This window comes from Hyphomicrobium sp. 2TAF46 (assembly GCF_052114865.1).
Lineage (GTDB): Bacteria > Pseudomonadota > Alphaproteobacteria > Rhizobiales > Hyphomicrobiaceae > Hyphomicrobium_B.
This window is the reverse complement of record NZ_JBFRFO010000006.1, coordinates 1-55,634: the sequence shown is the minus strand read 5'-3', so window position 1 is coordinate 55,634 and position 55,634 is coordinate 1. Positions and strand designations below refer to the sequence as shown.

Here is a 55,634-nt window from a genome sequence, read left to right as displayed (position 1 = left end):
CCTCAACGAGGATCGCGACGTCGGAATGGAGCTTGTGGCCCAGCCATCGGGCCTTGACATCGAGGACTTTCTTGATGCCAGGGACATGCCCGGCTGCGTGGCTGATCTCACCTATCATTGCTGGGTCTACACCGTCGAGCATGCGGGTCAGCACAGCTTTGGCTGATTGCCAGACGATACCAAAGATTGCGATCGTGATGAGCAGGCCGATGATCGGATCGGCAAGCGGAAATCCGAGCCAGACACCGATTGCGCCTGCGACGACTGCAAGGCTCGTAAGCCCATCCGTCCGGGCGTGATAGCCATCTGCAATGAGTGCCGCGCTGTTGATCTCCCGGCCGACACGAATGCGGAAGACCGCGACGATTTCATTGCCGATGAAGCCGACCAGACCAGCGAGCGCGACCCAAGCCAACTGCGTGATGGGCTGGGGGTGGAAAATCCGGTCGATCGCCTCGTAGCCAGCAACCAGCGCACTGAACAGAATAATCAGAACGATGGCAATTCCCGCGAGATCCTCGACCCGGCCGTAGCCATAGGTGAACGTTGCAGTCGGCTTGCGCTGCGCTAGCTTGAAAGCAATCCACAACGGAATAGCGGTCGTCGCGTCGGCGATGTTGTGGATGGTATCGGCGAGGAGGGCGACGCTGCCCGTGGCGATCACAACGAGCACTTGCAGGGCTGAGGTGATGGCGAGAATGACAAACGACCATTTGACGGCCCAAATACCGCGCTCGGTTGTGGCGATAGACGGATCGATGACACCATGCGTATGGCCGTGGCCGCCATCGTCCTCATGATCATGTCCGTGTCCGGTTGCGCCTTCAAACACCGTCAGTCCTAGCCAGTCGCGGATTTTGTCGAGCACATCGCTTTCCCTTCAAAGATATTTGGTCAATGCCTTGAACTCTTTAAGTGCCGCGTTGGAAGCCTTGCCACCCTCCGACACGGCATCCTCGAGACAATGGTCGACGTGGTCGTGGATCAATTCACGCTTGGCGCTGGCGATGGCATTTTCGATAGCATGGAGCTGTTGGGCCAAATCGAGACACGAGCGGCCAGCCTCAATCATGCCAATTGCGGAGCGCAGGTGTCCTTCAGCGCGCTTCAGGCGTTTGATAATGGCGGGATGACTCTCGTGTTTCATTTCTCTGTCCTATCCCCGGGGATAGGATATAGGCAAGCCCCATGATGGGATGGTTGATCGAAATCCAGCGGTGGCTCTATGGCGGCATGTCGGAAGGCATGAAATCGACTGTCGACGTGTCGGGCCTACCGGCGTTGATGGGCGCTGCGTTCTTTTTCGGGATCGTCCATGCGCTGATGCCGGGGCACGGCAAGAGCGTGCTTGTCTCGTATCATCTTGGCCGCCCGGCCGGTTGATCGAGGGGGTTGCAACGGGAAGCCTACTGGCACTGACTCATGTCGGAATGGCCGTCGTTCTTGTTCTGGCGGGCGTCGCTGTCATCAGCCGTTCGCTGGCGGCTGGCGGCAGGGCCCCCGCTTTCGAGGTGATGAGCGCCGCGTTCATTACGATGATTGGAGCCTATCTTCTATTTCGAGCCATCAGGCCTCCGCCCGATACTCATGCTCGCGATGGCCGCACATTGGCACTGGTGACGGGGCTCGTGCCCTGTCCCCTGACGACCTTCATTCTCACCTATGCTCTCGCGCACAACAAGTTGACGGTCGGGCTTGCAGCGGTTTTGGCCATGCTCGGCGGCGTGATCGTGACGCTCGCCAGTTTTGCTGTCGCAGCAGTCGTCGCCCGGGAACGTTTCATGGCAGTTCTCAGCCGGACCGAAGGTCTACGACAACGCCTCGGCTACTGGCTGGAACTCGCCAGTGCACTGGCTGTGCTCGTTTTGGGCCTCACGATGTTTTGGGACCGGATCAGGTGGTTGTGATCCGACCCATCGCACAATCCGGATGCGCTTGAGGCGTCTCTTATTGACATTCGATGGCGAGCTGCGCCAACATATTCCTCATGGGGTCCCGCGACGTCCCCGTGAGGCGCCAGCCCAAAGATCGCGTCCAACAACCTTCGAAATTTGAAGGGAGGGCGCGCGTATGCCGTCTCCAACTGAAATCACTGTATCGCAATTGACGCGACTTATTGGGCTCGGGCATGGCCCTGCCCTCATCGATGTACGCGCCGATGAGGATTTCGCTGCCGATCCGCGACTGATCCCAGCGTCCGTGCGTCGTCCCGCTGAAGAGCCGGCGACTTGGGCATCTGCCTACAAAGGGAAATCCGTCGTCGTCATCTGCCGCAATGGCGCCAAGCTCAGCCAAGGCGTAGCCGCTTGGCTACGGCACGAGGGCATCGCGGCTGAAACCCTTGAAGGCGGATTCGCGGCCTGGCAAAGCGGACACCACCCCCTCGTGCGTACCGAGAAATTACTGAAGCGCGACGCCGAGGGGAGAACCGTGTGGGTCACGCGCGCCCGCCCCAAGATTGATCGCATCGCCTGCCCGTGGCTGATCCGCCGGTTTGTCGACCCGAACGCAGCGTTCCTGTTTGTAGCGGCTCCTGAGGTGCTCGCCGTCGCCGAGCGCTTTTCGGCCACACCGTTCGATATCGAAGGCGTCTTCTGGAGCCATCGCGGCGAGCTTTGCACCTTCGATACGATGCTCGAAGAATTCGCCCTCGACATTCCGGCGCTGCGCAATTTGGCGACCATTGTGCGAGCTGCGGACACCGCACGGCTTGACCTTGCCCCGGAGGCGGCCGGGCTACTCGCAGTGTCGCTCGGGTTCTCGCGTATGTTCCGGGACGACCTCGAGCAGCTTGCCGCGGCAATGCCGATCTATGATGGGTTCTACCGCTGGGCCCGTGACGCGACTGATGAAACGCACAACTGGCCTACTCCGGCGACTGGGAGCAAGGCATGACCAGCGGCGCGCAGGAGAAATTTTCCTCTTCAGACACGCAGTCGCCTCCCGTGAGCTTTGACGAGGCGCTCGCCACATGGGCACGGATCGGTTTCCTCTCCTTCGGGGGGCCAACGGCGCAGATTGCGCTGATGCACCGGATCATTGTCGATGAAAAAAAATGGCTCGATGAGGCGCATTTCCTCGGCGCGTTGAGCTTTTGCATGCTGCTTCCCGGCCCCGAGGCGATGCAGCTTGCGACCTATGTCGGTTGGCGACTGCACGGTCTCAAAGGCGGTCTCGCGGCGGGTCTGCTGTTTGTGTTGCCCGGCGCTCTCGTCGTGCTTGCCCTTTCGATGATCTACGCCGCCTTCGGCAATGTGCCGATCGTCGAGGCGATCTTCTTTGGGATCAAGGCGGCAGTGCTGGTTATTGTGATCGAAGCTCTACTACGGATCTCCAAGCGGGCATTGAAACTAACGGAGCACTGGATCATCGCCGCAGTCTCGTTCGTGGCCATCTTCTTTCTCAATGTCCCGTTTCCGCTGATCGTGCTTGCCGCTGCTCTTTTTGGTTTCTATCGGGTAACGAACGCAGAAGTCGCAAAGAAAACTGCGTTTGCACCGGCCCTAATCGCAACGTCGGAAACGCTGCGCACGGTCGCAATTTGGCTTGCAATCTGGTTTGCACCGCTGATGGCGCTCGCTGGCATTTTTGGCAGAGACCATGTGCTCTCGCAGATGAGTGCTTTCTTCTCAAAACTCGCAGTCGTTACCTTTGGTGGCGCCTATGCCGTGCTGGCCTATATGGGGCAGGACGTTGTCACCCGCTACGGTTGGCTTGATGCGGGTGCGATGATGGATGGGCTTGGGCTGGCCGAGACCACGCCTGGGCCGCTGATCCTTGTGACGGAATTCGTCGGGTATCTCTCCGCCTATCGCAACGGCAGCGGCTCGGCCATCGGCATGGGGTTGCTCGGAGCGTTTGTTGCGCTCTGGGCAACGTTTGCGCCGTGCTACCTCTGGATATTTGCCGGAGCGCCCTACATCGAATGGATCACACATCAACCGCGCCTCAAGGGCGCGCTCAACGCCATCACGGCCGCCGTTGTGGGTGTCATTCTCAATCTGGCGATTTGGTTTGCGCTTCATGTCTTTTTCAAACAGGTGACGCTCATCAAGGCCGGTCCGCTGAAGCTGTGGACGCCAACATTGGCCTCACTCGATTGGCGCGTTGTGGCGTTGTCGTCGCTCGCTGGCTTTCTGCTGCTCAAACGCCACTGGGGTATCCCTTCAGTGCTGGCAGTCGCGGCCACTACGGCCTTAGCCGTCCGATTTCTAGGGATTTGAGAGAGCAGTATGCGAAGTTCGTATTTAGCGGTGGTTTTGCTTTCGGTTGCCCAATCTTTTGCAGGCCCGTTGCCGACGATGGCGGCGGATAGCTACCGCGAACTGAGTGACGCGGAGATCAAATCAAAAATCACGGGCATGGAAATCAGCGAGGCGCATTTTTCGGAGCAATATTTGGCTGATGGGACGGTCCGAATCGTGAGTCTGGGCCGCAGAATTCTTGGAAAGTGGAAGATTGAGCGAGGCCAGCTCTGCATCAAGGCGCCAAATCCCGAGGATTCCCGATGCAAAGAAGTCTGGACCTCCGGAAAAAAATACCAACTCCGGTTTCCCGGCGATCCCGTCCCCTTTGACGTCGACATTCAGAAGATGCAGCCACGCGGCTGGTAGTCCCAACTGGAGGATACTATGGAGCAGAGTTTGCTTTTGAGAGCGGCCATCTTTGGCGGAATTATTGCTTTCAGCGTTTCTTCGCATTGGGCAAATGCTGAAGATATGCCCCCAATCGACACAGTCAAGATTGAAGCGGCAACAGGTCTCAAAGGCAGCTTCAACAAAGAAGAAAACGTGTTCAAGGTATCAAAGCCAAGAGCTGACGTGGCAATCCGCGTCGATGGCTGGCAGATGCCACCGTTTATGGGCCTCACATCATGGGCGGCGTTCACACCGGGCCACGACGGCCAGACCATGATGATGGGCGATACAGTCCTATTCGAGGATGAAGTGAACCCCGTCATGAGCGCCGCATTGGACAGCGGCCTCGAAGTGACGGCCCTCCACAACCACTTTTTTTTCGACGAGCCCAAGGTTTACTTCATTCACATCGGCGGCATGGGCGATGCCGGCAAGCTCGCTGAAGGCGTGAAGAGGGTCTACGACAAGATCGCAGAAATCCGCGCGGCTCAGTCGGAGCCACAGAAAGCATTCGGTGTTGGAAAGATCGGCTCGCCAAACTCAATTTTACCAGAGCCCCTTGAAACAATCCTTGGCGTGAAGGGGCAGGCCAAGGACGGCATGTTCAAGATCGTCATTGGCCGTCCAGCCACAATGCACGGGATGCCCGTTGGCAAGGAAATGGGGGTCAACACCTGGGCTGCATTCGCCGGCACCAACGACGAAGCGGTCGTGGATGGCGACTTTGCAATGACGGAGAACGAGCTTCAGACAGTCCTCAAAGCAATGCGCAAGGAAGGCGTCAACATCGTCGCGATCCATCATCACATGAGCCAGGAAGAGCCGCGTATACTTTTTTTGCACTACTGGGCAAAGGGCAAGGCTGCGGCCCTGGCGCAAGCGCTGAAGGCGGTCCTCGAGGCTCAGGCGGTCGTAGCCAAGTAGGACTCGCGAACAAGAGTCGAAAGCAATGACCTCCCGTCCGCACCATTCTGCTTGAATGACTTCTCGGTGAAAAGGTGGAGAAAACAATGAAAATTGTACTTTTTGCAGCGGGTGCAATGGCAGTGACGACTGTAGCTTTCGCTGACACTGATACCTTCGACAAATCGCCAATGGGCAAGCCGCCGGCACGCTGGACCTGCGGCGTGACTGGCCAGGGCTCGCCGGTCTGGAAGGTTGAAGCGGACGCATCGGCGCCGAGCAAACCGCAGGTCCTGAAACAATCCGGTAATGGGGACTATCCCTGGTGCGTCCGGAATGATGTGTCGCTCAAGGATGGCTTTGTCGAAGTCAAATTCAAGCCCGTCTCAGGCAGCGAAGATCAGGCCGGAGGGCTCGTCTGGCGCTGGAAGGACGGCGACAACTACTACGTCGCCCGCGCCAACGCGTTGGAGGACAATGTTACGATCTATCACACCATCAATGGTAGCCGCCGCCAGTTCAAGAGCGCCGACATGAAAGTCGCCGGCAATCAATGGCACACGCTGCGCGTGGAGTTTGACGGCAACAGGTTCAAGGTGCTGTTCGACGGCAAAGTCGCCATTGAGGCCACAGACGACACATTGAAGGACGCCGGCGCCGTTGGCGTGTGGACCAAGGCGGATAGCGTCACAGCCTTCGACGACTTCAGTCACGGAAAACAAGGAGGCAACCCATGAGCCGCGTGTACTCGATCACAATTGGCGCGCTTTCTATACTCTTCAGTCTCGAGGCAATGTCCTTCTGCGCTGATGCGTCCGAGTCTCGGCTTCGCGCTTACGTGACGAACTTTGAAGGCGAGAAGATTTCCGTCATTGACATCTCGGATCAGAGGGAGGTCGCCCAGATCACTACGGGGGCGAAGCCTCATGGCGTTACCATTGCTCCCGATGGTTCCGAGATCTTCGTCACCAATGAGGGCGATGGCACATTGAGTTTCATCGACCCGAAAGAGAACAAGGTCACTGAGACAATCAAAGTCGGAAACCGACCGCAGCAGCTCGCCGTCTCTCAAGATGGTGCAACTCTTTACGTGCCGCTGAACGGAGATCACGCCGTCGCCATCGTCGATATTAGGCAACGCAAGATCGTCTCCACGCTCCCCGTTGGAAGAAACCCTCACATCGTCATCATCAGTCCCACTTCAAAACGGGTCTATGTGACAAGCGAAGGAGATGAAAAACTCGCCGTGTTGGACGGGCAAACGAATCAGGCTGTGAAGGATATTCCCATTTTTACCTGGCCTAGGGTTCCCGCCATCACGCCGGATGGAAAAACGCTGTTTCAGACCATTCGCTGGATGAACGGAGCGCTCGTGCTCGATCTCGAAAAAGAGGAGGTGGCGAACCGCATCGTATTGCCCGAACCCAAAGCCTTTCCCAAAGACGGGATGGTCGCGCATGGGCTTCGCGTCACGCCGGACGGAAATGAGCTTTGGCTCACCACTCAGCTCAATGACCAGATCACCATAATCGATCCAAAGACACTGGAAACGATCGCTACGCTCGCGGCCGGCAGGAACCCCAACTGGATCGAGTTCACTCCCGACGGCAAGATCGCCGTGGTGAGCAACACGTCATCCAATGACGTGAGCCTGATCGATGTCAAAACGCGCTCGCTGATCAAGAATGTGCCGGTCGTGAAAGCGCCCAAGAGATTGGCCGTAGGCTATGTCGAGGCGACGCGGGAACAGCCGGTAGCAAAACCATGAAACGGCTCGCGGCTGTCGGCGTCCTGATCGTGGCGGCACTTGTATCATGGCGCTTCTATGCTCCCACTGGGTCGTCGACCGTGGTGGTGTATGTCAGCCACGACCAGGTCTTCTCAGAACCGATCCTGAAGGATTTCGAGAAGGATACCGGTATCGCCGTGCGCGCGGTCTATGACACGGAGGAAACCAAGAGCGCGGGAGCGATGAACCGCCTCATCGCCGAGAAGAACAATCCGCAAGCCGATGTCTACTGGGCCAATGAGCCGGTCCGCGCCGAGGTCCTCCGACAACAGCACATTGCGGCTCCTTATATCTCCCCTAACGCCAGCGGGATCCCGGCAACGTTCCGCGACCCCGACGGCTACTGGACAGGATTTGCGGCACGCGCCCGCGTCCTCATCGTGCATCGTGATGTCGACCCGAAACCGGCCTCTGTCCTGGCCTACACGGACGCTCGCTGGCGCGGCAAAGCCGTGATCGCAAATCCGCTGTTTGGCACGACGACCGACCAGATGGCCGCGCTCTTTGTGCACTGGGGCGACAAGCGCGGGCGCTTTTTTCTGCAGTCCCTGCGCGACAACGGTATCAAGCTCTCGCCCAGCAATGGCGACAGCGCCGATCTGGTGGCGCGCGGCGAGTTCGCGTTCAGCCTTGTGGATAGCGATGACGCGGTCAACCGGATGCAACAACATCAGCCCGTCGAGCTCATCTACCCGGACCAGGGACCTGACGAGATCGGCTGCCTCATCGTGCCCAATGCCGCCGTGCTGATTACTGGCGCGCCCCATCCGGAGGCGGCCAGGACGCTCATCGATTATCTCATCTCGAAAGACACCGAGCGCAAGCTTGCTCTCTCCGATGCCGCCCAGATTCCGCTGCATCCCGGCGTTGTGCCGCCCGCTCAGCTGCGCGCGATCGAGACGCTCAAGGTGATGAACGTGAACTATGCCGAGGTCGCGGCCAAACTGCAGGCGATCCAGCCGTTCCTCAAGAGCTGGGCTCAAGGGGGCTGAAGGCTTGGACAAGCGCATAACCCTGGCAACGGCTGCCGCACTGCTTGCCGTCATCGGCCTGTTGCCCCTGCTGACCATGCTGATCAACAGCGTGGTCGTGGACGGGGCTTTCAGCCTTAAGGCCTACCAGGCGCTGTGGTCGTCCGGCGGCGACCAGCTCAGTTTGATGCGCCACAGCTTGCTCTTGTCCCTTGCCGTGACTGTCCTGGCGACGATTGCGGGCGTGCCGCTGGGCGTCCTGCTCGGCAAGACGGATCTGCCATATCGCGGTCCCCTGACGGTGGTGCTTACCCTGCCGCTCCTCATACCTCCCTATGTGCTCGCGGTCGCCTGGTTCGCCGTGCTCGGCTCCGCGGGCTGGATCAGCTCCTGGGCACCTGAAGCGTCGAGGTCCCTGTCAGCGGCGCTCTTCGGCCCGTTGGGCTGCATGTCAGTGTTGTTCACCACATTCGTGCCCATCGTCATCCTCCTCACCATCGCCTATCTCGGCGCGGTCAATCCACGGCTCGAGGATGCGGGCCGGCTGGTTAGCCCTTGGCCCGCTGTTCTTCGGCGCATCACACTGCCCTTGATAGCGCCCGCTATCCTCTTTGCCGCCGTGTTGGTTTTTCTCCTGACACTCGGAGAACTCGGCGTCCCGACCTATCTGCGTTTCCCAGTGTACGCGGTCGAGACCATGACCCAATTTGCGGCCTTCTACGACTTCAGCGCAGCGACGGCGGCCGCGATGCCATTGCTCGTCGTCACGCTCGGGGTCCTGGCCATCGAATACCGGCTGCTCCACGGGCAAGGCTCGGAACTGAGAACCGTGACGTTCGAGGGTGCACGTAATGAGATCAGGCTCGGACGCTGGCGCACCCCGCTCCTTGCATTGGTCCTGGCCTGGAGTGCGGTGACCGTCGTCCTGCCGCTCGCCGTGCTTATCGCCCAATCCTGGTCGCTCGATGCGTATGCCGAAGCATTCGCGCGCGCGGGCGCCAGCATCCTGCGCAGCCTCGTATTTGCGGCGGTGGGCGCTACCCTGCTGACATTCCTCGGCTTCTTCCTGGGCTACCTCATTCATCACCGGGCGCTGCCCATCTGGCGCAACGTCGATGCGCTGACGCTCTTTCTATTTACGCTGCCCGGTACCGTCGTCGGCATCGGCCTCATCAGCCTGTGGAACAGGCCGATGACCAATATCATCTACGCCACGCCGGCGATCGTCATCTTTGGCTATCTCGCTCAATACGCCGTGCTTCCGACGCGGATGACGTCCGCCATCCTGGACCGGATTCCGCGCTCACTGGAGGCGGCCGCTCAAATGAGCGGTGCCGGCTGGTTCATGACGCTGCGGGAGATCATCGTACCTTTGGCGCGCCGCGGCCTCATCGCCACCTGGATCATCGCCTACGGCTTCTGCCTCCGCGATCTCGGCGTCAGTATGGTGGTTTATCCGCCCGGCTCGGACACTCTGCCCGTCCGCATCCTGACACTGATGGCCAACGGTACGCCGAGCATGATTGCCGCGCTGTGCGTCATTCTGATCGGGATCACGCTGCTTCCGCTCGGGGCGGCCGCCCTGTTGGCAGGGCATGGCAGACGGAGAGCACGGGCATGATCGAACTCAGGGCGGTATCGAAGGACTATAACGGGCACCGCGTCATCGACACCGTGTCTCTCAAGGTTGAGACGGGCGAGCGGGTCGCCCTGTTCGGACCATCGGGTTGCGGCAAATCAACGGTGCTGCATCTGATTGCCGGTCTCGTCATTCCGGATGCGGGCGACATCCTGATCGACGGAGAGTTCGTCGCCACGGCGCATAAGAACCTGCGCGAGCCTCAAGAGCGCGGGATCGGCCTCGTCTTCCAGGATCTTGCGCTCTGGCCGCATATGACGGTTTCGGAAAACATCGCATTTGGCCTCAGGGCAAAAGGTATTCCCCAAGCCGAGCGCGAGGAACGCGTGCGGGAGATGGTCGGACTCGTGCGGCTTGGTGATTATCTTAACGCAAGGCCGGCGGAGCTGTCGGGGGGACAGCAGCAGCGGGTTGCACTTGCGCGCGCCCTGGCACTGAGACCCCGCATCGTGCTCATGGACGAGCCGCTGTCCACACTCGATGAAGAACTCAATCTACAGCTCAGACAGGAAATTCTGCGGCTGCACGGCGAGCTCAAATTCACACTGGTCTACGTCACGCATAGCCGTGACGAAGCCGCAGCGCTTGCCACGCGCATCGTCTATTTCCGGCAAGGGCGTCTGGACACAACGCCCCGCACTGGCCGTACCGCCTGATTGCCCCACCGCTCGCACCATTGCAGCATGTTCTGCAATTTGTTAGCGCGCCTATTCCGGAATTGGCCCATGACGTCGGCGCGGCAGACGTCAACAGCCAGTATACACTGAAACCCGAAGTGCTGTCAGCATCGCGTCTGGCACGCAAGGTTGCGCAGTGACTGTCCGCTGTTAGAAGTGATGCGGTCGGGGCATCGCCCCCAAAGCAGCGGCGCATCCAGCAAGGTTGCGACTTCCGCAAACTCTGCGCAGTCACTATTGTGGCCGTATTGCGCGACCCGTTTGATCCTTTGCGGTCTCAGTGCCGGCGCACAACGCGAGTGTTGTACAAATTCTTGGCCGGGTTATCTTACGGCGCGCAGTACAAAATTCAAACGCGTCGCACATCAATGGCTTTGACCGTCGTTGTGCAGAGGACGCTGCCGTGCGCGTCTTCTTATATTCAGTAAACAGATGCCCGAAAAGTCACAGCTGCTTTGAACCGGTTCGCGGACATAGGTGCTACCGCATGGTGCTCTTCTCACCCTTGTAACCAGGGCGTCACACAACCCGCCCGGTCGGAGAGTTCGCATTTGCGACAAAGCCCGGTGGAAGAATGATGGTCGACGCGGTAAGCGCCTTTACGGGGTATATGAGAATGATCGTATTGTAGGTCGTGTCCAACGCCTCGCCCACCAACTCATGGAGATCGCCATTTCGATCGCGAAGCCCGACGGTGGTTTGCTTCACGCGCCGTCGGCCGATTGGAAGCATCGGTCCCAGGGCATGGTCGGGATGCAGAAAAGCGTCGGCGGGAACAGGAAACCTGCGATCGAACGGCGCTGATGGAAATATGCGCCGGATGGGAAACACGATGCCAAACCCTTCCCGCATTTCAGCTTTTTCGCACACGATAACGAGGCATTCGCGAGAGTTCGTGCTCGCGAACTCTCTTGCCGACGCATAGACCGATGCACCAAACTTTTTGCGGAGATTGATGGGTGTATTGAGCGCCATCGGCGAGTCGGCTGCCATCTGCGCGTATGTTGTTCCCTGGAACAGCGCGAAGCGCGCAAAGTTGTTCGCTTCACGCTCGAATAGATTTGCAATCTCCGGCGAAAGGCTCTTTTCGCAATCCTGGAAGATGCGAAAGGTCTTGCGGTGATGGGGCATTTCGGCATGCCCTGTCTCGTGCAACTTCAAGAATGTCTGCTTAGCCTCGACGACCGTATCGTCGACATGAATGATATGGTCATCCGCATCGTAGATTCCGAACACTTTGGAGAGGCCAGAGCGCAGTGTCGCGACGACGCTTGCAGCTTTCCCCTGCAAATAGGCCATGATGCGCGCAGGATCGAAGGCCTTTGTCGGGGCGAGTTTGACCTTGGCTGCTTCTAGGATGATGTCTACCGGCGTTGGCAAAACGCCCCATGCCTCTGCGCGATCGAGAAGGTTCTTTGCCTTCAGTTCGACCGCGCGAAGCTGTTCCGGGTCGAGGCTACAATCATCTGCTTTGGTCACCCGGTTTCTTCCTTCCACGTATAAATTGCAAATATTCGACGAGTTCCGCCTCTTCCTGAGGCGTCAGGTCTTGCTCGGAAAAAGTGGCGACGCGTCCATGCCGCTGGCCAAGTTTGCGCGTCTGACTGGCGGTGATGTAGCCCGCCAATTCCATCAGATTCTCGTAGTCGACGACATAAAGTTCTGCGAGCGCGTGCAGGATGTTGGGAGACGGTTGTTGGATCTTGTCGTTCTCAATTTGGCTTAAGTACGCGTTGGAGACTTCGCGCTTCGTCGCCTCCTCGACTTCGCGCAGCGTGAGCTTTCGTGCCGTTCGAATCGAGGCGAGATACCTTCCTAGCGTCATGCCGGCTGGACTCGTTTCGCCTTTGGATTCCATGGCTTAGGCACCTCCGAAGTTGTTGTTTATTAAGCGTTTTTAGCATTAGCGTGCTTGCTTCGTCAAGCGTGCGTAGATTTTGCTTGATTTATCAAGCAAGCTTGGTTAATCACGCATCAAGGCCTTTGGATGGCCAAACCGAACAGTGGAGATTTAATGATGACGATGGATGGCCATGCAGCAAAGGCGGCTTTACCGCCGGACCACGATCGCAAGGACGGTTCCGGCGGCTCAGACAAGGAACAGAAATACTTCCTAATGGTTGAGGGACAGGAGTTTCCTTGGAGTAGCGATACGATATCGACGGAGCAGATCGCCCAGCTTGGGGGATGGGATGCTGCGCAGGGCGTAATCGAGGTCGATGACCAGAACGTCGAGCGCACGCTGGCTCCCGGCGAAGTAGTGTATATCAAGCCGGGGCACGGCTTCGGCAAGAAGCACAAATGGAAGCGTGGACTGATGCGTTTGCGTATCGAACAGGAGCTGGCGCTCCTGCGCGAACGTTACGCTGATATCCAGCACATCGAGCACGACGGGGAGGATTGGTTTCTCATCCCGGGCTATCCGCTCGCGCTTGGCTGGCAAATCGGGGCTAGCGCGGCCGAATCTTCGTCCGTAGTTTTTCAGGTCAAGGCGGATTTCCCGGGAGCGCCGCCATATGGGTTTTTGATTCCGGCGGATCTGAACTTCAGGGGCAGCCACCCGAACAACGCTAGCGACCCGCCCAAGCCGCCGCCATTTCCGGGCGCATGGCGTCATCTTTCGTGGTCGGTTGATGACTGGAGCGCCAAGAGCGAACCGCAAAAGGGCTCGAACCTGCTGGCTTGGTGCCGGAGTTTTGCTACCCGGCTGCAGGAGGGCGAGTGAAGACAATCCTGAAGATGCGCGCTGCGCTCCACGATGAGCTGATGAGTCATCTGCTGAAGCCCGATTCTGAACTCGAACAAGCGGCTTTCGTGTTCCTGCACGAGGCGCAGTGCTCCGGCCAGATTATGTTCGAGGCGAGCGACGTCGAGAAACTATCGGGCCAGGACTTTGATGTGCAGGCACCGGACTACCTGGAACTTGCGGATAGCACGCGAACGCGCCTGATCAAGAAGGCGCACGATGCGCAGGCATGCCTGCTTGAGATGCATTCTCACCCGGGGCCCTGGCGGGCGGGATTTTCGGCGTCGGATCGCTTGGGATTGCGGGAGACCGTGCCGCATATGTGGTGGCGACTGAAGAAGAGACCATATCTTGCCATTGTTGTGGCTGCCTCGGGATTTGACGCGCTCGTATGGTATGACAACCCCAAGACGCCGCGGCCTCTCGATGCGCTGATGGCTGGCGACCGCCTCCTGAAGCCTACCAATTTTTCGCTCGGAGGCTGGTCGTGAATGATAGGTATCACCGCAACATCTTATTGTTTGGCGAGGAAGGTCAGCACAGACTACGCCAGGCCAAGGTGACAATTGCGGGCGCCGGCGGTCTTGGCAGCCCGGTGGCGCAACATCTCGCGCTCCTCGGCGTGGGAGAAGCCGGGCTGATTGACGACGAAGATCTTTCAGAATCGAATCGTAATCGCTTCGTGGGCGCTCGCCACGATGATCCGGTGCCTGGGAGTTTGAAAGTCGCTTTGGTCGCCCGGAACATCCGCGAGATTAATCCGGATGTGAATGTCATCGAATGTCCTCACGCACTCGTTTCGCCTGAGGCATTCGATCTAATAAAACGGTCGGAATACGTCATCGGGTGCTTTGACGATGACGGGCCGCGGTTCATCCTGAACGAACTCTGCGCAGCATACTCGAAGCACTATATTGATCTTGCATCAGACGTTGCTGACGGTCGTTCGTATGGCGGACGCGTCTGCGTGTCCTGGGATGGTAAGGGCTGCCTTCATTGCTTGGGAGAACTCGACCCGGTCGCCGTCAGGAAGTACCTGTCATCGACGGAAGAGAAAGAGCGCAAGGATGCGATCTATGGAATCAAAACCGCCGCGCTCGGGCAAACCGGCCCATCTATTGCGCCTTTGAATGGCGTCATCGCCGCGCTTGGCGTCATGGAATTGATGGTCGCCGTCACAGGAATGCGCCCGCCGTCACGGTTCTTGGACTTCAAAGGGCATTTGGGTACGGTAAATAGCAGGCGCGACAAGCCAGATGAAGGCTGCCCGTATTGTCAGAACAGAGGGCGCGGCGCTGCCCTCGACGTCGAACGGTATCTTAGAATTCCGCATCTTCGTTTGCCGCGCGATAAATAACAGCAATGATCGCGGTCATCACAGTCGAGCATGAGACTGCCGATGAATGCGTGAGCGGCGACATCGAATTCTGTTAAGGCGTAAATTCAAAGGAGCTGGTTACCGAATTCTGGAAGCGTCGACCGATAACCAGGAGCTTTTTTCGTGTGGATGAACTGCGGCGCAAATACCCCCGAGATGCCGACGCCTTTAAAATCTATCCAACGAAACCCGCAACACGGGGGGCTCAGATGTTTTTCACGGTGGAGCAAGTAAACCAGCTTGCAGAAGGTTACGCGGCTGTCGATGATCGGTACGAAAAGTTGCGGCAGGCGTATATCGATCATCCTTGGACGACAGACAGGGGAAGAGAATTCGGCGTCAATGGCTTTGTGCGGAGGCTGCAGTGCCTCCACCGCTGTGTTCGGAACGTGTTCGAGAATCTTCCGCCTGAACTCGAGCATGCGCCTGATCGCGACACTCGCCACGAGGCCGAGCTGCAGGTTCAGGCTTTCATCTTTCGCGCCTTCGGCGCCGCTGACAATCTTGCCTGGATATGCGCTCGCTGACAGGATTCCGCTCTACATCCCGCCATACGTCATCGCTCAGGCAAATGTCGCAAGGTACAACGAGCTACAGTTGGCAATGAATGTAGCGTTCGCAGCGGCAAATTACACCCAGCACGCCGAACTTAAGAATCACCAGACGCTGCTCACGTCATGGCAACCTCTCATGCAGCATTCCATTATTGAAGAAGCAGGTCGAATTGTTTTTCACTCTCAACTGATAGCTGATTTCAACACCATCTATGAGCTTGGATCCATGATGCTGGAGGAGCTGGAAGAATGAGCGCCAATCAATAGCGCGAGTTCTCTATTGTGCCGGCTCGACGATGCCTTGCTCAACCGTCTGCTCCACGCCCGAGAGCAGACATCTGGGCTAGTCTCGTTGGCGGCCATAGTCGCATCACCGCCGACGGCAGCTTCTGTATAACTTTGTCTATCGACACTGTTCCGTTGCTCCACCGGGCGCATTGGGTCGCGCCCGGTGGGGCTTCACAACTATCTGGCCATCGCAGGTTGGCGTGTTTGCGCTTGCTGCAGAGCCAGACTCTGATCAAGGGCTTTGGTTGCCGCCTGATCGAGCTTGCCATGCAACTCCGTAATCTTCTTGGCGGCACTCTTTTCGATGTCGAGCGTTGCCACCAAGGTTTTGGTGTCTCCCGCTCTAAGCGCATCGCGCACCGCTGGCGCGGCCGCCTCCATGTGCCGGAGATAGCGGTTGATCTGGGCGGCGAGCGCCGGCTCGGCACTGTAACGGGCTATGAGATCGGGCTCCGATAACTTCAGCGCCTCTGCGACGGCCTTAGGCGGCTGCTCAATGCCGGTCCGATCCACCGTCGGCGGCACCAAGGCTTTGTCGTAAATCGACGTCACCGAAGCGAAGGCCATTTCGATCTCCGCCACATGCTCGGAACTCAACGGCACGACACCATAGGCCGATTGCCGGTCTCGCCAGGTGAAGCCTGCACCTTTCAGATCCTGGTTTGCCGACGGCATGTTGGGCGTTCGGACAAACACGGTGTCGCCCTCGAAACTGACGGCGATCCTTGGGTCGCTGGCAGTGATGGTCTTCGCCAAGGTTTGCGAGTGCTCGGCGGCGTGGATGGCGGCAGCCACACGTGGCAGTCCGTTTTCGACGAGGTTGACGCTGTTGGCGACAACTTCAACGGTCCAGCGCTTGTTTTTGGCGTCCCAATGCGCGCCCATTTCCTTAGCGGCCATGCGCGCAGCTTCCATGCCGGGCGGAATGGTCAAATGCAAACGGGCGTTGTGAATGCCCAATTTCAAGTCGGCGGAATGCGACGGATCATCTGGCTGATAGGCGGCGATGATCTTTTCGGCGCGCGCGTGGCTTTCGCCCATTTCGGCGATAATGCGGCCAGCAGAGACAGCGGCGGCTTTCATGTCGCGGTCGTCGGTCGTATCGCGGAACCGGTACACCCCGGCGGTTTCATCCCACGATGCAAAGCGTGAGACGATCTCGTTGGCGGCAGCGTTGTAGGGATAGCGGATGGTGCGGGCTTCGGCGTTGAAGTCGATCATGTAATCTTTGGTATCCATGGCAATCAGGTCCTCTTGCGAAGGTTTCAAGGAACGCGGGGACGCAACGGTACGGAAAGGGTCGCCGACGAGGGCGCGGCGCAGAGAGTCTGGCGCGCGGTCGGCAAGGCGGCGCGTCAGGCTGACAAGCAATTGGCGCTGGGTTTCGGCGAAGGCGCGGATCGCTTCGATGATGTCGGCGAGCGTTTCAAAGCCGCGCAGGCGCAGGACATCGTCCTTTGCGTAATCCAGCGTCGATGATTTCGCGCCGGAACGGCTGAACACAGCTTCAAGCGGCCGGTCAATAAAACTCTCGATTGGCGCGTAGAGGGTGACGGCCTCGCGGTGGCGGGAGAGCGCAACGTAGGCGAGATGCCGGTCCATGGTGGGAGCCGCAAGAACCAAGGTTTGATCAACCGTGACGCCTTGGCTCTTATGGATGGTGGCGGCGTAGCCATGGTCAATGTGGGCGTAGGTGGCGGCGTCGAATGCGACGGTCCCGCCGCCATCAATTGCGACGGTGAGACCATTTGCGACGGATGCGATGACAGTTCCGAGCATGCCGTTCTTCACCGCGATGGGATCATTTGCGCGAAACTCTGACGGCAAGCGGCGGTTTTCGAGAAAGAGAACCCGGTCACCCGGCGCAAAGGAGCGGACGCCTCGGGCCGTGACAAACGATTGCTCGCCGTTTAGTTCCCCGCGCGCCATCAGCGCCACACGCACGGACTGGTTTAGCGCGAAGACTTCGGCATTGCTGTGGGCCAGGATCAGCGTCTGAGACGCTGGCCGCGTGACGCGTGCCGCCAAGTAGTCGCGCGTGATTTCAACGATGGCTTCAGTGCGGGCGGCAGGCTGACGAATGGCGCCCTTCGCACGATAGGCGGCAAGCGCGCGCTTGACGTTCCCTCGGCTCAAGTCCCGCGTTGCCTGCTGCTGCCAGACGTCGCGCTGGCGGCGGACTTGGGTCAACTCCGCCGCGCCGATCCGCTCGACGATGGCCCGGAACGCGGCACCGGCTTCGATCGGTTGCAGCTGGGCGGCGTCGCCGACGAGGACCAGCTTGGCACCGGCCCGTTCAACAGCGGCGACAAGCGTTGCCATCTGCTTCGATGAGACCATGCCAGCCTCATCAAGGACGAGCACATCGCCACGATTGAGACCATCGCGGCCCTGGCTCCAGGCATATTCCCAGGCTGCAATGGTCCGGCTTGGAATTCCGGAACTTTTCTCCAAACCCTCGGCAGCTTTGCCCGCCAGTGCCGCGCCAAGGACGCGCTTACCCGACGCTGTCCACACATGCTGGGCGGCGTCGAGCATGGTGGATTTACCGGCGCCTGCGATGCCGACAACGGCGGCTATTCTTTCGGCCCCGGTGACGTGCGCGACCGCGTGGCGTTGTTCGTCTGAGAGCGTGACCGGAGAACGGCCGTCAACACTTCCCACAATCGCGCGGCGCGCCCGCCGACCACCATGTCGCGTCGTCTCTTTTAGTCTTATCGCGCCAGTGATCATGGCGGCTTCGAGCCGGACCATGGCGGCTGAGGAATAGACCGCGTGCGTGACGCGCAAGCCGGTTTCTGGATCGTGGATATCGGGCCGGAGTGTGACCAAGTCCGGTGATGCCATGACCTTTGCCATGATGACATCAAACGCGGCCTTGTCCGTGCTGTATCGGTGCACGGCACGGGCGATATCTCGGGCCGAGAACGTGGCCTTGCTGGTGGTGATGACGTCGAGCAGTAGCGCTGGGTTGGCGATGATCTTAGCGGCCGTTGTATCGGTATCGAGGCCGATGAAAAGATCGACGCCACAGGGTTTGGCTTTGGCGCGCAGCGCCGTCACCGACGGCCCGCGATGACTGGACGGCGGTAGCTCCAGACCAAGCGCCGCAAACGAGCGGGTCTCGACAATGGCATCATATCCTGCGAGCGCAAGATGCCGGGAGGCAAGCGCGCCCCAGGCCAGCCGCAACGCTTTAAAATCCTCGCGCGTGCCGATCAACGGGCGATACAACGGAACGCCGTTGTGACGGCGGACTGCGCCTGTCTCATCGCGCAAGGGAATGCGCTTGGCACCGAACTTGGTCACCCCGATCACCCGCAACGTGTGCATGACGTGAACGTGCGGATTGCCGGGTTTGTCGTGATAGACCCAGTCGGCAATCATGCCCTTGGCAGCGAATTCCGCGCCGATAAACGCGCGCACGAGATCAATGTTTTGCGCCCGCGTCAGTTCAAGCGGAAGCGCGATGACGAACTCGCGGGCGAACTGGCCGTTGCGGCGTTTCTCTTGAGCGGCGACGGCGTTCCATAACTGCTCGCTCGCCTTAGCAACGCTGTCGGATGAGACAATGTCTTTCACCCATTGGGGTGCATCCAGCGGCACGGACATCTCGGCATGCACCAGATCTGTCTCACGCGTGAATGACCACGTTTCGGCAATGGTGTGGTCGGTCATCTCGGTGCGATGCCGGTAGGCGGCGGCCGCAACCGGGCTGCGACCGGCGGTGATAAAACTGGCTGAGAAATGCGCGATGGCCATCGGGTCTTGTCAAAATTGTTAACGCGCACCCGCAAACGGCAATCGCCAAAGATTGCATAATTGCGCCATCCGGACTTTTCTCACATCTCTTCTTGACGTGCAATGGAATACACGTCAGAAATGTGCCTATCCTGAGTCGCGTCGATTGACGAGTGTTTTGCGTGCAACTGAGTGCGCGTTAAGAATACTTTAATGAGGACAGATGACCAAGGCGCATCCGGTGAAGAAGGCGAAGGCGCAAAGCGCCGTTTTGACCAGCATCGACAAACAAATCGAGGCGTTGCAAGCCAAGCGCACAACCATGATGCGCAAGCGTCGTGAGACCATCGGGCTTTTGTGCGAGCGCGCCGGACTGCATCTCATCGACGCCGACGTTACGGCGATTGAAGACGCGTTGAGAGAGGTGGCGCAGCGATTTCAGGTTGGGATTCCGGCCGGTTCTGCGCCTCGAAAGCGCTCTGAAGCGTCTTAAGAGGGAGCGCAGCAATCTCATGACCGATCAACGCAAAGCCGATACCCGCCACAAGATCCAGCTCGGCGGTTTAGTTATCAAAGCCGGCCTAGGCCATGTCGATGCAATGGCGCTGTTGGGTCTGCTGGTTACGCACGGTGACGCCGCCCGCGATCCAGGTGAGCAACAGCACTTGCGCGAGGTTGGTCGCACCTTTGCGGTCGCAGCACGCCAGACTGATGACGAGAGTTAAGCGCGAGACGGCGATCATTCTCAGCACGGCGGCTATACTGGCCGTGACGGCCCTGACGCTGCTTGTCCTCTATCCGCAAGCCTATCCGCCGTACGTGTCGCCGCCGGACATTTACCCGGCGGCGCTTTTTGGCCTGCTGGTGCTTGGGCCAACGGTCGGTATTCTGCTGACCTTCGCCGATGTTGTCCCGCGCCGGGTCGCCGGACTTACCGGGCTTCTGTTCACTGCGCTGCTGTGGGCACTCGTGGCCGCACGTTTCGGCCCGTTCATCGCCCCACCCGCGCCCGACCGCCGGTTCTTTCTGCGGCTCGCCGATGTCGATCCGGTGCTCTATGCCGGAGGTACGACGGCCATTGTTCTGATCGCGCTGCTGCTAAAGCGCGCGGTGGCAGGCACGCTCGACTTTCACGGCATCGCCGAGGGCAGCTTTGGTGACGCAACATGGATGAGCCTGGAAGACGTTAGCCAGCTCCTGCCGCCCGACGGCGAAGTCGTCATCGGCGAATGCAGCCGCCCCGATCTCGACAGGGCGATTGCCGGGCTGGCCTTTGATCCAAATGACCGGTCGACATGGGGCGAGGGCGGCCGCGCGCTGCTCGCCACTTTCAAACTCAATTTTGAATCGACCCACATGCTGATGTTTGCGGGTTCCGGCGGTTTCAAAACCACGTCAAGCGTCGTGCCGACAGCGCTCAAATACTCGGGCTCCATGGTCGTGCTCGATCCGGCGGGCGAAGTGGCGCCTCTGGTGCAAGCGGTTAGGGCCCGCGTATCACCGCGCAGACGCATCGTTGTTCTTGATCCAACCGCGCCGCTTGAGACCATCCAGGGTTTCAATGTTCTGGCGCCCCTGCTGCACAGCCCCAACCAAGCGGCCGATGCGGTGGCGTTCGCCAAACTGCTGTGCGGTGAAGGATCCGGCAAAGAGGGCGGCGCGGCGGAATATTTTCAAGCCCAGGCGCATAACCTGATGACCGGCCTGCTGCTGACCGTGTTGACCAGCGAGGCTTATGAGACCGACCGTACCCTGCGGGCGCTGCGCAGTCTCACGTCACTCTCCGAGACCGACCTCAAGGCACGGCTCAAAGACATTGTCTCAGAGAGCCCCATCCGCTTGGTGCGTGAGACGCTGGCGCCTTTTGTCGGCATGGCCGACCAGACCTTTACCGGCATCGCCTCGACGGTAGCCAAGGATACGCAATGGCTATCGCTGGAGCCCTATGCGGCGCTGGTGGCAGGTTCGACGTTTGAGGCGGCCGATTTACCGCGCGGCAAACTCGATGTCTTCATCCAAGTCCCCGGCGAAATCCTCAAAAGTTATCCGGCTGTCGGCCGGGTGATCATCGGCAGCCTCATGCGCGCCATGGTGCAAGCCAATGGCCGCCACGCAAAACGTGTCTTATTCTGTCTCGACGAAGCCGATCTGCTCGGGCGTATGAACATTCTGGAAGAAGCCCGCGACCGGGGCCGCAAGTACGGCATCACGCTGATGCTGCTCTATCAAAGCGTCGGCCAGCTTGAAAATCACTTCGGCAAGGAGGGCGCGACCAGCTGGTTCGAAGGCGTGTCGCTGGTCAGCTATGCCGCCGTCAAATCCATGGAAACCGCCAAGCATCTTTCCGAGCGCTGCGGCGATACAACCATCCGGGTCAAGAACCAATCGCACGGCACGTCGATGCTGTTTGGGCCGCTAAGCCCAACGGCGGCGGGCAAGGGCACGCAATCGTTCTCGCTGCAAAAGCGTCCACTGATCCTGCCGCACGAGATCGTGCAAGGCCTGCGCGCGGACGAGCAGATCGTACTCATTCGCGGCTATCCGCCGATCCGCATGGGTCGGGCGATCTATTTTCGCAGGCCTGAGATGCTAGCTACCGCAGGTACTGTAAAGTTCAAGTAGGCGACCTGCGCTTTTTTCCCGTCCTTACGCCATTGGGCTTAGGCTGCATCTTGGATGTCATGAATTTGAGTTTGGACGTTGTGATGTTGGCATGTGATTCAAACGCCAGAGCCGCAAGTGCGGATTGCAGGTACGCCGCCTTGTGCTTCGCAGGCATCGATTCGGCACGATCGAGAATGGCGCAGAGCTTGTCCCACTGAGATGTCATGTGTCGCACCCTTAGACATGAGAATCCCGCCTTCCCGGTTGATACCAAATACTCAAAGTGAGGCGACGCTAACGGATCATCGTTTTGCGTCCAAACATAAATGGGCTTCTGAATGCTGTGCTCAGTCTGATTGCAATTCGGCCGGAAATCGAATTCCTCCAAGATTTGTCCCGCATTAGCAAAACCGGTTAAGTGCTCTCTGAGCTGTTCAATATGTTGTGTACTGCGATTTGCTTCTGGGTTTGCTGTCGCGTCGCCGTGCGGTGGCGTGATCGCGTGCAGAGCGCCATGCCGGCGGGACAGCGGAACTTTCCGTTTCCACATGGACATTGACTCGATGGGCTGGTGAGGAAGTCAGGCTGACAGCGCATAGGAAAACGATCGTTGTCATTTTCCGAATGACAACGATTATTATCATTGCCACAAAGACAACGATCGATTACATTGCAAGCATGGCAATGATCGTTATCTTGGAACTCCCATGCTGATCCGCCGTCCGAGCGAACTTGGTGCCGTCATTATGGCCGTCCGCCGCACGCAGGGCTTGAGCCAGGCGCAGCTGGCTGACCGGCTCGGCGTCTCGCGGGTTTGGCTGGGCCAGGTTGAGCGTGGCAAGGCCTCGCCGCGCCTCGATCTGGTCTTGCGCGTGTTGAACGAACTCCAGATTACTCTCGCCGCCTATGCAGGCGACGACATCATGCCGGATCGATTGCCGGTTGACGTGACGAGCCCCATCGACATCGACGACATTGCCGAGACCGGATTAGTGCGGATTGGTTCTGCTGCGGCTCGTTCCGTTAAGCCGCGCCTCGCTACACCACGTATGGGCACGCCGAAGTCTGGCAAGCGGACATGACCAAAGACTTGCGCGTCCTCATCGACGGAGCCGAAATCGGCAGCATCAACCAGGATGCACGAGGCAAGTACCACTTTGCCTATGACAACAGCTATCGCAAGTCCAAGACCGCGATTCCGTTGTCGATTTCGATGCCGCTCTCGGTGGCCGCACATGACGACAAAGCCATCCGGCCGTTCATGTGGGGCCTGCTCCCGGACAACGACGACACGCTCAATAACTGGGGGCGGCGGTTCGGGGTCAACCCGCGCAATCCCTTCGCGCTGTTGGCCGAGATCGGTGAGGACCTGCAGGGTGCCATCCAGATGGTGCCTTTCGAAAAGATCGGCGATTTGAGAAAGCGCGAAGGCACGACGCTCCTTTCCCGCGAGGTTCTTACCAAGAGTTTCGCCGAGTTGGTTCGCGATCCAGGGGCCGTTCAGTTCGCCCCCGGCGGCGGTCAGTTCAGCCTTGCCGGTGCGCAGCGCAAGAAGGCTCTCTATCTGGTCAACGGCAAGTGGTACGAACCGCGTGGCCGGACACCATCCACCCATATCCTGAAGCCCCCCATTGTGGGTCTGGCCGGTCAGGTCGAAAACGAGATGTTCTGCGTCCGCTTAGCGCCGCGCCTGGGGCTTCCTGCGCCAAAGTGCTGGACTGAAGTCTTCGGCGACATTCCGGTGGTGGTGATCGAACGCTTTGACCGCCGCAGACTGCAGGGGCGCAAGGTTCTCGCTATTGATGCACCGGGCGGCGAAATCCACCGCGTGCATCAGGAGGATTGCTGCCAGGCACTCAAGATCGATCCGCGCAATAAGTATCAGCGCGACGGCGGCCCCGGCATCAAGGCCATCATGGAATTGCTGTCAGGGTCCGGCAAACCGGGCGATGACCGTAACCGGTTCATGCGCGCCTGCGCTTTCAATTTTGTGATCGGTGGCACCGATGCGCACGCAAAGAATTACGGATTGCTGCTGAGCGCGGGAGGCCGGTATCGCCTTGCGCCGCTTTACGACATTGCGAGCTGGCTCCCTTATTCGAAGAACAACCGCGACGACCGAATGGCGATGTCGATCGATACATACTACCACTTCAATCGCATTCTGCCACGCCACTGGGAAGATCAGGCGAAGAAGGTTGGCTACGATCCGGATCGTGCGGTAGCGCACATTCGCGATCTCATTGCACGCATTCCGAATGAAGCGCGAAGCCTACTCGCCGAGTGCAAGAAGGAAGGATCGGTAACGCCCGATCTCAGGAAGCTTGTCGATCTTCTACTGGCGAGATGCGTGGACCTTGCTGAGACGTTTGGATCAGAAATGATGGGCTCCGATCAGGAGCGCCTGCCCGGCTTTTGAGGATGTCCTTCTGACCAGTCGCTTCGCAAGCGAACGACTGGAGGAACGGCATCTCAGGTATGATGTATGCGGGATTGCAGTTCAAATCTGACGAGACAGTTTGTTTACTGGCAGAGCAACCATCAAACCCATCCGCTTGGATGCCGGTCTGTACTGCGCTCTGCACCCCAATGCGGGTCTCAATGCAAAAAAATCTGCAAGCGGCGAACTCACCCGCCGAGCCGCTTACCCGAAAATATTTTGTATCGCTAAATCTCTTCCGAGCTCTGGTTTTGGCTTACCCGAGGCTTACCCGAGAGGCAAAATTCGTCCGGCAACGCCTTTTTCTGAATTCATAAGCTATTTATTTTATTTACAAAATTGGTTGCGGGGGCTGGATTTGAACCAACGACCTTCAGGTTATGAGCCTGACGAGCTACCGGGCTGCTCCACCCCGCGTCACCAAAACGCGCGGCCCGGTACGGCTTGCGCGTCATTCAGGGATAAACAAGGCCGCTCGTTTCGGAGCGGCCGGAGCGCGCCGTATAGCACAAAAATTTCGTCTGGAAACCCCTATCTTTGGATTTCTCCGGGAAGCCGCCAAAGATGCCGAGAATAGGGGCCTTACGAGGCCATCCAGTCGCGCGGCACAGTCATCTTCGCAGACGCGCCACCCGTGAACGTGCGATAAGGAGGCCTAGCGCGAGAGGGCTGCGATGTTCAAACCTGTCTGGTCTAGAGACATCGAGACAAGGTAGCGCGGGGTTACATCCCGACTGTAGGCCGTCGTTCGATTGAAGACGGGAGTGGGGGTGTTGCGATTTTTTCGAACCTGCGGGCGAAAATGCGCCACTGCCTTCTTGACATGGACGGGCTTGACAATGGCCCGGCCCAGATGGCCGCCAAGGCTCATGTATCCACTCGGCAAATCCGTGCTGGAGGCCAACGAAGCTTCGCTGAGGTCTTGAGCGAAGCTCATGCCGGGGCCTGACACCGTTGCCACCGCCGATATGACGATTACCGCCACCGATTTAAAAAACGCCATCGCATCCAGTCCAATGTCTGTGATTCTGGCCATATAGAGAGTCCGCCGCGCTTTGGTAAATAAAACGTTAATTTTTGTTCAATTTGACGCATATTTCTGGATTTTCGACTTTTTTGGCTCAAGTCGAATTCCCGGAAATCGGAAATCCCTTATTTCGGCCAATTCCCATAAATTTCCCGCAGCGAGAATATCCACCAATAACGGCATCCCGATTCCGGCGTCGATATTCCAGTATTATGGCTCAGCCGCCGGAATGGCAGGGGACGGCGAACACGTGAGACGGCGCCCGAATTTCGAATCGGGTCGAGGGCAACTTGCTCCATCAGACTCATCGCGACTTGATACGCGATCGTCGAACGCCGCTTTTCTTCAGTCGCGCCACCTCTTCACAGCAAGCTGGCATGCTCTGCGGATCTCCAAACTCCCGTTACTTTGAACCCGGCCAAAAGTTGCTGTGGCTTTTCGCGCAATGTTTGAACGCGCTGTCGTGCGGTTGAAGAATACTGCACTTACGCATTCGACTTGCTCGCGCGTCTCTCGATCGATAAACGGCAATCCGACAGCCCAGGATGACAACGGCGACTTCGGGCCAGAGGTTCGCGCTGGCCATGATCATTCAGCAGAGAAGGACCATCATGCAAACCAAAGCTTACGGCGCGCAAAAGGCGAAAGCACCGCTTGCTCCGATCGCGATCGAGCGGCGAGAACCCGGCCCGAAGGATGTCGCGCTCGATATTCTTTTTTGCGGCGTCTGCCATTCCGATCTGCATACCGCTCGCGGTGAATGGCCGGGCATTCTCTATCCTTGCGTTCCCGGCCACGAAATCATTGGCCGCGTCACGAAGACCGGCAAAGACGTAAAGTCGTTCAAAGAGGGCGACATCGTCGGGGTCGGCTGCATGGTCGAGAGCTGCCGCACGTGCGAACCGTGCCAACACGATCTCGAACAGTACTGCGAGGGGCCGAACGGCTTCACGGGCACATATAATGGCGCTGCGAAGGGCGGGCTGCCGAATACGTTCGGTGGCTATTCCAAGCACATCGTAGTCGATGAACACTTCGTTCTCCGAATTCGCCACAAGGAACACCAATTCGCCGCGGCGGCGCCGTTGCTCTGCGCCGGCATCACGACATGGTCGCCTCTCAAGCATTGGAAGATTGGACCGGGCCAGAAGGTTGGCATAATCGGCATCGGCGGCCTAGGACACATGGGCGTGAAACTTGCGCATGCGCTCGGAGCCCACGTCGTTGCCTTCACCACTTCGCCGTCCAAGAAGAGCGCTGCGCTTGAGCTTGGCGCCGATGAGGTCGTTGTTTCGAAAAATCGCGATGAAATGAATGCACATGCGGGCAGCTTCAATTTCATCCTGGATACTGTTGCGGCCTCCCACGATCTCGATGCTTTCACAAGACTTCTGAAGCGTGACGGCGCGCTCGTGCTCGTTGGCGTTCCGGAGGACCCGCATCCTTCTCCGTCAGTCGGCACTTTGATTTTCGGGCGGAAATCGATCGGCGGCTCTTTGATCGGCGGCATCGCCGAGACGCAGGAGATGCTGGATTTCTGCGCCGAGCGGGACATCACATGCGATATCGAAATGATCGCGATGGCCGATATCGACAATGCCTACGATCGTCAGTTGAAGAGCGACGTCAAATATCGCTTCGTCATCGACATGGCGACGCTGACTTGAGGCCTTCGTTTCGGCGCGAATGAAAGCAAATTCACGCCATAGCGACTTTCCTCACCGACGCAGCACGTTTGCGCCGGTGAGCGAACCCAGCCCAAGTTCATTCGGTCTTCGATGACTTCTGAAACGTCGACCCGGCTTCCTTGAATTTCATCGCGTGGGCGTCCTCGGCCGAGCCCTTCGTGCCGGCGACGATGCCAAACTCCAGCGGCTCATCCTGCGCGTAGCGCTTGCCGAGCTTTTGCGCGATCTCGGCTCGCGCCGTCTCAACGCCGAGATAGAACGCGTGCCCAGCATCCGCGCGCGTGTCGATATGCGGGAACAGCTCGAACGGATCTTGCCCTACATGATGGCCGTCGCGGTTGTAAATGTGGACGCCATCTTCCGCGACCTCGATGCGATAGTTCGCATCGCGAATCTGGCTCGCAAGCGTTGCGATCTCTTCTGGCGTGGAGGCAAAGCCCTTTCGGTCGCGCAGCGCCATGAGACCGCCTCCGAAGCCTTGCGGCAGCGCATTTGCCTGCTTCGCCGCATAGTATTCGCGCCGCGCGTACTCGAACTCCTTGATCGCCGTACGGCAGTGCGGGCTCACCTGCACGGCCAGCACTGCTGTGATGTTGAGCTCCGAGCAAATCCCCATCAACAGAGCGTTGATGCCCGTCGTATCGGCGTCGGTTAGCTCCGTGAGGTTGCCGATGCCCATGAGGATCGGAATATCCGGCCGGCGCATCCGCAAATCGTAATAGCGCGCGATCGATGCAGCGAAGCCGTAATGGATCGGATCGAGGATCGGATCGGCGTAATAGGGCCGCCCCTTTGCGATCATGATGTCGATGACCCGGTCGAGCGAAGCCATATCTGCGGCGCCCGCCGACACGAGAACCGGCGCCGCCGGCCCCTCATCGACGATCGAAATATTCTTCTCCGACAGGCTCAGGAGAAAATCGCCGCCCGCGCGCGTGGCGCGAGACAGCTCCTCCGAGTTGAAGGAGTCGACGCTCACCCGTGCACCGTCCGCATGGAGCGCCTCGATAGTCGCCTCAAGGTGCGGGAACGGGCTATCAGGCAAGCAACCGAGATCGATCACGTCGGCGCCGTCCGCTCGCAGCTTGCGCGAGCGTTCGATGATCTGATCGATCGTCATGGCAGTCGCATCGACGATCTCAGCGAAGATCGTCATGTTGTACTGGCTGAGGTCGGGCTTCTTTCGCACGTGGCCGAGGTACTCCGGCAGATCGGCGATCTCGTCGGGCCCCCGCTCAAAGCGCGTGCCGAAGAAGTCCGAAAGGCGTTCGAGGTCACCGCGAAACCTTCCGGGCATGATGACCCGGTCAGCTCCCTCCGGCAGCTTGAGCCGCCGCTCGACGATATCTGTCGTCATCAGTGCGGCAACCTTGACGCCGACGCTGGCGACGATCGGTTCAAGCTCGGCGTCGTTAAGCTCGCCGGCGATACGCTTTACCCGCGGCTCGGCCAGCGATCCGGTTACCAATACGACGCGCTTGGCCATCGGGTTGCATTTCCCTTTGCGAATGCCTCATGCATGAATTGGCATCGAACGCGGCGCGGCGCAATCTCCCCACGTTGCCCCATCTGCTTCCCAAGGTGACCCATCGACAAGTCACCGGATTTACGGTTTTCGTCGTGCCTCAGGATGGAGATGTGTGCCATGAAGACGGTTCTTCTCATAGGTATCGGCGCCGGCAATCCGGATTACGTCACGATACAGGCCGTCAAGGCGCTGAACGAGGCCGATGTGTTCTTCTTTCTCGACAAGGGACAGGAGAAGGAGGACCTCATCAATCTGAGGCGAACCATTTGCGAGCGCTTCATAGAGGACAAGTCCTACCGAATTGTCGAGGTTCCGGGTCCGGTACGGGATGCGAGCACGCCCGACTACAAGTCAGGCGTCCATGCGTGGCACCGCGACAAGGCGAAGATCTTCTCCGATCTCATCGCCAATCAGCTTGCGGATGGCGAAGTCGGCGCGTTCCTCGTTTGGGGCGACCCCTCGCTCTACGATAGTACCATACGGGTCATAGAGCACATCATCGCTGAAGGCGCGCTCGCGTTCGAATACCGGATCATTCCAGGTATCACGAGCGTCCAGGCGCTTGCCGCGGAACACAAGATTGCGCTCAATCCGATCGGCGAACCCGTTCATATCACGACCGGCAGGCGGCTGTTGGAAGGTCTGCCGGAAAGCATCGATACGGCTGTGGTCATGCTAGATAACGGATCCGGTCTTCGCGCTTGGGTCGATGAAGACGCCGAAATTTTCTGGGGCGCTTATCTCGGCACGCCGGATCAAATCCTGATTTCCGGAAAACTCTCGGAGTGCGTCGAGGCCATCGAAGCGGCGCGCGGCGAAGAGCGAAAGCGGAAGGGTTGGATCATGGATACCTATCTCTTACGGCGAAAGCCACGGAGATAGCAGGTCGGTCCGCCTTCAGCCTTTCCTATCCCAGTCGTCCCATGGCGGCTTCTTTCCGAAGCAATCGACCAGAAAATCTATAAAGACGCGGGTTTTCGCCGCGAGATATCGATTTGGCGCATAGAGAGCATGGATCGTCAAATCGGGCGGACGATTGTTCGGAAGGACGAGCTTCAACCTGCCGGCTGCGATATCGTTGCCGACGATGAACGTGGGAAGCATCGCGATGCCGATGCCTTTCACGGCCGCCTCGCGCAAGACGTCGCCATTGTTCGACGACATACACGACGCAATCGAGACGGAAACGGACTCGCCGTTTTCCGTCAGATGCCAACGCTGCAACGATGTCGTATGGCCGTAGCTCAGACAGCGATGCTCAACCAGATCTCCCGGCGATTCCGGTTCCCCATGCTTCTCGATGTAATCGGGCGATGCCACGAGAACGATGCGCGCAGGCGCGATGCGGCGCGCGATCAAGCTCGAGTCGGTAGGCGTGCCTATCCGCACCGTCACGTCGGCGCCTTCTTCCAGCGGGTCGATCAATCTGTCGGTCAACGTCAGTTCGACCTTCAGGTCGCTGTAGCGGATCATCAGGTCGGCAATGGCGTTGCCGAGATAGAGCGTGCCGAACGACATCGGCGCGTTGACCCTCAGCGTGCCTTTGGGCTCGTCGTGTAACCGGGAGACCTGAGCCTCCGTTTCCTCCACCTGCGCCAGAATTGCGAGGCACCGCTCATAATAGGCGAGGCCCGCTTCCGTCGGCGTGACGCGGCGCGTCGTGCGATCCAGAAGGCGTGCGCCGAGGCTCTCCTCCAACTCCATGACGGCCTTGCTGACGGCCGACCTCGTCAGACCGAGCCGGCGCGCTGCCTCGGCGTAGCTGCCGCTCGCAACCACCTTCACCAGCGCGTTCATGGCAGCGAGCTTGTCCATTTGTATCCAAATTGGAACCAGACTGCGCAAATATTGGCGGATTGAGGAATTCGTGTCAACGCGTCATGTGTTGGAGGTCGGCGGCGCCAAGGGTCGCTTACAGCAGCATTCAAAGGGGTAGGCACTCATGAGCAAGGTTCTGGTTCTTTATTACTCAAGCTACGGACACATCGAGAAGATGTCCGAGGCCGTCGCGGAAGGCGTTCGCGAAGCCGGGGCCGAAGCAACGATCAAGCGCGTGCCGGAGCTGGTACCTGAAGAGGTCGCCCAGAAGATGCACTTCAAGCTTGATCAGGCGGCACCCATCGCCACGGTCAATGAGCTCGCTGACTATGACGCCATCATCATCGGTGTTCCGACGCGGTTTGGAAACATGCCGGCACAGATGAAGAACTTTCTCGATCAGACAGGCGGCCTCTGGTTGTCCGGCAAGCTGATCGGCAAGGTCGGCAGCGTCTTCACGTCGACAGCCACTCAGCATGGCGGCCAGGAAAGCACGATCTTATCGACGCATACCGTGCTGCTGCACCAGGGCATGGTGATCGTCGGACTCCCCTACTCGTTCCAGGGGCAGATGGGCGTGAAGGAAATCGCCGGCGGCTCGCCTTATGGCGCGTCGACGATCGCCGACGGCGATGGTTCACGGCAGCCTTCGGAGAATGAATTGGCGGCTGCACGCTTCCAGGGCCGTCACGTCGCTCAGATCGCGGCACGGCTCAAAGGCTGACGCTCCGGCAACGGATCGTCGCCAAAACGGCGACGGTCTCATTCCATCGGCCGCCAATTGAAGGGCCGGTGTCACTAACCACATTGAGAAGCAACACAGCGAAATCTCGTGCGAACGAGAAAGGAGAAGCCATGTCTGGCATTCATCACATTACAGCGATTGCTGGCAACGCATCCCGCAATCTGGATTTCTACACCAATGTTCTTGGCCTGAGGCTGGTCAAGAAAACGGTGAACTTCGACGATCCCGGCACCTACCACTTCTATTTCGGCGACGAGGCGGGGAATCCCGGGACGATCCTCACTTTCTTCCCGTGGGATGATGCCCCGCGCGGACGGAACGGCGTCGGGTTCGCGCAGCAGACGATGTTTCGCGTTCCCGAGAGCGCGATCGGCTACTGGGCACATCGCTTCGTCGAGAAAGGTGTTGAGCATGAGGCAATCGAAAAGCGCTTCGGACGTTCGGTTCTCGCATTCCGCGATCCGGATGGCATGACGCTCGCTCTCGTCGGTGTTCCCGGCGCGGAGGCAGAAGCGGCTTGGCAGGGCGGCAACGTTCCGGCTGAACACGCGCTGCGCGGCTTCTATGGCATCAGTCTTCTTCTCGAGGACGCGACGCGAACCGGTGCGATCCTGACCGACGTCTTCGGATTTACCGAGGCCGGCAGCGAAGGACCGACCAAACAGTTCGTCGCGAACGGTGCGGTTGCCGGAGGCGTCGTCGAGATCCGCGAAGCCAAGGGCTTCCTCGCCGGACAGCTGGGCCGAGGCTCGGTGCATCACGTGGCGTTCCGCGCTGCGACCGATGACGTGCAGGCTGAGATGCGCAAGAAGCTCGTCGAGACCCATCGCATCCGGACCACGGAGCAGGTCAACCGCGACTACTTCCGGTCGATCTATTTCCGCGAGCCGGGCGGCGTGCTCTTCGAGATCGCGACCGACCAACCGGGATTTGCCATCGATGAACCGCTGGCTTCTCTCGGTCAATCGCTGAAGCTGCCGGCATTCCTCGAAGGCCGGCGGAATGAAATCGAAGCCGTCTTGCAACCATTGGGACGAGCAGCATGACGACACTTACGACGGAAGTCATTGGCGCGGGCGCACCCATCGGTGCCGCCCGTGCGGCGATGATCATGGTTCATGGGCGCGGCGCGAGTGCGCGAAGCATTCTCGAACTCGCAGGTGCGTTCGATGCGCGTGACGTCGCCTACATCGCACCGGAGGCTCAATCGGGAAGTTGGTATCCGTACTCATTCATGAGCCCTATTTCCCGTAACGAACCGTACCTCACCAACGCGCTTCAAACGTTGTCCGGCGTGGTCGAGGACCTTGAGCGGGAAGGGGTGCCTTCGGAACGCATCGTGCTTTTGGGATTTTCGCAGGGCGCGTGTCTCGCGCTCGAGTTCGCCGCTCGCAATGCTCGCCGCTTCGGAGGCGTGATCGCACTGAGCGGCGGCCTCATCGGGCCTGAGGGCACGCCACGGAACTATCCAGGCTCGCTTGCGGGTACGCCGGTGTTTCTCGGCTGCAGCGATGTCGATTCACATATTCCGCTCGCGCGGGTGCATGAATCCACGGACGTGCTCCGCAAGCTCGGCGGCGATGTGACAGAAAAGATCTATCCTGGGATGGGGCACACCATCGTGCAGGACGAAGTCGATCACGTTAAAAAGATCCTGAGCGGCATCAGAGCGCCGGAAAGCAGGACATGAAATGGAATTCGACTTCGAGAAGCTGGCCGCGGACGATCGTTATAAGATCCTGACGAGCACGATCGTACCGCGGCCCATCGCCTGGGTAACGACAATTTCGAAGAACGGCGTCCGCAATGCGGCGCCGTTCAGCTTTTTCAACGCACTCAGCAAAGATCCGCCGTTACTTGCGCTCGGCATCACGCCTGAGGCCGGTGGCGGCATGAAGGATACTGCGCGCAACATCCTCGATACGCGCGAATTCGTCGTCAACCTAGTACCGCGTTCCGCCTCGCACTCGATGAACCTTACGTCGGGCGACGTGCCGCCGGACGTTGATGAACTGGCGCTTGCCAAGCTCGAGACACGTCCGTCGCTTAAGGTTCAGCCGGAGCAGATCGCAACAAGCCCCGTGGCGTTCGAATGCCGATTACATACGCCCATCGTGATTTCCAATCAGCTGATTGCACTCGGCGAGGTCGTGCAGGCTCACGTCGATGATGCGTTCATTCTGGATCCCGAGAAATTCTATGTCGATACGCTCGCGCTCGATCTCATCGGACGCATGCACGGCCGCGGCTGGTATACGGGAACGGGCGATATGTTTGAGATCGCCAGGCCTTGACCGGCAGTTCATCAGAAACGCAAGAGGCGCCGAGAGACGAGCCCGGCGCCACAAAAGCTTAGGTCAATCTCCGACTTAAAGTCTCAGGCTTCGTGAGGGATATTCCGCGTTGCTTCGAATAGGAACCACACGCGGCGTTCGCCTTCGTCGATCCAATTCTCCAGAAGACTGGTGGTAGCGACATCGCCGTGCTCGTCACATAGATCGTGAACCTGGCGCATCTCATCGACAAGCTGAAGATTGTCGTCACGAAGCTCGGCCAGCATGTCGTTCGGCGTGACGAAGTCGGCATTGTTATCGAGAATGCGCTTCTCGCTATTGATCTGCCCGATCGAGCGGATCGTCGTGCCGCCGATTTTACGCGCGCGCTCCGCTATGTCGTCGGTTGCAGCAAAAATCTGCTCGCCCTGCTCATCCAGCAGAAGATGATAGTCGCGGAAGTTCGGGCCGGACATGTGCCAGTGAAAGTTCTTCGTCTTGATATAAAGCGCAAAAAAATCTGCGAGCAGCGCCGACAGCGCGCCGGAGATATCTTTGATGGCGTTATCGGAAAAGTGCGATGGCGTATCGAGTGGGAGCTTGCGACGGGCCTTAGCGGTATCCGCTTTCATGACGATCGGTTCCTTACGCTATGTTGCTTCGGGGAGTTCATCCAAAGAATTCGCAACCTCTTGAAATGTTCATCACGAATCGTGAATTGGCGATTATTTTTTTTAATCAATCATCCTTACCTGCAGCCTCATCGACGACGAGCTTTAACAGAGCCGATAATTTCTCCACAGTCGGCCGAACGGCAGACGTTATTCCATACTGGTTCGCCAGCCACTCCATATCCTGATACGATAACCACGTGACGTTCTTGTCATCCTCCCAAACAAGAACCTTGGCCGGAAGCTCCAAGCCGATCAACTGTTCCTGCTGCATAAGATGTGTACCGACATTCGGGTTGCCGAAAATCAGAACCTCCGTCGACCGCAATTCCAATCCGACCTTTGCGGCGGCGGCCGCATGGTCGATGCGAGCTACGAGGGTCGCACCCTTGCCGGTGATTTTTCGGGCTAGCCTGTCGGCCGTTTTCTTGGCCGGGTGATTGCTGCGCTGAGTGATTAGGCCTTCAACCATGGCTCATAACCGTTGCGATTGACCCTTTGCCGAGCGCCACTGTTAGCTCCGAGGAACGTTCATGTCCAATAGACACGAAGCGGGCTTCCGGAAAATTATCATAAAGTTATCCGGCGGGCGGCATCATATCGTCAGGACGATTTCCGGCGCGCGAGATTGCGGGCTCCGGTTGAAACTATTTATCGATAAGTATGCATCGGACGTCGTTTTCAATAATCGCGACCCCGCGGCTCGGCCCCTTTCATACGAGGCCGAGCCGTGCCTGCAGTCGATCCGTCGATGCCCGCAGGAGCCGGTCGGCGACGATGCCGATGAAGGCAATTGCAAAGCCTGCGGTCAGACCCCGCCCTGCGTCAGCCTTCGCCAAGGCAATGAATACTTCCTGACCAAGGTCACGTGTTCCAATCATCGCGCAGATGATGATCATGCTGAGCGCGAGCAGCACAGTCTGATTGAGGCCCAGCATGATTTCGGGCAGCGCTAGCGGCAGCTGAACTCTCCAGAACATCTGTCGTGGCGTGCAGCCGGATACGGTAGCAGCCTCGATCAAGTTTTCGGGGATCTGCCGGATACCGTGATTGGTGTAGCGAATTGCGGGGACGATCGCGAAAAGCACCGTCGCAATCATCGCCGTTACGTCGCCGACGCGGAAGAGCATGACGACGGGAATGATGAAGCAGAACGACGGAAGCGTCTGCAGCGTGTCGCAAATGGGCATGAGAAAGGCAGCGAACCGGTCGCTTCGCGACGCTGCGATCCCGAGCGCGATGCCGAACAGGGCCGCGACAAGCGCCGAAACACCGCAAAGATAGAGCGTCGCCATCGACTTTTCCCAAAGTCCCGTCGCCGCGCAGAAGGCCGTCATGAGGACGACGATCGCTGCTAGCCGGGGGCCCGAAAGCCGGTAGCCGGCTAGACCCACGAGAAAGACCATTCCGAGCCAAGGAAAGCCGACGAGGAAATCGCGTATCGGATTGAGGATGTAGAGCAGCAGGAACGTCCGGAAAGCTTCTATCGCATCGAAGAAGTGGATGTTCACCCAGTCCACGACGGCCTTCCACCACGGCGCGGTCGACATCTTGATGGCCGCCGGAACGGATGCAAACGCCGGCACGAACTGGCTTAACAAGGTTGTGCCGGCAAGGACGGCGATCGCGGCCGTCAACATCGGGTAACGTTGCACAAAATTCTGGTCCGGCACGTGCGCTGATGGACGCTGACGCGCGGCTGCCTGGCTCAGGCGATCCAGCACGATGGCAAGCGCGACGATCGCGAGACCTGCCTCCATGCCTTGACCGATTTTCAAAGCGCGCAGGGCGAGCAGAACGTCGTAACCCAATCCGCCAGCGCCGATCATCGAAGATATGATGACCATGTTGAGGGCAAGCATGATCACCTGATTGACGCCAACCATCAGCGTCGGGCGTCCGGATGGCAGCAAAACCTTCAGCAACTTCTGCCGCTGCGTGCAGCCCACCATTTCGCCGAAATCGTCAATCTCGTGCGGTACGCGTTTCAGTGCGAGAACGGTTGAACGCACCATCGGCGGCATCGCGAATATGGCCGTCGCCAGCATTCCGGAAACCGGGCTGTTGCCGAACAGGAGCAGCATCGGGATGAGATAGGCGAACGTCGGCATCGTCTGCATCAGATCGAGCATGGGCTGAATGATGGAGCGATCGATCCATGGCTTGCGGAAAGCGAGAATGCCGAGGAGAAGCCCAAAGACGACGCACAACGGAACGCTTATCGCGATCAAAGCGAGCGTCAGCATGGCGCTATCCCATTGCCCGAATAGCGCGATGTAGATCATGCAGCCTGATGCCAGCGCGGCGAGCCTGATACCGCCAAAAGCATACCCTGCGACAGCGAACGCGGTGCACACGCCGATCCACGACAGGCGCGGCAGCACGAGCGCGTCTGGCCCGTATCCGAATTTCCAACCTTTCGCGAGGAGTGAGATGGCCCACTGCAGGGGCACGTTGAAGATATCGGTTATGCCGCGCGTCAGCCATGTGAAATTGGTTTTCAGCCACGCCATGAACGCCGAGATCCAATCGGCAACGGGAATGATGGCGTCGGACGGATATTTCACGGCCCAAGGAGCGACGTCAGGCAACATGTAGAGAATGGCGACGCAGGCGACGGCTGCGACCCATATCAGCGTCCAACCCGCAATTGCCGGCGCGCGCGGCGAAGTCCGAGTGTCCGCGACGGTCATAGGCGGGCCTCGCGCACGGGATCGCGATCGGCAAGCAAATCAATGACGGCGTCCGGCGTCACTTCCCCAAGCGGCTTGCCGTCGGCGGCCGTGACAAGAAAGCTTTTCCGGCAGCCGACGATCCGGGCCGAGAACGTCGCGATTTTATCTGTCGCCTGCACCGTTCCGCCGTAATCGGCGGAGGACGTTACCGGCCGCATGAGGCGTGCCGCCGACATGACCTTGGAACGCTGTACATCCCGCGTGAACTCGGCGACATAATCCGTCGCCGGATGCAGCACGAGTTCTTCCGGCGTGCCGGTCTGGATGATCTCGCCGTCCTTCATGATGGCGATACGGTCGGCCAGGCGGATCGCCTCGTCGAAGTCGTGCGTGATGAAGACGATCGTCTTCTTCAGCACGTTCTGCAAGCGAACGAGCTCGGTTTGCATTTCGCGGCGGATAAGTGGATCGAGCGCGGAGAACGGCTCGTCGAGAAACCAGATTTCCGGCTCTACGGCTAGGCTTCGCGCAATGCCCACGCGCTGCTGCTGGCCGCCCGACAGCTCACGCGGATAGAACTGTTCGCGCCCGCTGAGGCCAACGAGCTCGATCACCTTCCGCGCGCGCTCCTCGCGCGATTTGCGGTCGACGCCCTGTACCGACAGCGGGAAGGCGATGTTTTCGAGCACCGTCAGATGCGGCAACAGCGCGAAGTGCTGAAACACCATGCCCATGCGATGGCGGCGGATTTCGATCAACTCGTCAGGCTTTGCCTTAAGGAGATCCATGCCGTCCAGCTCGACACTCCCCCACGTCGGCTCGATAAGCCGCGAAAGACAACGCACGAGCGTAGACTTGCCGGAGCCCGAAAGGCCCATGACAATGAAAATCTCGCCGCGTTTTACTTCGATGGACGCGTGCCGGACGGCGCCGACGAGTTTGGCTTCGGCGAGACTTTCCGATGTCGCCACGCCGTCGCGGCTTGCCAGAAACTTTTCCGCGCCGGCGCCAAAGACTTTCCAAACGTCCTTGCAGCGTAACTTCACCGGCCGCTCGTCAGCGACGGCATTCATTTCATCGCGCAGCGGCGCTTGATTATTCATTCCAGAGGGCCCCATGCGCTCGTGATTGGATTGCTCTAAAACAAAGAGAACCGGACAGTCTTCGCGATGACCGCCGGTTCTCGTTGTTTCAATCAGTACTGCAAAGAAAAGGTCCGCGTCTTACTTTGCCCATTCCTTCCACTTCGCCTCGTTGGCGTTGACCCATTGAGCGGCAACATCGTCGATCGATTTGCCATCAAGATCGACTTGGCCCGACAGCTTGTTCAACTCGTTGACGTCGATCGTATAGGCCTTGGCGATCTTGTAAGCACCCGGCCACTTATCCTTTAGGCCCTTCCAGGAGTACTTCCAGATTTCGCCGTGCGGCTTGCCGCAATCGTATTTCTTATCCGGATTGACGCCCCACTTCGGGTCCGTGTAGCAGGCCGGTTCGTATTCCGGGAACTGGACCCACTCGCCTTGGTATTTCGCGGGAGCCCAATGCGGCGAGTAGATCCACAGCAGGATCGGCGCCTTGCGCTGATAGGCTGAATCGAGTTCGGCGAACATCGCGCCGTCGGTTCCCGCGTGCACGACTGTGAACGGCAGCCCGAGCGCTTCGACACGTTCGTCATCGAAGCCTTCCCACGTTACGGGTCCACCGAGATAGCGCCCCTTCGGAGCGGTATCAGGTGTCGAAAATGCCTCCGCGCACTTCGGATCCTTCAGCGCTTTCCAATCAGGCAGGCCGGGGCACTTTTCCTTCATGTAAAGCGGGTACCACCACTCTTCCTTGGCTTTCGGACCGAGGGTGCCGAGGCGTTCCGTTTGGCCCGTCGCGTCGGATGCCTTCATGGCCTCGGCAGCCGTCGTATCCCAGAACTCGACACCGATATCGATATCGCCGTTGGTGAGGCCCGTCGTAAGACTCGAAAGATAATCAGCTGTCGGATATTCGACGTTGTAGCCGAGCTTTGTTAGGATGCCGCCGAGAATCTTGGCGTTCAAGTTGACGCTCGTCCAATCGAAGAGAGCGATTTTGATTGGATCATTCGATTCAGGAGCCGCCATCGCCTGGGGCAGACCCGCCAGCGATAGCAAAGCTGCACAAGCGCCACCAGTCAAAACACCTTTGACGGAACGGTACATTGGTAATCCTCCCCAAGCCAACTTTGTTGCGATCAAAGTAGGAAATCGGAATTGCCCGATTTTTCCTGTGAGTGATAATTGTTGAAATATGCTGCTAATTCCAAGATGCGTACAAGGCCAAATTCCGAGCAATCAGAGATTAATTAGGCAGCACGACGTTCGCATTGATCGAACGTTTGACGAAGAGAGATTTGATTTTTTTCCGAGCTTCATCGTTCCGAAGCTTGGTGAGTTTTGCTTCGGTAAAGAACTGCGAAAACCGTCGTCACGAACCTGCGCACCAGACGAAGCACATGCCCCTCAGCGCACAGGATGCCCGAATGCGCGATTACGCAGGGGGCATTTGGAAATACCAATTCGCGATAAGCACCACGGCGAGGCCGGCAATCAGCGCCAAGTATGGGAGTATGCCGGCCTTGCGTTCTCCGAGGTCTTGCCCCGTCAATCCCAAATCCTCGAGCGCGCCTTTCGGGAACTGCCCTTTGTCTTGGACATAATGCCGGAAGGCGAATACCGGAATGATGAGCGCAGCGAAGATGAAACCGACCAAGAGCGCGTTCGAATAGCCCCAGACTTTCGCTCCTGCGCCCATCAGAAGCGCGTTGACGAACGCGAGGACCGTATTCAGTCCGATCAGCCACGACGGCGCGCGATAAGGGCGCTCGATGTGACCGCTATCGACGCGATGCATCCAGCCCGCATTGAGGTTCAAGAAGTTGAAGATGATGTAGCCGACGTTCGACACGGCGAGGATGAAGAAGTAGCCGGCGGAGTCTGATGCAATTGCGAGCAGAAAGAGGTTGAAGACAAGGTCGGTCCACATGGCGCGTGTCGGCGCACCGTGCTCGTTCGTATGGTTCAGATAGCGCGGCAGCCATCCGTCGACTGACCCTTGGTAGAGCGTACGTGACGAGCCCGCCATCGCCGTCATGATCGCGAGCACGAGCGCCAAGATCATGAGCGCGACGAAGACCTGCTTGATGAAGGCGTTGCCACTCGCGACCATATTGGCCATCGCGTCGGCGACGCCTGTGCCGGCGACAATTCCGGGATCCTTCATGCCATCGACACCGAGCACACCCTGAAACGTGAAGGGTACGAGGATGTAGAGCAGCAGGCAGAGAAGTCCTGAATAAAAGATGGCCTTGAACGTGTCGGTCCGCGGGTCACGGAATTCGCGAGTGTAGCAGATGGCCGTTTCGAACGCGTAGGTCGACCACGCGGCAATGAACATCGCGCCGAGAAAGAGCGTCCATCCGACGTTTCCGTCAGCTCCCGGGAGATAAGGGCCGGCCACGTTCGACGCGTGGAACTGGCCATTGATCAAGGGCACTATTCCGACGATCAACATCGGGATGATGACGAGAAGGCCGATATATTTTTGGGCGTTCGCCGTACCAAGGATGCCACGATGCTGGATGGCGAATACGATCAGCATCAGTATGGCGCCGATGAAGAAGGACGAGTTGAAGTTCAGCGTTCCAAGACCCGGTACCGCCACGGTCAGTGCATTGAAAGATTGAATGGCGGGCGTGTGAACCGCGGTCACGGCAGCGATCGCGTCCGCGGCTACCTTTCCGGCATTTGCGGGATCTGCGAGCCAAGCAACGACTTCCGGCGATTGGGCGGTAAAGACGGGGATCGGCGCGACGGCATTCAAGATATATCCCGCCGCGATCGCGCATCCGAGCGACAGAACCGGCGACCAGGCGAACCAGTTGCACCAGACCGAGAGCGGCGCGATCAGCCTCGAATAGCGAAGCCAAGCGGTCGCGCCATAAACGGAGGCGCCGCCGGACTTATTCGGAAAGAGGCCCGCTATTTCGGCATACGTGAAGGATTGCAGGAAGCCCAGGATCATCGAGAGGATCCAGACGATGAAGGCAAGCTTTCCTGCAGTGCCGGCTATGCCGCCGATGGAGAAGAGGACGAGCGCAGGCACGCCGCTCGCCACCCAAAAAGCTCCGCGCCAATCGATTGCGCGATGAAGAGTGTTTTCGGATAAGCCTCCGGCCCGATTTTCGTAAGTCGCTGTCATGCGTATCCCCGATCTTGATTTTTATCGTTGTGCAAAACGAGGAACGCCACGAACCGGGTCTCCGGCGCGTGGCGCTAAACGATCAGTCGAATTTCGAAAACTGTTGGATGGCGCCTGGGACAAGGCCAGACGCTACAGGCATTTCTACCTGATATGGTTCCGGTTAGTTGCGCGTTGCCCTCGACGGACATGCGAACCTCTGTACCAATCGTCACCAATCACAACCAATAACCCCATAAAACTAGGGCATTTTTAGCCTATCACATTGCTCAGTGAGCGCAACAAATTTGCCGAATTGAGAAGCAAATTGTTTTCGTATTACGCATCTCCGCGCACGCTAGCGAGATTGAATTTCCCTCATGAAGTTGCGGTAGAGTTTTTCTGCGTCGGCCGCAAAATTCTTCATGTGAGGTTTCGCCGTCGCGGCCATGCGCGGAAGTGCGCCGGCGCCATGCGTCCGCTCGAGCGCCTCGGCGTAAGCGGGAACATTCCCCCAATCGTCGATCGTGTTGTCCTCGATCTCGACGTGATACTGCATGCTCCACGCGTTTCGGCCGACCCGCATTGCCTGACAAGGACAGACATCGGATTTCGCCAGTACCACGGCGCCTTCAGGTGGCTGAGCCACGCGTACGGAATGCCATTGGACAGCCTTGAACTCTTGCGGCAGATCGCCGAACACCGGATCGCTCGCCGCTGCTGGCGTCAACGCTATGTCGAGGATTCCGATCTCGGGCGGACGTTGCGGGCCACATGTGCCGCCCAGCGCATCCGCTAGAAGCTGGTGCCCAAGACATAGCCCTACGAAAGGACGACCCAAGTCGCCGACCCAGCGCCGGATCGCGCGCTTCTCCTCGATCAGCCACGGATGCTCTTCGACATCCCATACGTCCATCGGGCCGCCCATGACCCAAAGGGCATCATAGTTTTCGAGCGGCGGGATGGTCTCGCCCTCGTCAAGTTCGACCGCGTCCCAGGAAATGCCATCGGCGGCGAAGAATTTGCGGAAGATGCCGGGATGCTCACAAGCGATGTGCTGGAAAACGAGAAAGCGCACGGGACCCCCCTATGTATGCTGCGGGGTACTTCCTGTGGCATAGTGGAGAAAAAATTTCCACTGCCACGAAAGTGGTGCAGGCACGGCGTTGGACAGCCTTTGCGACGACGAGGCGACATGAGGGAGTCATCGTCGAACGCTAGATCCGAACATTCATCGCATCCCGGACCAACTTCCGGCGCCACTTCCGAGTGAGGCTTAAATGTCTGCAAAACATCTCATCTCATGCGCATTTCTCGCAGTGTTCGCTAGTGCAGCACCGGCCCTAGCCGACGCCAGCCGGCACAACGTCGTGCTGTTCGTTCCTGACGGGCTGCGCGCCGCCATCGTCACGCCTGAGACTGCGCCGACTTTCGCCGAGATCCGGGATAAGGGCGTTAACTTCGCCAACAGCCATTCGCTCTTTCCGACATTCACCATGCCGAACTCCAGCGGCATGGCCACCGGCCATTATCTCGGCGACACCGGCGTTTTCGGAAATGTCCTCTATGCGGGCTTCCCGATCAAGGCGGCCTCTTCGGCTCGCATGGCGTTCATCGAGATGAATCGCGTCCTGGGTGACATCGACGACCATTTCGCCGGCAACTTCATCGACGAGGAAACAATCCTCAGAGCTGCCCATCAGGCAGGCTTCAACACTGCTGCAATCGGCAAGATCGGCCCGACGCTCATGTTCGATCATACGTCGCGCGGCGGCGGTGAAAGCGTCATTATGGACGATGCGACGGGAACCGAGGCAGGCATTCCGCTTGCTCCGTGGGTAAGTGATGGACTGAAAGCGGCCGGCTTGCCGACGGAGACACCCGGCCGGTTGACCAACAAAGAGAGCGGAAATTTTCGCGAGCCCGGCACGAAGGACGCCAATGTCGTGCAGCAAGGATATTTCGCAGCGGCTCTGACGCAGGTTGTTCTGCCGAAATTCAAGGCCGATGGAAAGCCATTTGTCGTCGTCTTCTGGTCGCGCGATCCGGACGGGACGCAGCATAACCAGGGCGACAGCCTGTTGAAGCTCGAGCCCGGCATCAACGGACCGACGTCGATGGCGGCGATCCGCAATGCGGACTCGAACCTCGCGGCGATCCGGCGGACGCTCGATCAACTCGGCCTTGCTGAGACGACTGACATTTTCGTCTCTGCGGATCATGGCTTCTCGACGATTTCAAAACAAAGCGATACGAGCGGCGCGGCGCGGGCGAGCTACGCCGATGTGCCTCAGGGCATGCTGCCTCCGGGATTTCTGGCGATCGATCTCGCCGCGGCTTTGAACCTGCCGCTTTTCGATCCGGAAGCGGCAAATGCCAAAGTCGAAAGTGGCAATCACCCGAAGAGCTCAGACGGCTTGATTGGCGAAGATGCCAACGCGCCCAAGGTCGCCGTTGCGGCGAATGGTGGCTCGGACCTCGTCTATGTTCCGAGCGGCGATCGCGAACTGGTGCAGAAGTCGATCGATGCGCTGCTTGCGCAGGACTATGTCAGCGGACTGTTCGTCGACGATCACTTGGGCACGTTCGCCGGGACGCTACCGCTTTCCGCGATCAATCTGCAAGGTGCGTCGCTCATGCCGCGACCGTCGATCGTCGTCAATTTCAAGAGCTTCTCAACGGGATGCGCCAAACCTGAACTCTGCACGGTCGTTGTCGCCGATACCGGTCTGCAGCAGGGGCAGGGCATGCATGGAAGCTTCAGCCGTGCGGACACGGCGAATTTCATGGCGGCGTTCGGTCCCTCGTTCAAGAAGGGTTTTGTCAGCGAGGCGCCCGCCAGCAACGCCGACGTCGGGCAGACCATCGCGACGATCCTCGGTCTGATGCCAAAAAGCCATGGCAAGCTCGTCGGCAGAGCGCTCACTGAAGCTTTGACGAACGGCACCGTTCCGACTTGGGAGCGCAAGACGCTCGTCTCCGCGCCGTCGTCATCGGGCCTGCGAACGATCCTCAATTACCAGGTTGCGGGCGAGACGAAATATTTCGACGCGGCAGGTTTCGAAGGACGCACGGTTGGGCTTACGCTGGACGCCGCTTTAGCCGAGACGAAATAAGGCTTCGCGGGTCAGGTCACTGGCCCGCCGCTATATGCCCCGAATTGGTAATCGGGGTGCTACTGGCGGCGGGCTTTGCGACACTCATATCGTTACCGCGCCAGACGAACGTATCTCCCGCCCAGCCTTCGATCCAGAGGAGCGGGAGCAAGGCGTCGCGCAGCATCCATGCGAAGGGTGACTGCCATTTCAGGTGCCAGCCAGCCACCCGCGCCAAGAGCGCCTCGGCGCCGAACCAAATCGCAAGCAGGGCTGCCAATACTACGAGCGGATCCAGATCGTAGCTCGAAGCCGCGGCGACGCCGGCTGCAATCGGCAAAGTCGAGCCGGTCAAAACTTCCGGTGCGTAGAAAACCGGAAACGTTACCCGTCGCAACCTCGCCCAGCGCACTTGGCGTGCCCATACCTGCGCCACGGACCTTGGACCCAATGGCTGTTCAAATGGACGGTCGACGAGGCGGACGTTGAGACCATGAGAGCGGACGATTTTTGTCGCCGCTGCGTCTTCGGCAATCTCCGCACCGAGCGCTACGATGCCGCCTGCGTCGTCGAGAATATCGCGGCGCCAGAGCATCGATTTGCCTTGGGCAAACCCGAGTCCGATCGTGTCGGCGGCGCTTTGCCAGCGCGCCTGATAGGTGTTGAGAAAGGCGCATTCGAGCTCGGCCCAGAACCCGATCGGACGGCTTCCCACAGGTGGAGAGCAGACGAGGCCGACACTTGGTTCGAAGCTGCGGAAGAGATCGTCGAGATAGGTCTTCGGCATCAGAACATTGTTGTCAGCGAGGACGATCCACGGAAACCGTGCAGCTGCCCAGCCCTTGACGATGTTGTTGAGCTTCGGATTGCTCGTTGGCCTCTCGTCGCCGATGAGCAGCTTCGCTTCGACGTGCGGATATTGTGCGATCAACTTTCTGACGAACGGCACGGCGGGGTCGTCCTCGCGAGCCGCACAAAATATGATTTCGTGGCCGGCGTCGCCAAGCTCGAACGTCGAGCGAAGCGTCATCTCATCGAAATGATCGCGGCCGCAAACCGGACGGATGATGCTGACAGGTTCGACGTTCAATCCGCGCTGCGGAGAGCGTGATGAAGTAACGCGGAATAACGCCAATGCGATCGTTACGAGATGGGTGGCCGTTGCCACCAAGCAGAAGACCAGAGCCGCCGTCATGACGAAATCGGCCATCTCACCTCCCCGGCCAATAGTTCAGGCGCTGAATTCCAGGATTCAGTGAAATTTCGACGACAGTTGCGCGACGCCTGTGTGACACGGTGGAAAACTGCAGAGATGCCGCGCCCAGACGAACGTCAAACTTTTAGAGCGCTCGGCGCGCGGATAAGACCGCTCACGTTTTCGGGCGGGCGTTGGCGAGCCGCTGCGCAATGCCGGTAAAAAGATAAGCGCCGAGAAATGCTGCCGCTATTAGACCGATCACCGACGGAAGGCCGTCGTTCAAATCAACTGCGAGCAAAATTGCGTAGGCGATGGCAGCTCCTACGAGGCCACCGAGGGCTGCGACGGCGGTATTGAATATTCCGCGCTGCGATAAGCCGTAGAGAATTCCCACGATCAGGCCCGGATACATTGCCGGCCAAAAGTGATCACCCATAGCTTATGCTCCCGTTTCATCCCTATAGGCGACGCCGGTCTACAGCGCGCGCTTCGTAGCGCTTTTATCAGTCAATCGGCGCCAGGACGAGGGAGTGCAACCGGGAGAGGAGCAAGCCGCGCGCAATGTCGCGGCTTGTTGATCAGGATCAGAGAAAGTTCAGTTCTTCTTGGTGGTAATCTGGTCGTAGATTCCGCCGTCTGCGAAGTGTGTCTTCTGCACCGTCGCCCACGGTCCGATTTTGTCTTCGACCGAAAAGGTCTTGATGGCAGGCAAGTTTGCTTCCTTGAGCACAGCTTCGCTGCGCGGCCGGAAATGATGCTTGGCTATGATTTTCTGCGCGTCATCAGAATAAAGGAAGTTGAGGTAGGCCTTGGCGACATCGGCTGTCTTACGCTTCTCGACAATCGTATTGACGATCGCGATGGGCGGCGCGGCTTCGACGCTGACTGACGGATAGACGACATCGAAATTTTGGCCATCGACCTCGGCCTTGATCAGCGCAGCTTCGTTCTCGAACGTGACCAGAACGTCGCCGATGGCGCGCTGCGTGAAGCTCGTCGTAGCGCCGCGCCCGCCGCCATCGAATACCGGCACATTGGCGAACAGCTTGCCGACGAAGTCGCGCGCCTTGTCGTCCGAACCTAGTTTGTCGTGGGCATAGCCCCATGCCGCGAGATAGGTGTAGCGCCCATTGCCGGATGTCTTCGGGTTGGGAATGACGACGGAAGTGCCGGGCTTTACGAGATCATCCCAATCGGCGATGGCCTTCGGATTGCCTTTGCGGACCAGAAAGACTGTGGTTGTCGTGTAAGGCGACGCGCCGTGCGGAAATTTCGTACGCCAGTCGCTCGAAACCACGCCTTTGCTCACGAGAAAATCGAGATCCGTCGGTTGATTGAGCGTGACGACGTCAGCCTCGAGGCCCTCGGCCACGGATTGCGCCTGCTTCGTCGATCCGCCATGCGATTGCTTGACTTCGATGTCGTTGCCCGACGACTTCTTCCAGCTCGCGGCGAATGCCGGATCGATGTCTTTATAGAGTTCTCGCGACACGTCGTAAGACGCATTGAGAATGCTCGTCTGCGCGAAAGCTCCAGGCGCTACCGCCATCAAAAGAGCAGCCGTCAAACCAAGCCGCGATACCACTCGCCCCATAGTCATATGCAGATCCCTTTTCACATTTCAGAGTACTTCGATTGCTTATTTCAAAGCAGTATGGAGTGGAGAACGAACAAAAAGTCACAAGCTTTTCAGCCATCCTTGGAAAAAAAGACCGGCGGCCATGAACAGCCACCGGTCTCAAGGTTCCCGCTCGCAGCGTGCGGGCGGGTCCAGGGATGGAGATGCGCAGATAGGCTTGCGTGCTCGTGCGCTAGAAGTCTGGCGATGGCCCGACCGGCGCCGGATACGGAATCGGATCCGGATGCCAGTCTCGATCGGCCACCAACGTCAAGCGCCGGGAGGGAACTTGTTTCGTTCGCGTGTCCGCGACCCGTTTTGGTTCAAGACGCGAACTTTTGGCTTCGCTGATGTACCTGCTCATAGGGCAAATGCCTCCTGCGCGCGGGCGGAGACGCGCCGGCGACGCCGGCTTGCCTGATGAGCGATCGCCGCACGTTCGGCGAGAAGCGGATTTGCGAAGCGCCTTCCTTCGAGGGCACTGTATTCATTCAATGCCGCGTGGAAGAGATATTCGCGTTCTCCTTCTTCACGGATGATAAGTCCGGCTTGGTCGTCGCCGACCTCGATGACGTAGGATTTGGACATGTCGTTGCTCTGCCGGCGGTTGCCAGCGTCCTCTATGTTGCGATTTTTCGATTGAAGTGGCTGAAGCGGGGCTGCGTGATCTCAACAGCAGCCGGCCATACACATCGAGGCTTTCATCGCGCGACATGTGGACAGGAAGCAGAGGTCATAGCTTTTCATAGCGGTCTCCATTGCGGAGCCCACGAGAACCGTGGGGCTTAGCGTTTGATGACGCGGCGCAAGTCGCTGTCGAAATCACCGCGGCCGGCACAACATCGTGCCGACAGATGCATCAAAGCCCTGATCCCCTCGCTGGGTCAAATAACAAGAACTTCAATACTTATGACAACGGCGGGAAGCTCGCTGAAAACCCCATAGAATCGGGCCTAACCGCCGAGCGAACCGCCCGGCGCGGCGGGACCGGCGGGCGCAACAAATGTGTCATCTGATCGGAAAGGGCTAGAATCGCCATCTTTTCCGACCGCTCGCCGATTAGCAGGGTATTTCGGGGGGCGTCACAACCGCGTGGCAATTTCCCACATATCGATCCGGTGCTACACCTCGTCAGTTGCAGCCGGTTTCGGCAGGGGAAGGGGGACCTGAAGTTATGAAGATCTGTATGGTCGGCGCGGGATACGTCGGGCTCGTCTCAGCCGCCTGCTTTTCCGATTTCGGCTGGACAGTCACCTGCGTCGATAAGGACCCCAACCGCCTTGCCGATCTCAAGGCTGGCCGCTCCCCCATCTACGAGCCCGGGCTCGAGGCCCTGATGGAACGGAACATCAAGGCCGGGCGCCTGCTTTTCACGGAAAATCTCGGGCCTGCGGTCGCGGATGCCGACGTCGTGTTTCTGGCGGTCGGAACGCCGATGCGGCGCGGCGACGGATACGCGGATCTTTCCTATGTTTTCACGGCCGTCGAAGAAGCCGCCCCGCATTTCAACGGATTTACCGTTGTCACAACGAAATCGACCGTGCCCGTCGGGACCAGCCGCGAGATCGAGCGCCGCCTCAAAGCAAAGCGGCCGGACGCTGACGTGGCCGTCTGCTCCAATCCGGAGTTTTTGCGGGAGGGATCGGCGATCCAGGATTTCACCCATCCGGATCGCGTTCTCGTCGGCACCGATGACGACCGGGCGCGCGACGTGATGGGACGTCTTTATAAGCCGCTGGCGCTCCGCGGCTCCCCCGTGATGTTCGTCGAACGGGAGTCGGCGGAACTCGCGAAATATGCGGCCAACGCCTTTCTTGCCCTCAAGATCAGCTTCATCAACGAGATCGCGGATCTTTGCGAGAGCGTTGGCGCCGACGTTCAGGAGGTTGCCTCTGCAATCGGTAAGGACCGGCGCATCGGCGACAAGTTTCTTCATCCGGGCCCGGGATATGGTGGCTCTTGCTTCCCCAAGGATGTATCAGCCCTCATCCGCACGGCGCGGGAGGCCAGATCGCCGGTTTCGATCATCGAGCAAGTTGAACGCGTCAACCACGAGCGCAAGCTCGCCATGGCGATCCGGATCGAAGAAGCGGCCGGAGGGTCGGTGCGCGATAAGACGATCGGCGTACTCGGACTGACCTTCAAGCCGAACACCGACGACATGCGCGACGCGCCGAGCCTCGTTATCGTGCCGATGCTGCAGGAACGCGGAGCCACCATCCGGGCCTGCGATCCGCAGGGGCGGCGCCAGGCCGAGCCTTTGCTACCGGATATCGTCTGGTGCGAGAATGCTGAACAGGCTGCCGAGGGCGCCGATGTCCTCGTCGTCATCACCGAATGGAACGAATACCGGGCGCTCAACCTCGAAGCTCTCAAGGCGCGCATGAGGGGCAAGACCATCGTCGATCTCCGAAACGTCTTCGATGCAGATGCCGTGCGCGAACTCGGCCTCAGCTATTCGGGGATCGGGCGTGGATGGGTGAATGTTCGAGAGGGAGCCCCGTCCGCTTCAAAGGCCCAATCGCCCCTGCATCCGGTCGAAGCCGCCAAATAGTTGCCACGGCACCGCCGGGCGGCGTCGCCGCGATGGGTTGGTGGAGCAACCGCGCGTGCCATCCGTTTGAATTGCGTACGGATTTGCCAGTTTTGAATTTTTCTCCGCTGTTCGCGGCCTGATGACGACCTCGCGCAAGGTTCGGATAGGAGACTCGCCCCCAAATCGCGGGGGAATTTATTCATCATGGCAACCACGAAAACCGCCGAGAGCGGCATCGACCTAGGTTTGGGTCGGCGCGACGCGGGCTTGGCCGTCGGCGTGATCGCCATTCTGACGATCCTGTTCCTGCCGCTTCCGGCGTTCCTGATCGATCTTGGGCTCGCCTTTTCGATCGCGCTCTCGATCATCATCCTGATGGTGGCGCTGTGGATCCGGCGGCCGCTGGAATTCTCGGCTTTCCCGACCATCCTTCTCATCGCCACGCTCCTCAGACTTGCGCTCAACGTGGCGACGACACGCCTTATTCTGTCGCAAGGTGCCGAGGGACCCAGCGCCGCCGGTCACGTCATCGCGGGCTTTGCGCAGTTCGTCATGAGCGGCAACTTCGTCATTGGCATCATCGTTTTCATCATCCTGATCACGGTGAACTTCGTCGTCATCACGAAGGGCGCGACGCGTATCGCCGAGGTCGGCGCGCGCTTCACCCTCGATTCGCTGCCCGGCAAGCAGATGGCTGTGGACGCCGATCTTGCAGCAGGCTCGATCGACGAAAAGGAAGCCATTCGCCGGCGCAAGGAACTCGAAGAGGAAAGCCAGTTCTTCGGCGCCATGGACGGCGCGTCGAAGTTCGTTCGTGGCGACGCGATTGCCGGGTTGATCATCACGGCGGTCAATATCTTCGGCGGCATCATCATCGGCATCACGCAGCATGATCTCGCCTTCGACCGTGCTGTCGACACCTTCGTCAAGCTATCGGTCGGCGACGGTATCGTAACGCAGATGCCTGCGCTCATCGTAGCGCTCGCTGCGGGCCTTCTGGTGTCGAAAGGTGGCACCCACGGCTCGACCGAAGGCGTGATTATCAACCAGCTTGGCAACTATCCCCGCGCGCTGTTGATCGCGGGCGGTGTTATGTCGTTGCTGTCGCTCGCGCCGGGCCTCCCGTTCCTGCCATTCGCTGGTATCGGCGGGATGCTCACGTTCATCAGCATGACCCTCGTTCGGCAAAAAGCGGAATTGGAGAAGGCGGCGGCATCGGCAAGCACCGCAGGCCAGGCTCCGTCAGCCGAAGAGCAATCGCGCCAGTCCATTCGCGATCAACTGAAGACGACGGAAATCGAGATCTGCTTCGGCAAACAAATCTCGTCCGTTCTGATGCGTCCGACCAGCGATCTTCCGCAGCGCGTCGCGAAGATGCGGCGCAAGTTCGCCAAGCAGTACGGCTTCGTGGTTCCGGATATCAAACTCACCGAAGACTTATCCATCCTTCCAAAGACCTATCAGATCAAAGTTCATGGAACGGTGGTCTCGAGCGCGGAGCTTCGGCTTGGCGACGTTCTCGTCGTCGTCGGGGACGGCCCGAAGCCGGAAGCGCCGGGCGACGAAACGCGCGAACCGGCGTTCGGCATGAAGGCCTTGTGGATACCCGACATCTTCACCAACGCGTTGAAGCGCGACGGCTTCGTTCCGGTCGAAAACACATCCGTGCTTTTGACGCACGTCGCCGAGGTCATCCGCAACAGTCTGGCGCAGCTCTTTTCGTACCGCGATCTTCGCGCGCTTCTCGAACGGCTCGACCCCGAATATCGTAAACTGCTCGAGGAAATCTGCCCATCGCAGATCTCTCATTCGGGCCTTCAGAGCGTGCTCAAGATGCTGCTCGGCGAGCGCATTTCGATCCGCAACCTGCATCTCATCCTCGAAGCGGTGGCGGAGATCGCTCCGTTCTCGCGCAAGGCCGAGCAGATTTCGGAGCATGTGCGCATGCGTCTGGCGTCGCAGATTTGCGGCGATCTCAGCGAGGGCAACTATCTCAAGGTCGTGCGTCTTGGAAACCGTTGGGAGCTTGCGTTCCATCAAGCTCTGAAGCGCGACGGCAAGGGAGAAGTCATCGAATTCGACATCGAGCCGCGCCTTATCGAGCAGTTCGGTGGCGATCTCAGCCGCATGGTGCAGCCGCTCATGGATGCGGGGCATCAATTCGTCCTCGTGACGGCTGCCGAAACGCGCCCCTACGTACACACGGTCACCGAACGGCTTTACGGAACACTGCCTGTCCTCTCGCATCTCGAGATCAGTCGCGGCGTCCAGATTCAGTCGCTCGGCTCGGTTTCATGACGCCGCTCACTCACGACACTCTGCTCGTACCGCTCCTCGTGTTCTGCCGGGTCGGGGCTTGCTTCATGCTGCTGCCCGGACTCTCGAGCGATCGCATCCCGGTGCAACTGCGCTTGTTCGTTGCCATCGCGGTCTCTATCGCTCTCACGCCGCTCGTCTATGATTCGGTGCGTCCCGCGACCAGCGAAGAGCCGAGCAATTTGCTGGCGATGATCGTTATCGAAACCTCGACGGGAATTCTGTTGGGATTTCTCGTTCGCATCCTCTTCATGGCACTCGAATTCGCTGCGACGTGCATGGCGAACTATGCCGGATATGGTAACGTCTTCTCGCATTCCGTCGAGAATAACGATCCGTCGTCGCCTTTTTCGTCGCTCGTGACAACGCCGGCCGTAGCGCTTTTCTTCATCACGAACCAGCACGTCAACATCGTTCTGATGCTGCAGCGCTCGTACGAGATGTTCAAAGTCGGGGTATCGATCGCCGCGCCGCCCAACCTGCAGACGATCGTCACGCTTGTCGGGTCTGCCTTCAAGTTGACGTTGCAGCTCAGCGCGGCGCTGGTCGTCTATTCACTGACCGTCAACTTCGCCTTCGGCTTCCTCAATAAGATGGTGCCGCAGATACCGATCTATTTCGTATCGACGCCGTTCGTCGTTCTGGGCGGCCTCTTCCTTCTGTTGCAGGTCGACAAGACGGCACTCGAAATTTTTACGTCGCTCGTGACCCAGGCCATCCAAAATCTCGGCCAAAATGGCTAGATCATCGAAAAAGGTCAGCCGTCTCGTCGACGTCTTTCGTGACCTCGAGACCGCCGATCGCGCGAGGATCGGCGAAATCACCCGGCAAATGGATGAGCTTCGCATCTCGCAGGACAACCTCATCGCCACCCTTGCCAATCCGTCGGCCGTTCACGAGCCCTTCCTGGCGCTGATGTCGCGGAGCTTGGGGAACATGCAACGCCGCCACCAGCGTCTCGTGAAAGAGCACGAAATGGCGCTTGCCCGCTATCTCGAGGCTACCAAGCGCACGCGCGGAGCAACCGAGTTGCTAGCCGACGTGCGCGCTGAGGAAGCGCGCCGGAACGAGCAACGGGACCTTGAGGCCTTGCTTGAATTTCAGCAGGCCACAGCGGCGCAAGGCCGGGGTAAGTCAACACGTTCATCGTGAGGCGATTGTCCGCCAGCACCGAAATGCCTCATGACGATTATTCCTCCTGCAGCCGTCACCGATCAGGCCATGTGGGCCGCCAGACAGACCGTCCGCACGGGATCGCAGACGGCAGCTCAGCCTGCCGAAGGTGCGGGGTCGACACCGTCCGGCCAAGCACAGGGCGGCAAGACCAAAGACGTCGGCCAGCAGTTCGAGGCGTTGTATCTCCGCCAGATGCTGGAAGAATGGATGCCGAAGGATTCTGAATCGCTCTTCGGCGAAGGTACCGCCGGGACCGTATGGCGATCGATGATGGTGGATAGCCTGGCGACCACACTCTCGAAATCGGGAACGATCGGCATCGCCCAAATGATCTTCAAACCGGAATCTCACGGCTCGGGAGACAAGTAGAATGAGCACCGCACCGGTTGAAGCCAAGACCCGATCGCAACAATCATCATCCGCAGCACTGAAGCGCGTTGGTGCGCGTGGCAGCCGTCGCGCTCCGCACCTTCCTCGCGCGGTCACACACGATGCCGATGCGACACGAGCCGTCGTCGTCGCGGTAATCCGGCGGATCGAGGATTATCTCGAGGAGGAAACTGCGGCCCTGGACAAAGCGCCGAACTTCGACCTCAAGGCCTCCAACGATCGCAAGAGCCAGGGCCTCGTTGATCTCAATGAGGCAATGCGACGGCTAAATCCCGCAGACATCGATGAAGATCTCAACCTGCGGCTTCAGATGTTCCGCTCCAAGCTCGACGTCAATCTTCGCAAGATACAGCTGCACCTCGAGGCCGTCAAAGAGATCGCTGGGATGCTTTCCGACGCCATCCAGAACGCTGAATCGGACGGAACCTATACCCGCAACATCGGACCGAGCCGGAGCACGCAGTGGTCCGATTGATCATCTTATCAATTATCGCTTGTCTCTCCACCATCGGCGGCGTTTACGGCGCGGCCACGTGGAAGGCGAGCATTCAGACGCCTGAAGCCAAAGACTCCGAACCCAAGTTGCAGATTATGAAGACGCACATGGTCAGTGTGCCAATTCTGAGGGACGGTGAAGTCCTCGGGTATGTCGTGACGCGTCTGCAATTCACTGCCGATTCCGAACTCGTTAAGGCGAGCTCGCTGCAGCCGGACGTTTTCGTTGCCGACGAAGCATTCCGGCAAATCTACGAAACCACGCCGGCCGACATCAAGACCGGGCGCAAACAGGCCATCAAAGATCTAGCCGCCAACGTCGCGACGGGAGCCAACAAGCGGCTCGGCCGGGACGTGATCAAGGACGTTATGATCGACAGTTGGACCTATCTCTCAAAAGCGGACATGATGAAGAACAATGAGCGCAATCGATAGTAACTTCGGATTCGATGCCGTCTTTCGGCAAACAGCGGCCGATCTCAAATTGCGGCTGGCTCGCGACGCCGGGATCCAGAACAAGCCTTTGACGGCTCAGCAGCGCGGCGGAATTGCCGCCTTTGCCGTGTTCGCCGGACTTGGAATGCTGTCGGTACTGATCTTCATCATCGGCTATTCGGCGACGTTATCCGATGAGCCGATGATCTGGATTCATCGATTGATGGCTCTCGCCGTCATGCAGAGCATTTTCATTGCCGCGGTGACGATGAAGCTCATTCCGATCATCGAGCGCCGCCGGTCGTTGATCCGCATCGGTCCGTCGCTCAGTTTCCGGCAGACATCAGATCAGGATGCCTCAACGCGCGCGGGACGAGACCGGTCTGCTGTTCCGGCGCCGCCGCCGCTGCCCGAACCGCGCCAGCCCGTCGTTGGCGGCAAGCTCGCCGGCCGCGAATTTCTCGAATACGAAGATGGGTCTATCGAGATCGATACGCTCGTTGGACGGCGCCGTTTCGCATCGCTTGCGGCTGCGCGGGAATTCGTCGGCTCTTGATCGGCGTCAGCCGGTCATAGGCCAATTCTCGAAGTCGTCGAATTCGCCTGTTAGATCTCCGGAAGGCTCACTGGCCGCCGTCCGGCCGGTCAGCCTGTCGCACACGTCTGCAAGCTTCACGGCGCGCGCGGCATCAGAAAGATCGACTTTCCAATCGGCCGACGAGCCGTTGGCAACGCCTGCGAGGAAATCGGCAACGGCGTTGAGGCTCTGGCACAGCCGATCGAGGCTTTGCAGCTGATAGAGCGATTGCGACCCTCCGAATGCGCCGGCGACAACGAGGTTGCCGATAAGATCCTGTAGATCACCGGCCGTATCGGACAGCATGCGGACTTCCGCGGAAACGATCGTCAATACTTCCGGGACCGCCACACCTGCGCGCGCCGATCCTTGGCCTTCCTGATTGCTGTCATTCATGTCGTGCGCATCCCAATGTAAAAGCGATCAGAAAAGTTCAAGTTCACCGGCGTTGGCATCGAACGAAGCGACCGGCATCGGTGCCGGTTTTTCGATGGGTGCCGGGCCTGCGAGCAGAATCTGTCGTGCACGTCCAGAAACCGGCCAGTACTGAATACGCCGTCCTTGCGGTCCTCCGGTACTGCCGCCTACATAGGAAATACCTTCGGCCTTGAGAAAGCGTTGAGCGAATTCGGCGTTGTGCTTGCCGGGTAGTGTCTCAGTTTGAATGTCTGCCTTCGACCTCATCATGGACATTCCTTGATTTGGGAGGCAGAGTCGAAAGTCACCGATCTTCGCGGCGGCGATGAACTCGGCTCAGGTGAGTTCGCCCGGAGGCCAGTGTGACTAACGCGTTCTCT

At 59.0% G+C, this 55,634-nt stretch carries 57 protein-coding genes and 1 tRNA gene (1 of these 58 running past the window's edge); 35 read left to right on the top strand and 23 right to left on the bottom strand.

Translation table 11 applies throughout. The features are described from left to right. Positions 1 to 868 carry the 5' portion of a cation diffusion facilitator family transporter gene (locus AB4Z24_RS13490; protein ID WP_441708924.1) on the bottom strand. It extends 479 nt beyond the left edge of the window, so 868 of the gene's 1,347 nt are visible here — the first part of the coding sequence; it begins with the start codon at positions 866 to 868; the stop codon falls past the left edge of the window. Between the two features lie 12 nt (positions 869 to 880). After that, the gene (locus tag AB4Z24_RS13485; RefSeq protein ID WP_441708922.1) at positions 881 to 1,147 is read right to left on the bottom strand and encodes a metal-sensing transcriptional repressor; all 267 of its coding nucleotides are present in this window, start codon (positions 1,145 to 1,147) and stop codon (positions 881 to 883) included. 41 nt (positions 1,148 to 1,188) lie between these two features. Here AB4Z24_RS13485 and AB4Z24_RS13480 point away from each other — a divergent pair, with 41 nt between their 5' ends. From AB4Z24_RS13480 to AB4Z24_RS13430, 11 genes are all read left to right on the top strand, one after another. Beyond that, positions 1,189 to 1,383, top strand: coding sequence for a hypothetical protein (locus AB4Z24_RS13480; protein WP_441708920.1), 195 nt, complete (start codon positions 1,189 to 1,191; stop codon positions 1,381 to 1,383). Positions 1,384 to 1,430: 47 nt separating this feature from the next. Continuing rightward, on the top strand, positions 1,431 to 1,907 hold the full coding sequence (locus AB4Z24_RS13475; protein WP_441708918.1) for a hypothetical protein: 477 nt from the start codon (positions 1,431 to 1,433) through the stop codon (positions 1,905 to 1,907). Positions 1,908 to 2,070: 163 nt separating this feature from the next. Further along, positions 2,071 to 2,895 carry a chromate resistance protein ChrB domain-containing protein gene (locus AB4Z24_RS13470; protein WP_441708917.1) on the top strand — a complete coding sequence of 275 codons (825 nt, stop codon included), beginning with the start codon at positions 2,071 to 2,073 and terminating at the stop codon, positions 2,893 to 2,895. Beyond that, positions 2,892 to 4,223, top strand: a complete 1,332-nt coding sequence (gene chrA / locus AB4Z24_RS13465) for a chromate efflux transporter (RefSeq protein WP_441708915.1) — start codon at positions 2,892 to 2,894, stop codon at positions 4,221 to 4,223. The genes AB4Z24_RS13470 and chrA overlap by 4 nt, the downstream gene beginning before the upstream one ends. Positions 4,224 to 4,292: 69 nt before the next feature. After that, the gene (locus tag AB4Z24_RS13460) at positions 4,293 to 4,613 is read left to right on the top strand and encodes a hypothetical protein (RefSeq protein WP_441708913.1); all 321 of its coding nucleotides are present in this window, start codon (positions 4,293 to 4,295) and stop codon (positions 4,611 to 4,613) included. A gap of 18 nt (positions 4,614 to 4,631) precedes the next feature. Continuing rightward, positions 4,632 to 5,561, top strand: a complete 930-nt coding sequence (locus tag AB4Z24_RS13455) for a DUF1259 domain-containing protein (RefSeq protein ID WP_441708911.1) — start codon at positions 4,632 to 4,634, stop codon at positions 5,559 to 5,561. 86 nt (positions 5,562 to 5,647) lie between these two features. Continuing rightward, positions 5,648 to 6,277 carry a family 16 glycoside hydrolase gene (locus tag AB4Z24_RS13450; protein WP_441708909.1) on the top strand — a complete coding sequence of 210 codons (630 nt, stop codon included), beginning with the start codon at positions 5,648 to 5,650 and terminating at the stop codon, positions 6,275 to 6,277. After that, positions 6,274 to 7,308: a YVTN family beta-propeller repeat protein gene (locus AB4Z24_RS13445; RefSeq protein ID WP_441708907.1), complete on the top strand. Its 1,035-nt coding sequence runs from the start codon at positions 6,274 to 6,276 to the stop codon at positions 7,306 to 7,308. Before AB4Z24_RS13450 ends, AB4Z24_RS13445 begins: the two co-directional genes overlap by 4 nt. Further along, positions 7,305 to 8,321, top strand: a complete 1,017-nt coding sequence (locus AB4Z24_RS13440) for an extracellular solute-binding protein (RefSeq protein ID WP_441708905.1) — start codon at positions 7,305 to 7,307, stop codon at positions 8,319 to 8,321. The genes AB4Z24_RS13445 and AB4Z24_RS13440 overlap by 4 nt, the downstream gene beginning before the upstream one ends. A gap of 4 nt (positions 8,322 to 8,325) precedes the next feature. After that, entirely contained in the window at positions 8,326 to 9,921 is a 1,596-nt protein-coding gene (locus AB4Z24_RS13435; RefSeq protein ID WP_441708903.1) for an ABC transporter permease, read from the top strand. Further along, positions 9,918 to 10,595, top strand: a complete 678-nt coding sequence (locus tag AB4Z24_RS13430) for an ABC transporter ATP-binding protein (protein WP_441708901.1) — start codon at positions 9,918 to 9,920, stop codon at positions 10,593 to 10,595. The genes AB4Z24_RS13435 and AB4Z24_RS13430 overlap by 4 nt, the downstream gene beginning before the upstream one ends. Before the next feature lie 540 nt (positions 10,596 to 11,135). Here the strand turns inward: AB4Z24_RS13430 and AB4Z24_RS13425 are convergent. Further along, positions 11,136 to 12,095, bottom strand: a complete 960-nt coding sequence (locus AB4Z24_RS13425) for an ImmA/IrrE family metallo-endopeptidase (RefSeq protein WP_441708899.1) — start codon at positions 12,093 to 12,095, stop codon at positions 11,136 to 11,138. Next, entirely contained in the window at positions 12,079 to 12,474 is a 396-nt protein-coding gene (locus tag AB4Z24_RS13420; RefSeq protein WP_441708897.1) for a helix-turn-helix domain-containing protein, read from the bottom strand. The genes AB4Z24_RS13425 and AB4Z24_RS13420 overlap by 17 nt, the downstream gene beginning before the upstream one ends. Before the next feature lie 129 nt (positions 12,475 to 12,603). On the opposite strand from AB4Z24_RS13420, the gene AB4Z24_RS13415 reads away from it, so the two are divergent. From AB4Z24_RS13415 to AB4Z24_RS13400, 4 genes are all read left to right on the top strand, one after another. Then, positions 12,604 to 13,341 carry a hypothetical protein gene (locus tag AB4Z24_RS13415; RefSeq protein WP_441708895.1) on the top strand — a complete coding sequence of 246 codons (738 nt, stop codon included), beginning with the start codon at positions 12,604 to 12,606 and terminating at the stop codon, positions 13,339 to 13,341. After that, complete coding sequence (locus AB4Z24_RS13410) at positions 13,338 to 13,853, top strand: hypothetical protein (protein WP_441708893.1); 516 nt, start codon at positions 13,338 to 13,340, stop codon at positions 13,851 to 13,853. The genes AB4Z24_RS13415 and AB4Z24_RS13410 overlap by 4 nt, the downstream gene beginning before the upstream one ends. Then, the gene (locus AB4Z24_RS13405; protein ID WP_441708891.1) at positions 13,850 to 14,719 is read left to right on the top strand and encodes a HesA/MoeB/ThiF family protein; all 870 of its coding nucleotides are present in this window, start codon (positions 13,850 to 13,852) and stop codon (positions 14,717 to 14,719) included. The genes AB4Z24_RS13410 and AB4Z24_RS13405 overlap by 4 nt, the downstream gene beginning before the upstream one ends. 441 nt (positions 14,720 to 15,160) lie before the next feature. Continuing rightward, positions 15,161 to 15,547 carry a hypothetical protein gene (locus AB4Z24_RS13400; protein WP_441708889.1) on the top strand — a complete coding sequence of 129 codons (387 nt, stop codon included), beginning with the start codon at positions 15,161 to 15,163 and terminating at the stop codon, positions 15,545 to 15,547. A 212-nt stretch (positions 15,548 to 15,759) separates the two neighbouring features. Here AB4Z24_RS13400 and traA read toward each other — a convergent pair whose 3' ends face one another. Next, a complete protein-coding gene (gene traA / locus AB4Z24_RS13395) occupies positions 15,760 to 19,344 on the bottom strand; it encodes a Ti-type conjugative transfer relaxase TraA (RefSeq protein WP_441708888.1) in 3,585 nt (1,194 codons plus the stop codon). A gap of 202 nt (positions 19,345 to 19,546) precedes the next feature. Between traA and AB4Z24_RS13390 the strand changes: the two genes are divergently transcribed. Genes AB4Z24_RS13390 through AB4Z24_RS13380 form a run of 3 tightly spaced genes read left to right on the top strand, consistent with a single transcriptional unit; the run spans position 19,547 to position 21,945 of the window. Continuing rightward, a complete protein-coding gene (locus AB4Z24_RS13390) occupies positions 19,547 to 19,816 on the top strand; it encodes a TraC family protein (protein WP_441708886.1) in 270 nt (89 codons plus the stop codon). A gap of 19 nt (positions 19,817 to 19,835) precedes the next feature. Then, a complete protein-coding gene (locus tag AB4Z24_RS13385) occupies positions 19,836 to 20,048 on the top strand; it encodes a conjugal transfer protein TraD (RefSeq protein ID WP_441708884.1) in 213 nt (70 codons plus the stop codon). A gap of 43 nt (positions 20,049 to 20,091) precedes the next feature. Next, entirely contained in the window at positions 20,092 to 21,945 is a 1,854-nt protein-coding gene (locus AB4Z24_RS13380) for a type IV secretory system conjugative DNA transfer family protein (protein ID WP_441708882.1), read from the top strand. Here AB4Z24_RS13380 and AB4Z24_RS13375 read toward each other — a convergent pair. Next, a complete protein-coding gene (locus AB4Z24_RS13375) occupies positions 21,938 to 22,477 on the bottom strand; it encodes a hypothetical protein (protein WP_441708880.1) in 540 nt (179 codons plus the stop codon). The two genes, AB4Z24_RS13380 and AB4Z24_RS13375, sit on opposite strands and share 8 nt — an antisense overlap. A 157-nt stretch (positions 22,478 to 22,634) precedes the next feature. On the opposite strand from AB4Z24_RS13375, the gene AB4Z24_RS13370 reads away from it, so the two are divergent. Together AB4Z24_RS13370 and AB4Z24_RS13365 are read left to right on the top strand one after the other, a co-directional pair. Then, positions 22,635 to 23,009 carry a helix-turn-helix domain-containing protein gene (locus AB4Z24_RS13370; RefSeq protein WP_441708879.1) on the top strand — a complete coding sequence of 125 codons (375 nt, stop codon included), beginning with the start codon at positions 22,635 to 22,637 and terminating at the stop codon, positions 23,007 to 23,009. Then, a complete protein-coding gene (locus AB4Z24_RS13365; RefSeq protein ID WP_441708877.1) occupies positions 23,006 to 24,346 on the top strand; it encodes a type II toxin-antitoxin system HipA family toxin in 1,341 nt (446 codons plus the stop codon). The genes AB4Z24_RS13370 and AB4Z24_RS13365 overlap by 4 nt, the downstream gene beginning before the upstream one ends. 361 nt (positions 24,347 to 24,707) lie before the next feature. On the opposite strand, the gene AB4Z24_RS13360 is transcribed toward AB4Z24_RS13365, so the two are convergent. Both AB4Z24_RS13360 and AB4Z24_RS13355 read right to left on the bottom strand, forming a co-directional pair. Beyond that, positions 24,708 to 24,784, bottom strand: a tRNA-Met gene (locus tag AB4Z24_RS13360). 238 nt (positions 24,785 to 25,022) lie between these two features. Beyond that, positions 25,023 to 25,403, bottom strand: coding sequence for a hypothetical protein (locus AB4Z24_RS13355; RefSeq protein ID WP_441708875.1), 381 nt, complete (start codon positions 25,401 to 25,403; stop codon positions 25,023 to 25,025). A 602-nt stretch (positions 25,404 to 26,005) separates the two neighbouring features. On the opposite strand from AB4Z24_RS13355, the gene AB4Z24_RS13350 reads away from it, so the two are divergent. Further along, entirely contained in the window at positions 26,006 to 27,061 is a 1,056-nt protein-coding gene (locus AB4Z24_RS13350) for an NAD(P)-dependent alcohol dehydrogenase (RefSeq protein WP_441708874.1), read from the top strand. Between the two features lie 97 nt (positions 27,062 to 27,158). Here AB4Z24_RS13350 and AB4Z24_RS13345 read toward each other — a convergent pair whose 3' ends face one another. Further along, complete coding sequence (locus AB4Z24_RS13345) at positions 27,159 to 28,568, bottom strand: DUF6513 domain-containing protein (protein WP_441708872.1); 1,410 nt, start codon at positions 28,566 to 28,568, stop codon at positions 27,159 to 27,161. Positions 28,569 to 28,727: 159 nt separating this feature from the next. Here AB4Z24_RS13345 and cobF point away from each other — a divergent pair, with 159 nt between their 5' ends. Beyond that, positions 28,728 to 29,492 (top strand): precorrin-6A synthase (deacetylating), encoded by a 765-nt coding sequence (gene cobF, locus AB4Z24_RS13340; RefSeq protein ID WP_441708870.1) that lies wholly within the window; start codon positions 28,728 to 28,730, stop codon positions 29,490 to 29,492. Positions 29,493 to 29,507: 15 nt separating this feature from the next. On the opposite strand, the gene AB4Z24_RS13335 is transcribed toward cobF, so the two are convergent. After that, positions 29,508 to 30,425, bottom strand: a complete 918-nt coding sequence (locus AB4Z24_RS13335) for a LysR family transcriptional regulator (protein ID WP_441708868.1) — start codon at positions 30,423 to 30,425, stop codon at positions 29,508 to 29,510. A gap of 127 nt (positions 30,426 to 30,552) precedes the next feature. Here AB4Z24_RS13335 and wrbA point away from each other — a divergent pair, with 127 nt between their 5' ends. The 4 genes from wrbA (at position 30,553) to AB4Z24_RS13315 (ending at position 33,467) form a co-directional block, all read left to right on the top strand. After that, positions 30,553 to 31,152 carry an NAD(P)H:quinone oxidoreductase gene (gene wrbA, locus AB4Z24_RS13330; RefSeq protein ID WP_441708866.1) on the top strand — a complete coding sequence of 200 codons (600 nt, stop codon included), beginning with the start codon at positions 30,553 to 30,555 and terminating at the stop codon, positions 31,150 to 31,152. Between the two features lie 131 nt (positions 31,153 to 31,283). Continuing rightward, complete coding sequence (locus AB4Z24_RS13325; protein ID WP_441708865.1) at positions 31,284 to 32,219, top strand: ring-cleaving dioxygenase; 936 nt, start codon at positions 31,284 to 31,286, stop codon at positions 32,217 to 32,219. After that, positions 32,216 to 32,863, top strand: a complete 648-nt coding sequence (locus tag AB4Z24_RS13320) for an alpha/beta hydrolase (RefSeq protein ID WP_441708863.1) — start codon at positions 32,216 to 32,218, stop codon at positions 32,861 to 32,863. Before AB4Z24_RS13325 ends, AB4Z24_RS13320 begins: the two co-directional genes overlap by 4 nt. Position 32,864: 1 nt before the next feature. Beyond that, entirely contained in the window at positions 32,865 to 33,467 is a 603-nt protein-coding gene (locus AB4Z24_RS13315) for a flavin reductase family protein (RefSeq protein ID WP_441708861.1), read from the top strand. 83 nt (positions 33,468 to 33,550) lie between these two features. On the opposite strand, the gene AB4Z24_RS13310 is transcribed toward AB4Z24_RS13315, so the two are convergent. From AB4Z24_RS13310 to AB4Z24_RS13280, 7 genes are all read right to left on the bottom strand, one after another. After that, positions 33,551 to 34,078 (bottom strand): Dps family protein, encoded by a 528-nt coding sequence (locus AB4Z24_RS13310; protein WP_441708859.1) that lies wholly within the window; start codon positions 34,076 to 34,078, stop codon positions 33,551 to 33,553. Positions 34,079 to 34,184: 106 nt separating this feature from the next. Continuing rightward, entirely contained in the window at positions 34,185 to 34,589 is a 405-nt protein-coding gene (locus AB4Z24_RS13305; protein ID WP_441708856.1) for a DUF302 domain-containing protein, read from the bottom strand. Positions 34,590 to 34,830: 241 nt separating this feature from the next. Continuing rightward, positions 34,831 to 36,810, bottom strand: coding sequence for an ABC transporter permease (locus tag AB4Z24_RS13300; RefSeq protein ID WP_441708854.1), 1,980 nt, complete (start codon positions 36,808 to 36,810; stop codon positions 34,831 to 34,833). Then, complete coding sequence (locus AB4Z24_RS13295) at positions 36,807 to 37,895, bottom strand: quaternary amine ABC transporter ATP-binding protein (protein WP_441708853.1); 1,089 nt, start codon at positions 37,893 to 37,895, stop codon at positions 36,807 to 36,809. Before AB4Z24_RS13295 ends, AB4Z24_RS13300 begins: the two co-directional genes overlap by 4 nt. A gap of 120 nt (positions 37,896 to 38,015) precedes the next feature. After that, positions 38,016 to 38,984 (bottom strand): ABC transporter substrate-binding protein, encoded by a 969-nt coding sequence (locus tag AB4Z24_RS13290; protein ID WP_441708851.1) that lies wholly within the window; start codon positions 38,982 to 38,984, stop codon positions 38,016 to 38,018. A gap of 328 nt (positions 38,985 to 39,312) precedes the next feature. Then, a complete protein-coding gene (locus AB4Z24_RS13285) occupies positions 39,313 to 41,022 on the bottom strand; it encodes an APC family permease (protein WP_441708849.1) in 1,710 nt (569 codons plus the stop codon). 337 nt (positions 41,023 to 41,359) lie between these two features. Next, positions 41,360 to 42,079 carry a type 1 glutamine amidotransferase gene (locus AB4Z24_RS13280; RefSeq protein ID WP_441708847.1) on the bottom strand — a complete coding sequence of 240 codons (720 nt, stop codon included), beginning with the start codon at positions 42,077 to 42,079 and terminating at the stop codon, positions 41,360 to 41,362. A gap of 202 nt (positions 42,080 to 42,281) precedes the next feature. On the opposite strand from AB4Z24_RS13280, the gene AB4Z24_RS13275 reads away from it, so the two are divergent. Further along, positions 42,282 to 44,117, top strand: coding sequence for an alkaline phosphatase family protein (locus AB4Z24_RS13275; RefSeq protein WP_441708846.1), 1,836 nt, complete (start codon positions 42,282 to 42,284; stop codon positions 44,115 to 44,117). A 16-nt stretch (positions 44,118 to 44,133) separates the two neighbouring features. Here AB4Z24_RS13275 and AB4Z24_RS13270 read toward each other — a convergent pair whose 3' ends face one another. The 4 genes from AB4Z24_RS13270 to AB4Z24_RS13255 form a co-directional block, all read right to left on the bottom strand. Beyond that, a complete protein-coding gene (locus AB4Z24_RS13270; RefSeq protein ID WP_441708844.1) occupies positions 44,134 to 45,306 on the bottom strand; it encodes a ceramide glucosyltransferase in 1,173 nt (390 codons plus the stop codon). A 160-nt stretch (positions 45,307 to 45,466) separates the two neighbouring features. Continuing rightward, positions 45,467 to 45,730 (bottom strand): hypothetical protein, encoded by a 264-nt coding sequence (locus AB4Z24_RS13265; RefSeq protein WP_441708842.1) that lies wholly within the window; start codon positions 45,728 to 45,730, stop codon positions 45,467 to 45,469. Positions 45,731 to 45,889: 159 nt separating this feature from the next. Continuing rightward, positions 45,890 to 46,894 carry a sulfate ABC transporter substrate-binding protein gene (locus AB4Z24_RS13260; protein WP_441708840.1) on the bottom strand — a complete coding sequence of 335 codons (1,005 nt, stop codon included), beginning with the start codon at positions 46,892 to 46,894 and terminating at the stop codon, positions 45,890 to 45,892. Positions 46,895 to 47,272: 378 nt separating this feature from the next. Next, a complete protein-coding gene (locus tag AB4Z24_RS13255; RefSeq protein WP_441708838.1) occupies positions 47,273 to 47,500 on the bottom strand; it encodes a hypothetical protein in 228 nt (75 codons plus the stop codon). Positions 47,501 to 48,086: 586 nt separating this feature from the next. On the opposite strand from AB4Z24_RS13255, the gene AB4Z24_RS13250 reads away from it, so the two are divergent. The 8 genes from AB4Z24_RS13250 to AB4Z24_RS13215 all read left to right on the top strand — a co-directional run bounded on the left by AB4Z24_RS13250 (position 48,087) and on the right by AB4Z24_RS13215 (position 54,816). Further along, entirely contained in the window at positions 48,087 to 49,466 is a 1,380-nt protein-coding gene (locus tag AB4Z24_RS13250; RefSeq protein WP_441708836.1) for a UDP-glucose dehydrogenase family protein, read from the top strand. Between the two features lie 186 nt (positions 49,467 to 49,652). Next, on the top strand, positions 49,653 to 51,746 hold the full coding sequence (flhA, locus tag AB4Z24_RS13245; protein WP_441708834.1) for a flagellar biosynthesis protein FlhA: 2,094 nt from the start codon (positions 49,653 to 49,655) through the stop codon (positions 51,744 to 51,746). Continuing rightward, positions 51,743 to 52,507: a flagellar biosynthetic protein FliR gene (locus tag AB4Z24_RS13240; protein WP_441708832.1), complete on the top strand. Its 765-nt coding sequence runs from the start codon at positions 51,743 to 51,745 to the stop codon at positions 52,505 to 52,507. Before flhA ends, AB4Z24_RS13240 begins: the two co-directional genes overlap by 4 nt. After that, the gene (locus AB4Z24_RS13235) at positions 52,500 to 52,916 is read left to right on the top strand and encodes a hypothetical protein (RefSeq protein WP_441708831.1); all 417 of its coding nucleotides are present in this window, start codon (positions 52,500 to 52,502) and stop codon (positions 52,914 to 52,916) included. Before AB4Z24_RS13240 ends, AB4Z24_RS13235 begins: the two co-directional genes overlap by 8 nt. Positions 52,917 to 52,946: 30 nt before the next feature. After that, positions 52,947 to 53,309, top strand: a complete 363-nt coding sequence (locus AB4Z24_RS13230) for a rod-binding protein (RefSeq protein ID WP_441708829.1) — start codon at positions 52,947 to 52,949, stop codon at positions 53,307 to 53,309. Between the two features lies 1 nt (position 53,310). Then, positions 53,311 to 53,805, top strand: a complete 495-nt coding sequence (locus AB4Z24_RS13225; RefSeq protein WP_441708827.1) for a hypothetical protein — start codon at positions 53,311 to 53,313, stop codon at positions 53,803 to 53,805. After that, positions 53,793 to 54,260, top strand: coding sequence for a flagellar basal body-associated protein FliL (locus AB4Z24_RS13220; protein WP_441708826.1), 468 nt, complete (start codon positions 53,793 to 53,795; stop codon positions 54,258 to 54,260). Before AB4Z24_RS13225 ends, AB4Z24_RS13220 begins: the two co-directional genes overlap by 13 nt. Beyond that, a complete protein-coding gene (locus AB4Z24_RS13215; RefSeq protein WP_441708825.1) occupies positions 54,244 to 54,816 on the top strand; it encodes a hypothetical protein in 573 nt (190 codons plus the stop codon). Before AB4Z24_RS13220 ends, AB4Z24_RS13215 begins: the two co-directional genes overlap by 17 nt. Positions 54,817 to 54,822: 6 nt before the next feature. Here AB4Z24_RS13215 and AB4Z24_RS13210 read toward each other — a convergent pair whose 3' ends face one another. After that, positions 54,823 to 55,233, bottom strand: coding sequence for a hypothetical protein (locus tag AB4Z24_RS13210; protein WP_441708823.1), 411 nt, complete (start codon positions 55,231 to 55,233; stop codon positions 54,823 to 54,825). A 27-nt stretch (positions 55,234 to 55,260) separates the two neighbouring features. Then, positions 55,261 to 55,521: a hypothetical protein gene (locus AB4Z24_RS13205; protein WP_441708821.1), complete on the bottom strand. Its 261-nt coding sequence runs from the start codon at positions 55,519 to 55,521 to the stop codon at positions 55,261 to 55,263. Positions 55,522 to 55,634: the final 113 nt, after the last annotated feature.

Bases quoted from the DNA above. Each gene is read 5' to 3' on its own strand.
- AB4Z24_RS13485 (WP_441708922.1), bottom strand. From the start codon at position 1,147: ATGAAACACGAGAGTCATCCCGCCATTATCAAACGCCTGAAGCGCGCT.
- AB4Z24_RS13480 (WP_441708920.1), top strand. From the start codon at position 1,189: ATGATGGGATGGTTGATCGAAATCCAGCGGTGGCTCTATGGCGGCATG.
- AB4Z24_RS13475 (WP_441708918.1), top strand. From the start codon at position 1,431: ATGGCCGTCGTTCTTGTTCTGGCGGGCGTCGCTGTCATCAGCCGTTCG.
- AB4Z24_RS13470 (WP_441708917.1), top strand. From the start codon at position 2,071: ATGCCGTCTCCAACTGAAATCACTGTATCGCAATTGACGCGACTTATT.
- chrA (WP_441708915.1), top strand. From the start codon at position 2,892: ATGACCAGCGGCGCGCAGGAGAAATTTTCCTCTTCAGACACGCAGTCG.
- AB4Z24_RS13455 (WP_441708911.1), top strand. From the start codon at position 4,632: ATGGAGCAGAGTTTGCTTTTGAGAGCGGCCATCTTTGGCGGAATTATT.
- AB4Z24_RS13450 (WP_441708909.1), top strand. From the start codon at position 5,648: ATGAAAATTGTACTTTTTGCAGCGGGTGCAATGGCAGTGACGACTGTA.
- AB4Z24_RS13445 (WP_441708907.1), top strand. From the start codon at position 6,274: ATGAGCCGCGTGTACTCGATCACAATTGGCGCGCTTTCTATACTCTTC.
- AB4Z24_RS13440 (WP_441708905.1), top strand. From the start codon at position 7,305: ATGAAACGGCTCGCGGCTGTCGGCGTCCTGATCGTGGCGGCACTTGTA.
- AB4Z24_RS13430 (WP_441708901.1), top strand. From the start codon at position 9,918: ATGATCGAACTCAGGGCGGTATCGAAGGACTATAACGGGCACCGCGTC.
- AB4Z24_RS13420 (WP_441708897.1), bottom strand. From the start codon at position 12,474: ATGGAATCCAAAGGCGAAACGAGTCCAGCCGGCATGACGCTAGGAAGG.
- AB4Z24_RS13415 (WP_441708895.1), top strand. From the start codon at position 12,604: ATGGCCAAACCGAACAGTGGAGATTTAATGATGACGATGGATGGCCAT.
- AB4Z24_RS13400 (WP_441708889.1), top strand. From the start codon at position 15,161: ATGCGCCTGATCGCGACACTCGCCACGAGGCCGAGCTGCAGGTTCAGG.
- traA (WP_441708888.1), bottom strand. From the start codon at position 19,344: ATGGCCATCGCGCATTTCTCAGCCAGTTTTATCACCGCCGGTCGCAGC.
- AB4Z24_RS13390 (WP_441708886.1), top strand. From the start codon at position 19,547: ATGACCAAGGCGCATCCGGTGAAGAAGGCGAAGGCGCAAAGCGCCGTT.
- AB4Z24_RS13385 (WP_441708884.1), top strand. From the start codon at position 19,836: ATGACCGATCAACGCAAAGCCGATACCCGCCACAAGATCCAGCTCGGC.
- AB4Z24_RS13375 (WP_441708880.1), bottom strand. From the start codon at position 22,477: ATGTGGAAACGGAAAGTTCCGCTGTCCCGCCGGCATGGCGCTCTGCAC.
- AB4Z24_RS13370 (WP_441708879.1), top strand. From the start codon at position 22,635: ATGCTGATCCGCCGTCCGAGCGAACTTGGTGCCGTCATTATGGCCGTC.
- AB4Z24_RS13365 (WP_441708877.1), top strand. From the start codon at position 23,006: ATGACCAAAGACTTGCGCGTCCTCATCGACGGAGCCGAAATCGGCAGC.
- AB4Z24_RS13355 (WP_441708875.1), bottom strand. From the start codon at position 25,403: ATGGCCAGAATCACAGACATTGGACTGGATGCGATGGCGTTTTTTAAA.
- AB4Z24_RS13350 (WP_441708874.1), top strand. From the start codon at position 26,006: ATGCAAACCAAAGCTTACGGCGCGCAAAAGGCGAAAGCACCGCTTGCT.
- AB4Z24_RS13345 (WP_441708872.1), bottom strand. From the start codon at position 28,568: ATGGCCAAGCGCGTCGTATTGGTAACCGGATCGCTGGCCGAGCCGCGG.
- cobF (WP_441708870.1), top strand. From the start codon at position 28,728: ATGAAGACGGTTCTTCTCATAGGTATCGGCGCCGGCAATCCGGATTAC.
- AB4Z24_RS13335 (WP_441708868.1), bottom strand. From the start codon at position 30,425: ATGGACAAGCTCGCTGCCATGAACGCGCTGGTGAAGGTGGTTGCGAGC.
- wrbA (WP_441708866.1), top strand. From the start codon at position 30,553: ATGAGCAAGGTTCTGGTTCTTTATTACTCAAGCTACGGACACATCGAG.
- AB4Z24_RS13325 (WP_441708865.1), top strand. From the start codon at position 31,284: ATGTCTGGCATTCATCACATTACAGCGATTGCTGGCAACGCATCCCGC.
- AB4Z24_RS13320 (WP_441708863.1), top strand. From the start codon at position 32,216: ATGACGACACTTACGACGGAAGTCATTGGCGCGGGCGCACCCATCGGT.
- AB4Z24_RS13315 (WP_441708861.1), top strand. From the start codon at position 32,865: ATGGAATTCGACTTCGAGAAGCTGGCCGCGGACGATCGTTATAAGATC.
- AB4Z24_RS13310 (WP_441708859.1), bottom strand. From the start codon at position 34,078: ATGAAAGCGGATACCGCTAAGGCCCGTCGCAAGCTCCCACTCGATACG.
- AB4Z24_RS13305 (WP_441708856.1), bottom strand. From the start codon at position 34,589: ATGGTTGAAGGCCTAATCACTCAGCGCAGCAATCACCCGGCCAAGAAA.
- AB4Z24_RS13300 (WP_441708854.1), bottom strand. From the start codon at position 36,810: ATGACCGTCGCGGACACTCGGACTTCGCCGCGCGCGCCGGCAATTGCG.
- AB4Z24_RS13295 (WP_441708853.1), bottom strand. From the start codon at position 37,895: ATGAATAATCAAGCGCCGCTGCGCGATGAAATGAATGCCGTCGCTGAC.
- AB4Z24_RS13290 (WP_441708851.1), bottom strand. From the start codon at position 38,984: ATGTACCGTTCCGTCAAAGGTGTTTTGACTGGTGGCGCTTGTGCAGCT.
- AB4Z24_RS13285 (WP_441708849.1), bottom strand. From the start codon at position 41,022: ATGACAGCGACTTACGAAAATCGGGCCGGAGGCTTATCCGAAAACACT.
- AB4Z24_RS13275 (WP_441708846.1), top strand. From the start codon at position 42,282: ATGTCTGCAAAACATCTCATCTCATGCGCATTTCTCGCAGTGTTCGCT.
- AB4Z24_RS13270 (WP_441708844.1), bottom strand. From the start codon at position 45,306: ATGGCCGATTTCGTCATGACGGCGGCTCTGGTCTTCTGCTTGGTGGCA.
- AB4Z24_RS13265 (WP_441708842.1), bottom strand. From the start codon at position 45,730: ATGGGTGATCACTTTTGGCCGGCAATGTATCCGGGCCTGATCGTGGGA.
- AB4Z24_RS13260 (WP_441708840.1), bottom strand. From the start codon at position 46,894: ATGACTATGGGGCGAGTGGTATCGCGGCTTGGTTTGACGGCTGCTCTT.
- AB4Z24_RS13255 (WP_441708838.1), bottom strand. From the start codon at position 47,500: ATGTCCAAATCCTACGTCATCGAGGTCGGCGACGACCAAGCCGGACTT.
- AB4Z24_RS13250 (WP_441708836.1), top strand. From the start codon at position 48,087: ATGAAGATCTGTATGGTCGGCGCGGGATACGTCGGGCTCGTCTCAGCC.
- flhA (WP_441708834.1), top strand. From the start codon at position 49,653: ATGGCAACCACGAAAACCGCCGAGAGCGGCATCGACCTAGGTTTGGGT.
- AB4Z24_RS13240 (WP_441708832.1), top strand. From the start codon at position 51,743: ATGACGCCGCTCACTCACGACACTCTGCTCGTACCGCTCCTCGTGTTC.
- AB4Z24_RS13235 (WP_441708831.1), top strand. From the start codon at position 52,500: ATGGCTAGATCATCGAAAAAGGTCAGCCGTCTCGTCGACGTCTTTCGT.
- AB4Z24_RS13230 (WP_441708829.1), top strand. From the start codon at position 52,947: ATGACGATTATTCCTCCTGCAGCCGTCACCGATCAGGCCATGTGGGCC.
- AB4Z24_RS13225 (WP_441708827.1), top strand. From the start codon at position 53,311: ATGAGCACCGCACCGGTTGAAGCCAAGACCCGATCGCAACAATCATCA.
- AB4Z24_RS13215 (WP_441708825.1), top strand. From the start codon at position 54,244: ATGAGCGCAATCGATAGTAACTTCGGATTCGATGCCGTCTTTCGGCAA.
- AB4Z24_RS13210 (WP_441708823.1), bottom strand. From the start codon at position 55,233: ATGAATGACAGCAATCAGGAAGGCCAAGGATCGGCGCGCGCAGGTGTG.
- AB4Z24_RS13205 (WP_441708821.1), bottom strand. From the start codon at position 55,521: ATGAGGTCGAAGGCAGACATTCAAACTGAGACACTACCCGGCAAGCAC.